This window comes from Tatumella terrea (assembly GCF_039523755.1).
Taxonomy (GTDB): Bacteria; Pseudomonadota; Gammaproteobacteria; order Enterobacterales; family Enterobacteriaceae; genus Tatumella; species Tatumella terrea.
On the sequence record NZ_BAAAFX010000018.1, the window covers coordinates 343,964 to 401,634 of the forward strand.

50 protein-coding genes, 1 tRNA gene and 1 pseudogene (1 of these 52 cut by a window edge) are annotated in these 57,671 nt (G+C 51.9%); 30 read left to right on the forward strand and 22 right to left on the reverse strand.

Going from position 1 to position 57,671, the window contains the following annotated elements; genetic code table 11:
- From mdtD to dbpA, 6 genes are all read left to right on the forward strand, one after another.
- Positions 1-841, forward strand: the 3' portion of a protein-coding gene (mdtD, locus tag ABD035_RS14890; RefSeq protein WP_343870972.1) for a multidrug transporter subunit MdtD. The gene continues 593 nt to the left of window position 1, outside the view; the window shows 841 of its 1,434 coding nt (coding positions 594-1,434); its start codon lies beyond the left edge, outside the window; it ends in the stop codon at positions 839-841.
- Positions 838-2,232, forward strand: a complete 1,395-nt coding sequence (gene baeS / locus ABD035_RS14895) for an envelope stress sensor histidine kinase BaeS (protein ID WP_343870974.1) — start codon at positions 838-840, stop codon at positions 2,230-2,232. Before mdtD ends, baeS begins: the two co-directional genes overlap by 4 nt.
- Complete coding sequence (gene baeR, locus ABD035_RS14900; RefSeq protein ID WP_212714710.1) at positions 2,229-2,939, forward strand: envelope stress response regulator BaeR; 711 nt, start codon at positions 2,229-2,231, stop codon at positions 2,937-2,939. Before baeS ends, baeR begins: the two co-directional genes overlap by 4 nt.
- 147 nt (positions 2,940-3,086) lie before the next feature.
- Positions 3,087-4,460, forward strand: a complete 1,374-nt coding sequence (gene trhP, locus ABD035_RS14905) for a prephenate-dependent tRNA uridine(34) hydroxylase TrhP (RefSeq protein ID WP_343870975.1) — start codon at positions 3,087-3,089, stop codon at positions 4,458-4,460.
- 223 nt (positions 4,461-4,683) lie between these two features.
- Positions 4,684-5,595 (forward strand): lipid kinase YegS, encoded by a 912-nt coding sequence (gene yegS, locus ABD035_RS14910; protein ID WP_343870976.1) that lies wholly within the window; start codon positions 4,684-4,686, stop codon positions 5,593-5,595.
- Between the two features lie 342 nt (positions 5,596-5,937).
- Positions 5,938-7,314, forward strand: a complete 1,377-nt coding sequence (gene dbpA / locus ABD035_RS14915) for an ATP-dependent RNA helicase DbpA (RefSeq protein WP_343870977.1) — start codon at positions 5,938-5,940, stop codon at positions 7,312-7,314.
- Between the two features lie 61 nt (positions 7,315-7,375).
- Here the strand turns inward: dbpA and ABD035_RS14920 are convergent, their stop codons facing one another.
- From ABD035_RS14920 to apbC, 6 genes are all read right to left on the reverse strand, one after another.
- The gene (locus ABD035_RS14920; RefSeq protein ID WP_343870978.1) at positions 7,376-8,521 is read right to left on the reverse strand and encodes a DUF4056 domain-containing protein; all 1,146 of its coding nucleotides are present in this window, start codon (positions 8,519-8,521) and stop codon (positions 7,376-7,378) included.
- On the reverse strand, positions 8,518-9,660 hold the full coding sequence (locus ABD035_RS14925) for a BamA/TamA family outer membrane protein (protein WP_343870979.1): 1,143 nt from the start codon (positions 9,658-9,660) through the stop codon (positions 8,518-8,520). Before ABD035_RS14925 ends, ABD035_RS14920 begins: the two co-directional genes overlap by 4 nt.
- Positions 9,660-10,739 (reverse strand): hypothetical protein, encoded by a 1,080-nt coding sequence (locus tag ABD035_RS14930; RefSeq protein WP_343870981.1) that lies wholly within the window; start codon positions 10,737-10,739, stop codon positions 9,660-9,662. The genes ABD035_RS14925 and ABD035_RS14930 overlap by 1 nt, the downstream gene beginning before the upstream one ends.
- A gap of 346 nt (positions 10,740-11,085) precedes the next feature.
- On the reverse strand, positions 11,086-12,657 hold the full coding sequence (gene ahpF / locus ABD035_RS14935; protein ID WP_343870982.1) for an alkyl hydroperoxide reductase subunit F: 1,572 nt from the start codon (positions 12,655-12,657) through the stop codon (positions 11,086-11,088).
- A 69-nt stretch (positions 12,658-12,726) separates the two neighbouring features.
- A complete protein-coding gene (gene ahpC, locus ABD035_RS14940) occupies positions 12,727-13,290 on the reverse strand; it encodes an alkyl hydroperoxide reductase subunit C (RefSeq protein ID WP_212713945.1) in 564 nt (187 codons plus the stop codon).
- A 548-nt stretch (positions 13,291-13,838) separates the two neighbouring features.
- Positions 13,839-14,936 (reverse strand): iron-sulfur cluster carrier protein ApbC, encoded by a 1,098-nt coding sequence (gene apbC, locus ABD035_RS14945; RefSeq protein ID WP_343870983.1) that lies wholly within the window; start codon positions 14,934-14,936, stop codon positions 13,839-13,841.
- Between the two features lie 187 nt (positions 14,937-15,123).
- Between apbC and metG the strand changes: the two genes are divergently transcribed.
- The 4 genes and pseudogenes from metG to sanA form a co-directional block, all read left to right on the forward strand.
- Positions 15,124-17,181, forward strand: a complete 2,058-nt coding sequence (gene metG, locus ABD035_RS14950; RefSeq protein WP_343870984.1) for a methionine--tRNA ligase — start codon at positions 15,124-15,126, stop codon at positions 17,179-17,181.
- Positions 17,182-17,377: 196 nt separating this feature from the next.
- A complete protein-coding gene (gene cdd / locus ABD035_RS14955) occupies positions 17,378-18,268 on the forward strand; it encodes a cytidine deaminase (protein ID WP_343870985.1) in 891 nt (296 codons plus the stop codon).
- Between the two features lie 142 nt (positions 18,269-18,410).
- On the forward strand, positions 18,411-20,108 hold the full coding sequence (locus tag ABD035_RS14960) for an NAD-dependent malic enzyme (protein WP_343871031.1): 1,698 nt from the start codon (positions 18,411-18,413) through the stop codon (positions 20,106-20,108).
- Positions 20,109-20,228: 120 nt separating this feature from the next.
- Positions 20,229-20,927 (forward strand): annotated as a pseudogene (gene sanA, locus ABD035_RS14965) (outer membrane permeability protein SanA); the annotation flags it as partial.
- 379 nt (positions 20,928-21,306) lie between these two features.
- Here the strand turns inward: sanA and yeiB are convergent.
- The 3 genes from yeiB to ABD035_RS14980 form a co-directional block, all read right to left on the reverse strand.
- On the reverse strand, positions 21,307-22,452 hold the full coding sequence (yeiB, locus tag ABD035_RS14970) for a DUF418 domain-containing protein YeiB (protein ID WP_343870986.1): 1,146 nt from the start codon (positions 22,450-22,452) through the stop codon (positions 21,307-21,309).
- A 63-nt stretch (positions 22,453-22,515) separates the two neighbouring features.
- Positions 22,516-23,181 (reverse strand): GTP cyclohydrolase I FolE, encoded by a 666-nt coding sequence (gene folE, locus ABD035_RS14975; protein ID WP_025903393.1) that lies wholly within the window; start codon positions 23,179-23,181, stop codon positions 22,516-22,518.
- A 55-nt stretch (positions 23,182-23,236) separates the two neighbouring features.
- The gene (locus tag ABD035_RS14980; protein ID WP_343870987.1) at positions 23,237-23,410 is read right to left on the reverse strand and encodes a hypothetical protein; all 174 of its coding nucleotides are present in this window, start codon (positions 23,408-23,410) and stop codon (positions 23,237-23,239) included.
- Positions 23,411-23,423: 13 nt separating this feature from the next.
- On the opposite strand from ABD035_RS14980, the gene ptrR reads away from it, so the two are divergent.
- Together ptrR and fghA are read left to right on the forward strand one after the other, a co-directional pair.
- Positions 23,424-24,353, forward strand: a complete 930-nt coding sequence (ptrR, locus tag ABD035_RS14985) for a putrescine utilization regulator PtrR (RefSeq protein ID WP_212713950.1) — start codon at positions 23,424-23,426, stop codon at positions 24,351-24,353.
- A gap of 62 nt (positions 24,354-24,415) precedes the next feature.
- Positions 24,416-25,258, forward strand: coding sequence for an S-formylglutathione hydrolase (gene fghA, locus ABD035_RS14990; protein ID WP_343870988.1), 843 nt, complete (start codon positions 24,416-24,418; stop codon positions 25,256-25,258).
- A 67-nt stretch (positions 25,259-25,325) separates the two neighbouring features.
- On the opposite strand, the gene ABD035_RS14995 is transcribed toward fghA, so the two are convergent.
- On the reverse strand, positions 25,326-26,801 hold the full coding sequence (locus tag ABD035_RS14995; RefSeq protein WP_343870990.1) for an amino acid permease: 1,476 nt from the start codon (positions 26,799-26,801) through the stop codon (positions 25,326-25,328).
- Between the two features lie 132 nt (positions 26,802-26,933).
- Positions 26,934-27,812: a DNA-binding transcriptional regulator YeiE gene (yieE, locus tag ABD035_RS15000; RefSeq protein ID WP_212713953.1), complete on the reverse strand. Its 879-nt coding sequence runs from the start codon at positions 27,810-27,812 to the stop codon at positions 26,934-26,936.
- Positions 27,813-27,959: 147 nt separating this feature from the next.
- Here yieE and ABD035_RS15005 point away from each other — a divergent pair, with 147 nt between their 5' ends.
- Positions 27,960-29,021, forward strand: a complete 1,062-nt coding sequence (locus ABD035_RS15005) for a YeiH family protein (protein WP_343871032.1) — start codon at positions 27,960-27,962, stop codon at positions 29,019-29,021.
- Positions 29,022-29,076: 55 nt separating this feature from the next.
- Positions 29,077-29,922 (forward strand): deoxyribonuclease IV, encoded by an 846-nt coding sequence (nfo, locus tag ABD035_RS15010; RefSeq protein WP_212713954.1) that lies wholly within the window; start codon positions 29,077-29,079, stop codon positions 29,920-29,922.
- Positions 29,923-29,966: 44 nt separating this feature from the next.
- Here nfo and fruA read toward each other — a convergent pair whose 3' ends face one another.
- The 4 genes from fruA to ABD035_RS15030 all read right to left on the reverse strand — a co-directional run bounded on the left by fruA (position 29,967) and on the right by ABD035_RS15030 (position 34,332).
- Positions 29,967-31,652 carry a PTS fructose transporter subunit IIBC gene (gene fruA / locus ABD035_RS15015; RefSeq protein ID WP_343871033.1) on the reverse strand — a complete coding sequence of 562 codons (1,686 nt, stop codon included), beginning with the start codon at positions 31,650-31,652 and terminating at the stop codon, positions 29,967-29,969.
- Positions 31,653-31,672: 20 nt separating this feature from the next.
- On the reverse strand, positions 31,673-32,611 hold the full coding sequence (gene fruK / locus ABD035_RS15020) for a 1-phosphofructokinase (protein ID WP_212713955.1): 939 nt from the start codon (positions 32,609-32,611) through the stop codon (positions 31,673-31,675).
- Positions 32,608-33,741 (reverse strand): fused PTS fructose transporter subunit IIA/HPr protein, encoded by a 1,134-nt coding sequence (gene fruB / locus ABD035_RS15025; protein WP_212713956.1) that lies wholly within the window; start codon positions 33,739-33,741, stop codon positions 32,608-32,610. Before fruB ends, fruK begins: the two co-directional genes overlap by 4 nt.
- Before the next feature lie 336 nt (positions 33,742-34,077).
- Entirely contained in the window at positions 34,078-34,332 is a 255-nt protein-coding gene (locus ABD035_RS15030) for a YkgJ family cysteine cluster protein (RefSeq protein ID WP_212713957.1), read from the reverse strand.
- 193 nt (positions 34,333-34,525) lie between these two features.
- Between ABD035_RS15030 and yeiP the strand changes: the two genes are divergently transcribed.
- Both yeiP and ABD035_RS15040 read left to right on the forward strand, forming a co-directional pair.
- Positions 34,526-35,098, forward strand: coding sequence for an elongation factor P-like protein YeiP (gene yeiP, locus ABD035_RS15035; protein WP_025903383.1), 573 nt, complete (start codon positions 34,526-34,528; stop codon positions 35,096-35,098).
- 519 nt (positions 35,099-35,617) lie between these two features.
- On the forward strand, positions 35,618-36,316 hold the full coding sequence (locus ABD035_RS15040) for a phosphatase PAP2 family protein (RefSeq protein WP_212713958.1): 699 nt from the start codon (positions 35,618-35,620) through the stop codon (positions 36,314-36,316).
- A 583-nt stretch (positions 36,317-36,899) separates the two neighbouring features.
- Here ABD035_RS15040 and tnpA read toward each other — a convergent pair.
- Complete coding sequence (gene tnpA / locus ABD035_RS15045) at positions 36,900-37,358, reverse strand: IS200/IS605 family transposase (RefSeq protein WP_343870993.1); 459 nt, start codon at positions 37,356-37,358, stop codon at positions 36,900-36,902.
- A gap of 206 nt (positions 37,359-37,564) precedes the next feature.
- On the reverse strand, positions 37,565-39,127 hold the full coding sequence (locus tag ABD035_RS15050) for an APC family permease (RefSeq protein WP_212713959.1): 1,563 nt from the start codon (positions 39,125-39,127) through the stop codon (positions 37,565-37,567).
- A gap of 756 nt (positions 39,128-39,883) precedes the next feature.
- Between ABD035_RS15050 and mepS the strand changes: the two genes are divergently transcribed.
- Entirely contained in the window at positions 39,884-40,459 is a 576-nt protein-coding gene (gene mepS, locus ABD035_RS15055) for a bifunctional murein DD-endopeptidase/murein LD-carboxypeptidase (RefSeq protein ID WP_212713960.1), read from the forward strand.
- A 179-nt stretch (positions 40,460-40,638) separates the two neighbouring features.
- Here the strand turns inward: mepS and ABD035_RS15060 are convergent, their stop codons facing one another.
- Positions 40,639-41,820: a Bcr/CflA family multidrug efflux MFS transporter gene (locus tag ABD035_RS15060; RefSeq protein WP_343870995.1), complete on the reverse strand. Its 1,182-nt coding sequence runs from the start codon at positions 41,818-41,820 to the stop codon at positions 40,639-40,641.
- A gap of 21 nt (positions 41,821-41,841) precedes the next feature.
- The gene (gene rsuA, locus ABD035_RS15065) at positions 41,842-42,576 is read right to left on the reverse strand and encodes a 16S rRNA pseudouridine(516) synthase RsuA (protein WP_212713962.1); all 735 of its coding nucleotides are present in this window, start codon (positions 42,574-42,576) and stop codon (positions 41,842-41,844) included.
- 143 nt (positions 42,577-42,719) lie between these two features.
- On the opposite strand from rsuA, the gene radD reads away from it, so the two are divergent.
- Together radD and rplY are read left to right on the forward strand one after the other, a co-directional pair.
- Positions 42,720-44,474, forward strand: a complete 1,755-nt coding sequence (gene radD / locus ABD035_RS15070; protein WP_343870997.1) for a DNA repair helicase RadD — start codon at positions 42,720-42,722, stop codon at positions 44,472-44,474.
- Between the two features lie 139 nt (positions 44,475-44,613).
- Positions 44,614-44,898: a 50S ribosomal protein L25 gene (gene rplY / locus ABD035_RS15075; protein ID WP_212713964.1), complete on the forward strand. Its 285-nt coding sequence runs from the start codon at positions 44,614-44,616 to the stop codon at positions 44,896-44,898.
- Between the two features lie 58 nt (positions 44,899-44,956).
- On the opposite strand, the gene yejK is transcribed toward rplY, so the two are convergent.
- Positions 44,957-45,964 carry a nucleoid-associated protein YejK gene (gene yejK / locus ABD035_RS15080; RefSeq protein WP_212713965.1) on the reverse strand — a complete coding sequence of 336 codons (1,008 nt, stop codon included), beginning with the start codon at positions 45,962-45,964 and terminating at the stop codon, positions 44,957-44,959.
- 280 nt (positions 45,965-46,244) lie between these two features.
- Between yejK and ABD035_RS15085 the strand changes: the two genes are divergently transcribed.
- The 6 genes from ABD035_RS15085 (at position 46,245) to ABD035_RS15110 (ending at position 51,835) form a co-directional block, all read left to right on the forward strand.
- A complete protein-coding gene (locus tag ABD035_RS15085; protein WP_212713966.1) occupies positions 46,245-46,472 on the forward strand; it encodes a YejL family protein in 228 nt (75 codons plus the stop codon).
- 18 nt (positions 46,473-46,490) lie between these two features.
- On the forward strand, positions 46,491-48,245 hold the full coding sequence (gene yejM / locus ABD035_RS15090; protein ID WP_343870998.1) for an LPS biosynthesis-modulating metalloenzyme YejM: 1,755 nt from the start codon (positions 46,491-46,493) through the stop codon (positions 48,243-48,245).
- 73 nt (positions 48,246-48,318) lie between these two features.
- Positions 48,319-48,395, forward strand: a tRNA-Pro gene (locus ABD035_RS15095).
- 218 nt (positions 48,396-48,613) lie between these two features.
- Complete coding sequence (locus ABD035_RS15100; protein ID WP_343870999.1) at positions 48,614-49,879, forward strand: integrase domain-containing protein; 1,266 nt, start codon at positions 48,614-48,616, stop codon at positions 49,877-49,879.
- A gap of 104 nt (positions 49,880-49,983) precedes the next feature.
- Positions 49,984-51,150 (forward strand): restriction endonuclease, encoded by a 1,167-nt coding sequence (locus ABD035_RS15105; RefSeq protein WP_343871000.1) that lies wholly within the window; start codon positions 49,984-49,986, stop codon positions 51,148-51,150.
- 388 nt (positions 51,151-51,538) lie between these two features.
- Positions 51,539-51,835 (forward strand): hypothetical protein, encoded by a 297-nt coding sequence (locus tag ABD035_RS15110; protein WP_343871001.1) that lies wholly within the window; start codon positions 51,539-51,541, stop codon positions 51,833-51,835.
- A 242-nt stretch (positions 51,836-52,077) separates the two neighbouring features.
- Here ABD035_RS15110 and ABD035_RS15115 read toward each other — a convergent pair whose 3' ends face one another.
- Both ABD035_RS15115 and ABD035_RS15120 read right to left on the reverse strand, forming a co-directional pair.
- Entirely contained in the window at positions 52,078-52,500 is a 423-nt protein-coding gene (locus ABD035_RS15115) for a hypothetical protein (RefSeq protein ID WP_343871002.1), read from the reverse strand.
- Positions 52,497-53,426, reverse strand: coding sequence for a ParA family protein (locus ABD035_RS15120; RefSeq protein WP_343871003.1), 930 nt, complete (start codon positions 53,424-53,426; stop codon positions 52,497-52,499). Before ABD035_RS15120 ends, ABD035_RS15115 begins: the two co-directional genes overlap by 4 nt.
- A 470-nt stretch (positions 53,427-53,896) precedes the next feature.
- Between ABD035_RS15120 and ABD035_RS15125 the strand changes: the two genes are divergently transcribed.
- The 5 genes from ABD035_RS15125 to ABD035_RS15145 all read left to right on the forward strand — a co-directional run bounded on the left by ABD035_RS15125 (position 53,897) and on the right by ABD035_RS15145 (position 57,629).
- The gene (locus ABD035_RS15125) at positions 53,897-54,292 is read left to right on the forward strand and encodes a hypothetical protein (protein ID WP_343871004.1); all 396 of its coding nucleotides are present in this window, start codon (positions 53,897-53,899) and stop codon (positions 54,290-54,292) included.
- A gap of 511 nt (positions 54,293-54,803) precedes the next feature.
- Positions 54,804-55,190 (forward strand): hypothetical protein, encoded by a 387-nt coding sequence (locus ABD035_RS15130; RefSeq protein ID WP_343871005.1) that lies wholly within the window; start codon positions 54,804-54,806, stop codon positions 55,188-55,190.
- Positions 55,168-56,418, forward strand: coding sequence for a relaxase/mobilization nuclease domain-containing protein (locus tag ABD035_RS15135; protein ID WP_343871006.1), 1,251 nt, complete (start codon positions 55,168-55,170; stop codon positions 56,416-56,418). Before ABD035_RS15130 ends, ABD035_RS15135 begins: the two co-directional genes overlap by 23 nt.
- A gap of 242 nt (positions 56,419-56,660) precedes the next feature.
- Positions 56,661-57,245, forward strand: a complete 585-nt coding sequence (locus ABD035_RS15140; protein WP_343871007.1) for a DUF4755 domain-containing protein — start codon at positions 56,661-56,663, stop codon at positions 57,243-57,245.
- A gap of 3 nt (positions 57,246-57,248) precedes the next feature.
- Positions 57,249-57,629 carry a hypothetical protein gene (locus tag ABD035_RS15145; protein ID WP_343871008.1) on the forward strand — a complete coding sequence of 127 codons (381 nt, stop codon included), beginning with the start codon at positions 57,249-57,251 and terminating at the stop codon, positions 57,627-57,629.
- The last annotated feature ends 42 nt before the right edge of the window (positions 57,630-57,671 follow it).

Here is a 57,671-nt window from a genome sequence, read left to right on the forward strand (position 1 = left end):
ACCCGGGCGGCGCTTTGATTTTCGTGGGTTTCTGTTGCTGGCGATTGCGATGGCTTCGCTGACACTGGCACTGGAAAGCCGCGAATGGACAGGAGACCGTACGCTCTGGCTATCGGTCCTGCTCAGTGCGGGGATAGGTTGTCTGGTACTCTACCCCGTGTATGCCTTCAACCGCGAGAACGCGCTGTTCAGCCTCGATTTATTTAAGAATCCGGTATACCGCATCGGGTTGATCGGTAGTATGGTCGCGCGGACCGGCAGTGGCATGTTACCGTTTATGATCCCGCTTTTCCTGCAACTGGCGCTGGGCCTTAGCCCGTTCCATGCCGGTCTGATGATGATACCGATGGTCGCGGGCAGCATGCTGATTAAGCGGGTGGTGGTCCGGCTGGTCAATACCGTCGGTTATCGTCGTGCGCTGATCAGTTCCACGCTGTTACTGGGACTGGTGGTCATGTTGTTTCCGCTGTTACTGCGGCTGAACTGGATTGCAGGATTACCGCTGGTCATGTTTCTGCTCGGCGGCATCAACTCGGTCCGTTTTACGACCATGAATACCCTGACCCTGAAAGAACTTCCGGACACGCTGGCTTCTTCAGGAAACAGTCTGCTTTCGATGGTGATGCAATTATCCATGAGTACCGGCGTCACTCTGGCAGGTTTACTGCTGGCAAGTTCAGGGCATGCGGCCCTCGCCGGTACCATCGCCCTTCGCCATACCTTCAGCATGGCCTGGCTGCTGATCGGATTATTCCTCTGTCTACCGATCATCGTGTTCTGGTTTGTGCCCGAAGAGCTTAGCCGTAATACCCTGTTGAACAAAGGGCGTAAGACATCATGAGACTGCGCTGGCGACTGAACATCCGGGCGAAACTGTTTATGACGATTTTCGGCAGCTGTCTGCTGGTGCTGATGGTGATGCACTGGGCGATGCGTATGAGCTTTGAGCACGGGTTCGTCGATTATATTCGTGAAAGTAATGAGCAGCGCCTGAGTCTGCTAAGCGATGCGCTGGCCGAACAATATCAGCAGCATGGTAACTGGACCTTTTTGCAGAATAATAACCGGATGATCTACACCCTGTTACACTCACTGGAACAGAGTCAGCCGCGGGATAACTTCCCCTCACCCGGCTGGCGTACCCCGTTCTGGATCGTCGACAGTCAATATCGTGTGCTAATCGGGCCACGCAAAAAACTCCCGGTTCAGCGGGTTGAACTTCCGATCACTACCTCGCAGGGACTGGTGGCTGGCTGGGTCATTGGATCCCCCCCGGAGCAACTGACACGCAGCACCGACATCAATTTCGACCATCAGCAAAAACGGGCCAGCTGGGTCATCGGTGCGCTGACCACCCTGCTGGCGGCTATCGTCACCTGGGGCCTGTCGCGCGGGCTGCTGGCTCCGGTTAAACGTCTGGTCGGCGGCACCCATCAGTTAGCCGCCGGACAGCTGGCAACCCGGGTCAGGGTCACCAGCGAGGATGAACTGGGCCAGCTGGCCCGCGATTTTAATCAGCTGGCAGAGTCGCTGGAAAAAAATGAATCCAACCGCCGGGCATTTATGGCCGATATCTCTCATGAGCTGCGGACGCCGCTGGCCATCCTGCAGGGTGAACTTGAAGCTATCCAGGACGGGGTTCGGCACCTGACCCCGGCCGCCATCGCTTCGTTACAAAGTGAAGTGATGACCCTGAAAAAACTGGTCGATGACCTGCATCAGCTGGCACTATCCGATGCGGGCGCATTACGTTATGAGATGCAGCCCCTGTGCCTGAGTGAGCTGGCCGAAAATATCTGTGCTACCTATGTACAACGTTTCCGCGATGCCGGCCTTTCGCTGCATTATCGGTTTCCCCCTTCGGCCCCCTGCATCGGTGATATCAGCCGGCTGAGCCAGCTATGTCATAACCTGCTGGAAAACAGCCTGCGTTATACTTATGCCGGCGGCGGCCTGGTCGTCAGTCTGCAACAAAGACAGAATGATCTGCAGTTAACCTTCAGCGATACTGCGCCCGGCATCAGTGATGAACAGCAGCAGCATATTTTTGACCGGTTTTACCGGGCTGAAGATTCGCGTAACCGGGCAAGCGGAGGATCCGGTCTGGGACTGGCCATCTGCCGGGCCATCGCAGAAGCCCATCAGGGAACCATTGACTGCCGGCATTCCGACACCGGGGGAGTTACTCTTCTGGTCAGGCTGCCATTGATGACACGTGAGCAAAAAATATGACAGAACATACCCTTTCACCGCTGATCATGATTGTTGAGGATGAGCCAAAGCTGGCCATGCTGCTGGTCGATTATTTGCAGGCCGCCAGTTACCGTACCCGGGTGATCAGCCGTGGTGATGAAGTGATTCCTGAGGTCAAAGCCAGCCCGCCGGACCTGTTGATCCTTGATTTGATGCTGCCCGGCAAAGACGGGCTGTCGGTCTGCCGCGAACTTCGCCAGTTCTCCGATCTGCCTGTGATCATGCTTACCGCCCGCAGCGAAGAAATAGACCGGTTACTGGGGCTGGAAATCGGGGCGGATGATTATGTCTGCAAACCGTTCAGCCCGCGGGAAGTAGTCGCCCGGGTGAAAATTATCCTGCGCCGCTGCCTGCGCCCCGTCGAAGAGCCCGACAATGTCTCTGCGCGGCTGGAAATCGATAAAGCACGGTTTCGTGCCAGCTGGGACGGCCAACCGGTTGAACTGACCCCCGCTGAATTCCGGTTACTGACGGCGCTGTCACAGGAACCTGGCAAGGTGTTCACCCGCGAACAGCTGCTCGACCTGCTCTATGACGATTACCGGGTGGTGGCCGACCGGACCATCGACAGTCACATCAAAAATCTCCGCCGTAAGCTGGAAATACAGGATCAGGAACACACGTTTATCCGTGCGGTTTATGGCCTGGGTTACCGCTGGGACAGTCACCGCAGTCGCCTGCTCTGAGATGACGGCCTGGATGGCCGCTCATACAGAAACGATTTACAACCCGATATTCCCTCACTACAATCCCCTTCTTTTTGTAGGGTTGTCTGTCCGCACCCTGATGCGCTCGCCGAGTGCACTGACCTGACATCAGAAATGAGAGTGACCATGTTTAAGCCAGAACTTCTGTCTCCCGCAGGTACCCTGAAGAATATGCGCTATGCCTTCGCGTACGGTGCAGATGCCGTGTATGCCGGCCAGCCACGCTACAGCTTACGGGTACGTAACAATGAATTCAGCCACGAAAACCTGCAACAGGGGATCAACGAAGCCCATCAGCTCGGGAAGAAATTTTATGTGGTGGTCAATATTGCCCCTCACAATGCCAAGCTGAAGACCTTTATCCGTGATCTGCAACCGGTGATTGATATGCAACCGGATGCGTTAATTATGTCGGATCCGGGGCTTATCATGCTGGTCCGGGAAGCCTTCCCGCAGATGCCGGTTCATCTCTCTGTGCAGGCCAATGCCGTCAACTGGGCGACCGTGAAGTTCTGGAAACAGATGGGGCTGACCCGCGTCATTCTGTCGCGCGAACTCTCTCTGGAAGAGATAGAAGAGATCCGTCAGCAGGTCCCGGAGATGGAAATAGAGGTTTTTGTCCATGGCGCACTGTGTATGGCCTATTCAGGACGCTGTCTGCTGTCCGGATATCTGAATAAACGGGACCCAAACCAGGGCACCTGTACCAACGCCTGCCGCTGGGATTATAAAGTCGAGGAAGGGAAAGAAGACCAGAACGGGAATATCGTCGAAAAATATGACCCGATCCCGGTGACGGCGATAGAGCCGACCCTCGGACAAGGCCCGGCCACAGATAAAGTCTTTCTGCTGAGTGAAAAAATGCGCCCGGAAGAGCCAATGAGTGCGTTCGAGGATGAACATGGTACTTATATCATGAACTCCAAAGACCTGCGGGCAGTCGCACACGTAGAACGGCTGAGTCAGGCCGGTGTCCATTCACTGAAAATCGAGGGGCGGACCAAGTCATTTTATTACTGTGCAAGAACCGCCCAGGTCTATCGCCGGGCCATCGATGATGCCGCGGCAGGAAAACCTTTTGACCCCAGCCTGTTACATACCCTCGAAGGACTGGCCCACCGCGGTTATACCGAAGGTTTCCTGCGTCGTCATACTCATGACAGCTATCAGAACTATCAGCAGGGGTATTCTGCCTCTGATCGTCAGCAATTTGTCGGCGAGTTTACCGGTCAGCGCCGGGAGAACCTGGCGGAGGTGGCGGTTAAAAATAAATTTTTACTGAATGACTCGTTAGAAATCATGACCCCGGCGGGTAACCTGACGTTTACGCTGCAGACTCTGCAAAACGGTAAAGGTCAGCCGGTCGATGTTGCCCCGGGTGACGGCCATAAAGTCTGGCTGGAAGTCCCTGAGGAACTCGGGCTGGATTTCGCCCTGCTGCTCCGTAATTTACCGGCAGGCGCCACCACTCAGGCCCCCATGGGTACAGAAAAAGCCTGACTGCACGCGTTTGAGAATCAGATCACAACCAGGGGCCATGCTATCCGTTAGTATGACCCCATTATAACGAAGAGTATTGATGCTCTGATTACCTCAGACAACATCTTATTCACCCGCCTGGCCCCCCCGGCGGGTGTTCTTTTTCAGCCTTTCTCACCGTGCGATGTTACGCCGTTTTGTGCTATACCTTCCCCCATCTTAGTCTGAGTAGCAGGAAGTACCGATGGCAAATACGTACAATGTATTGGCGATCCTCAACGGAAAAAGCGCCGGTAACGAGATCCTCCGGCAGGCGATACAGGACCTTCGTTCCGAAGGCCATACCATTGCGGTCCGTGTGACCTGGGAACCGGGAGACGCCGCACGTTATCTGCAGGAAGCCCGGGAATTATCCGTTCATACGGTCATTGCCGGGGGCGGTGATGGCACCATTAACGAAATTGTCAGTTGTCTGGCCCGGCTGCCCATGGACCAACGTCCGGTACTGGGCGTATTACCGCTGGGTACAGCCAATGATTTTGCCACCAGCGCGGGGATACCATTGCACCCTGCTGCGGCATTGCGGGTCGCCGTGACAGGCCCGGTGATCCCGGTCGATATCATCCGTGTCAATAATAAGCGTTATTTTATCAATATGGCGACCGGCGGCTTCGGGACCCGGATCACCACAGAAACCCCGGCACGGCTGAAGGCGGCTCTCGGGGGCGTTTCTTATCTGCTGCATGGCCTGTCACGGGTCGACAGCCTGAAGGCCGACAGCTGTGAAATCCGCAGTGAGGAGTTTAACTGGCAGGGAGATGCGTTGGTGATTGGGATCGGGAATGGCCGTCAGGCCGGCGGAGGCCAGCGATTATGCCCGGGGGCACTGATTAATGATGGTCTGATGGACGTCAGCATTATTACGGCCGCCGAATGGTTACCGACCCTGATGCATACGCTGACACGGGAGGACGATAACCCCAATATTCTGCGCGCCCGCAGCCGGACACTGGAGATCACCGCCCATCAGTCAATGACCTTTAATCTGGACGGGGAACCCCTGAGCGGCACCCACTTCCGTATGGAGATCCTGCCGCAGGCCATCCATTGCCGTCTGCCGGCAGAGAGCGAACTTCTGGGCACCGCCCCGCAGTGATAAGGCACTGAACCGCGGATCGCGCCGGTGAGCCCTGCCGCAGGTGCGGTTCAGCGGTTCAGCGGTTCAGCGGTTCAGCGGTTCAGCGGTTCAGCGGTTCAGCGGTTCAGCGGTTCAGCGGTTCAGCGGTTCAGCGGTTCAGCGGTTCAGCGGTTCAGCGGTTCAGCGGTTCAGCGGTTCAGCAACAGGCTGGCAGGTGCCGTCCGTCTGTCAATCATATTCTTCCTGCCCAAGGGTAGCATCTCTGATATAATGGCCTCTCTTAGTGCCCGTCTGTCTGCGATCATCCTTCGATGACAGTCGCGGTACATCCCCTGTAAATGCCTGAGTAGAGTAAATCCTGTGACCCAATCTTTTGCTTCCCTGACGCTGCCCGCTGCGCAACTGGATAATCTGACCGAACTGGGGTACGCCTCCATGACGCCGGTGCAGGCCGAAGCCCTGCCCGTAATTCTGCAGGGACGCGATGTCCGTGTGCAGGCTAAAACCGGCAGCGGAAAAACCGCAGCCTTTGGTATCGGCTTGCTGCAACAGATTGATGTGTCGCATTTTACTACCCAGTCACTGGTGCTCTGCCCGACGCGTGAGCTGGCCGACCAGGTCAGTAAAGAATTGCGCCGGCTGGCTCGCTTCACCGCCAATATAAAAATCCTGGCGCTCTGCGGCGGCCAGCCGATGGGACCGCAACTGGCCTCCCTTGCCCATGCCCCACACATTGTGGTCGGAACGCCGGGACGAATTCAGGAACATCTGCGTAAAAACAGTCTGCGCCTGCAGCACACCAAAGTACTGGTCCTGGATGAAGCTGACCGCATGCTTGATATGGGCTTTGCCGACGCCATTGATGACGTTGTTTCTCACCTGCCCACCGCGCGCCAGACCCTGCTGTTTTCTGCCACCTACCCGCAGAATATTGAACAGATCAGCGCACAGATCCAGCGCGACCCGGTGGCCATCTCTACCGGGGATGTCTCTGTATTACCGGATATCGAACAGCAGTTCTATGAAACCTCCCGCGGCGGAAAATTGTCGCTGTTACGCTCGCTGCTGAGCAAACATCAGCCGGCGTCCTGTGTGGTGTTCTGTAATACCAAACGTGATTGTCAGGAAGTCTGTGACGAACTGTCCGGCCAGCAAATCAGTGTACTGGCTCTGCACGGTGACCTGGAGCAACGTGAACGAGACCAGGTGCTGGTACGTTTTGCCAACCACAGCTGCCGGGTGCTGGTCGCCACGGATGTCGCCGCCCGCGGGCTGGATATTCGTGAACTGGCGATGGTCGTTAACTACGAACTCTCTTTTGACCCGGAAGTCCACGTTCACCGCATCGGCCGTACGGCGCGCGCCGGGCAACAAGGTCTGGCCGTCAGCTTTGTCGCACCGGCCGAAATTCAGCGGGCGAATGCCCTGGAAGACTACATCGGTCTCAAACCGACATGGTTATCCGCCGGGGATCTGCCACGCTCCGCGGTGCCGCTGGAAGCCGAAATGACCACCCTCTGTATTGATGGGGGTCGTAAGGCAAAAATTCGTCCGGGGGATATTCTCGGGGCACTGACCGGCGATGCCGGACTGACGGCTGCAGATGTCGGTAAAATTGATATGTTCCCGATCCATGCCTATGTCGCCATTCGCAAAGCTTCTGCAGCAAAAGCGCTGAAGCAACTGCAACAGGTCAAAATTAAGGGCAGGAACTGTAAAGCCCGCCTGATTAAATAACCTCCGGGGCGGATGTCCCGGCAGCCCGCGCTTCTCCGCGCTGCCGGGCATCCCACCGGGATTACCCGCCCCCCGCCATCTGACGTAACTGCTGCTGGTCGTTTAACCGGGCAAACGAAGCCAATGCGGGGAAATCCCTGCGGGTATAGTAGCGGGCCGGTGGCGGCAGATTTTCCATCGTTTTTCCCGGCCAGAGCTGCAATTCTGCCAGGGGCTCCAGTGTCTCTCCGGCAATCCTCGCTGGCAGCGTGAGACGTAATACGGCCAGGGGCTCTCCCGGTACCGGTGTCGGTACACGATCACTGCCCGTCTGATAATTACGTTTTAACAACAAAAATTTTTGCGGTATCGCTTTTGACCTGTCCCACCAGCGTTTATCCACCCGGTCAAACCGAATACGGGTTTGGGCTGCCGGCACACCACCTAACTGCACCAGCGCGTCCGTCAACACGGTCGTCATCGCCAGGTTAAAGCCTGTCCGGCTATAGCCATGGCCATCGAGCAGCACAGACGCGGCCAGCCGTGCCCCGATAAGATTTGAATAGAGATCCTCCGGTGAAAAGGCCGATACCCCCTCCGGAAAACCGGGTACGGACTCATAACCGTACCACTGAGCAATCTCATGCCAGGCCGCCATATCAAACGCTATCCGGGCTGACAACCAGACCGCCAGAGTATATGCCTGCGCCGGGTCGGCCGGGGGCGTAAATGCCCTGAACACGACCTTACGCCGGGCCAGCTCTTCCCCGCCCGGTGAAAGCGTAAAGGCTTTACCCAATTGCGGATACAGGCGGGTAAGCAGATAAAAGGTCATATCGGCACTGTCGCGAATATGGGCCGTATCAATAAATCCGCCACGTCGGGTAAAGATAATGCCATTCTTTTCCGTCCCCAGTCCGCTGATCGCCAGTAACGAAGTGAAGGGGCTGTCATTATAAGAGTGCTCCCCCAGCATCCCGGATTCCGCAATATTTCCGATACGGTAAAACGGAACGGGGATCCCGAAAAGCTGTGTTTTCAGCCCGTAACCGAACGCACAACAGGGGCGTAGCCCATCCGGCATCGCGGCCGGTGCAGCCACCGGCCAGGCCTGAGTTGCCTGTTGCTGAGGTAACCAGGAAAAATCGCTGCCGATCGTCAGCACCGCGCTGACAGACTGCCCGTACAAGGCCGCAATGACGAGCAGACTACTTCTCCACAGATTCAAAAGGCTTCTCCTACCTGAAAATAAAAAGCACGGCTTCCTTTGCCAACCCCGTAATCCAGACGAATATTCATGCCCGGCTTAAAGGCGAACCGGTACCCTGCCCCGAGCGTCGGTAACCAGTGCTCACTGCCCAGCCGGGAAATGGCTGAAGCCAGGGTACCGCCGCCTATCCAGCCCACCACACCATGCCGCCAGCTGAGTGACTGCCGATATTCCAGCTGGGTTGTCAGAATATCCCGGTCCCGGAAACGGCCCGGATAATATCCCCTGAAATGATCACTACTGCCCAGCGAGGGCAGCATGTTCCAGGGGACCTGCCCCTGAGTCAGCACAGTGTTGACCTCCCAGGCAACAACCCGCTGATCATCCAGCGAATGATAAGCACTGAAGTGCACCGTCCCGCGATCAAAGCGCGTATTACTGCCGGTCGGTTTGCTGTAACGGATATATTGCAGACTGGCATTCACCCCGCGACGCGGGTCTGAAAGATAATCCCGGCTGTCATAACTCAGGCTCAGCAACGGACCGCTGCTAAAGACTGCCGCCCCATCGGGTTCTTGTTCCGGACCCGTTTTTTGCCGGTCGGCAAACCCCGACGCCTGCATATTGTCCAGTGACCAGCCCACACCAAGGTAAGTACAGGGTGCAATGCGCCGCAGTAGCCGTGGCGTAAAACGAATTTCCTCTGAGAGATACTGCTGTTTATTGCGACGATCGCTGCCGGCCCGAAAGCCACGCCCCCAGTAATACGTAGGGGTATGGCTCAGCATGCCCGGCAGAAAGAAACGCCAGCGATCACCGGCCAGGAAGCTGTGATTAGTAAACCGCAGCCCGATAGCCCCGGTGCTGCTTACATAGCCGCTCAGGGTAATGGTCGAGTTCTGGCTGGTCTGATCCTGACTGTCCGGCCGGTATAAGCCGGCCATCGCGACTCCGATACCGATGCCCAGTTCCGGAGTATAAAAAGGTCCCGGTATAACGCCCCAGTCGATGGCTTCTGAGGTATCGAACGATCGATCTGCCCCCAGCGGGGCCAGCCAGCGGTCTACCTGATCGCGGGTCGGCAGTCCCGGAACCACTGCATTAACCGGTACGGACAAACTCATCAGCAACGGGATAAGGAGATGACGACAATGCATCAGAATCGGTATTCGCCGGAAACCATAATACTGTTCCGCTTAGCGAACCCGAGCTCCGTTGCCAGATTAAAATGTTTTGTAATGCCATACTGTGCCCCCAGCAGAATGTTCCAGGGCGACTGAAGATGTTGTTTTACATCGAAACGCCCTTTGCCATTCTGGTTCGCCAGGGCCATCAGGGCTTTCAGAGATGCCGGCATCGACAGTTCACTGAGATTACCTTTGAACTCCTGCTGCACATTCTGATACATGGTACCGACCCAGAGGTTCAGTTTACCGGGGGGCAGACCCATAGCAGCAAAACCCGGAGTATCAAAACGGTATCCCGCACGGGGTGAGATTGTCAGAGCATCGATACTGCCATCAAGAATATCGAAACGGGTCTGAGTGTAGTTAATATCGACCAGGGCATAGCCGTCCCCCGTCCCTGCTGCCAGTACGGTGCCCAGGCCATAGGTAGTCCCTTTAAATTTCAGCTCGAAATTCAGATTATCGAAATTCCCGGCATTATGCATACCGTGAATAATGCCGGAGATCATCTGGTTTATCAGGTTGCCTTTAAACTGGCCCGGATCGGAGTCGACACCGATAGCAGAAATGGAATGACCGCGGGTCTTTCCGGCAATGCCATAAACATTCCAGAAAGGCAGAACCCAGCTATCCAGACGCAGGGTACGGGTTTGACTATATTGCCGGGTTTTACTGGCATCAATATTAAAAAGATCTCCCGGAAAAGCCATATTCCCAATCCCCAGCCCGCTGAAAGCGATGGATTTCACATTAATATTCTGGCGGATATTCATATAATTAATACCAATACCGAAAGGCTCCGGTAATTCATAACCCATCTGTACCGCCTTATCCCCCAGCAGCGGGAACCAGCGATCATAACGCTGACGGGGTGGCTGGGTGTTTTCGGGCTGTACAGACGGAGCCTGACGTACCGTCCCGCCCTCTGTCAGGGGCAACGGAGGTAACTGATAAAAGTCGACAGGATCCGGGCGGGAAGTCTGACTGCTGGCATTAGAAATTACGCAAAATATAGCCACAAGGCTGAATACCTTATATTTATTTTTCATTTATTTATCGTCTGTCATGGCTGATATACAGGCCTGAGTCGTCCTGTAAAAGAGCGAAAATTATGCGGCAGCTAATTCTGCCATTTTCACCATAAAGTGCGAATAAAACAAATAATAAAAATTAACCGTCACCGATAATTTTATTTAAATAATTAAATAGCGTTAAGATTAATAATATTAATATTCCGGCAGGAATATAAGGGCGAGGATAAGTAATAATTAATGACCGTCACCGATAATTAAGGTGCCGGGAAAAAGTGAAATTGAAATAAAAAATCCCTGCGGTTATCACTGATAACCGCAGGGATGATTAACAACAGATGGCTGAAGAAGACCTGACGAGTGTTTATCCGTTCAGAGAAGGTGTTCTGATCAGATAGTCAAATGCCGACAGAGATGCTTTTGCGCCCTCCCCGCAGGCCACAATAATCTGCTTATAGGGCACCGTGGTACAGTCCCCTGCCGCAAAAATTCCTTTGTGGCTGGTTTCACACTTGCTGTCGATCTCGATTTCACCAAACCGGTTCAGCGACAAGGTATCCGTTAACCACCCGGTATTAGGTAATAAACCTATCTGCACAAAGATGCCGGATAATGCCACATTATGCAGCTCACCACTGAGTCTGTCCTGATATTGCAGGCCAGTCACCTGCTGACCATCACCGACCACTTCACGGGTCTGCGCATTGAGGATCACCTCGACATTCGGCAGACTGTGCAGCTTATCGCGCAGGACTTTATCGGCTTTCATTTCGGGCGCGAATTCAAGCAGGGTCACATGCTCAGTCAGACCCGCTAAATCAATGGCAGCCTCGGCCCCGGAGTTACCCCCGCCGATGACCGCAACGCGTTTACCTTTAAACAGAGGACCGTCACAGTGCGGACAATAGGTGACGCCGCGGGTACGGTATTCTTCTTCACCGGGCACATTCATATTTCTCCAGCGGGCACCGGTGGCCAGGATCACGGATTTGGCACTGAGTGTCGCGCCGGATGCCGTCGTCAGGCTGTGCAGTCCGCCGGTGTTTTCGGCAGGCGACAGACGGCTTACCGATTGTGCTTCAATCACATCGATCTGGTAATCGTCAACGTGCTGACGTAAAGCACCTGCCAGACGGCCACCTTCGGTTTTGGGGACTGAAATATAGTTTTCGATATCGACGGTATCCAGGACCTGTCCCCCGAAACGTTCGCCGATAAGTCCGGTGCGGATCCCTTTCCGGGCAGCATAGACCGCAGCGGCAACGCCGGCAGGCCCGCTGCCGACAATCAGCACGTCATAAGGCTGACGCTGGTTCAGTGCTTCCGCTGCTTTTTTACCGGCATTAGTATCTACTTTGCTGACAATCTCGCTCAGCGACAGTCTGCCCTGCGCAAAATTCTGACCGTTCAGGAACACGGCCGGCACGCCCATCACCTGGCGCTGCTCCACTTCTTCACGGAAAACACCGCCATCGATCGCGGTATGGGTGACTTTCGGGTTCAGGATCGCCATCAGGTTCAGCGCCTGAACAACATCGGGACAGTTATGGCAGGACAACGAATAATAGGTTTCGAAATGCAGATCACTGTCAAGTTCTGCCACCTGGGACAGTAACTGCTGGCTCTCTTTCGATGGATGTCCGCCGGTCTGTAACAGTGCCAGAACCAGTGACGTAAATTCGTGTCCCAGGGGAGAGCCAGAGAATACTGGTCCGTGCGTCTGCCCTGCCTGCGCAATCATAAATGAAGGCTGCCGGCTGAACAGGGCGTCTTCGCGGCGCAGTGAGATTTTATCTGACAGACCGGTAATTTGTTCCAGTAGCTCACCCACCTCTGCTGAAGCTTTGCTGTCATCCAGGCTGGCAATGAGTTCTACCGGACGGGTCAGCTTTTCGAGATAACTGCTGAGCTGGTTTTTTAACGTTGTATCGAGCATGGTCATTTCCCCTGACAAAAAAAACGGGTGCCAGAGCACCCGTGAAAATACGTCGACTGGTGCGGTGTATTAGATTTTGCCGACCAGATCCAGTGAAGGAGCCAGTGTTGCTTCACCTTCTTTCCATTTCGCCGGGCATACTTCTCCCGGGTGAGTGGCCACGTACTGAGCCGCTTTCACTTTACGCAGCAGGTCAGAAGCATCACGGCCGATACCTTCAGCGGTGATTTCTACCGCCTGGATAATACCTTCCGGGTCGACGATAAAGGTGCCACGGTCAGCCAGCCCCTGGTCTTCACGCATGATGTCAAAATTACGGGTCAGCGCACCGGTCGGGTCACCGATCATGGCATAACGGATTTTAGCGATGGTGTCTGAGCTGCCGTGCCATGCTTTATGGGTAAAGTGGGTATCGGTAGAGACTGAGTAGATATCGACACCCAGTTTCTGAAATTCGTCATAGTGGTCAGCAACGTCGCCCAGCTCAGTCGGGCAGACAAAGGTAAAATCCGCCGGGTAAAAGAAGAAGACACTCCACTTACCTGCTACATCTTTTTCTGTCAGTTCAACAAACTGGCCATCTTTGAATGCACTGTTTTTGAACGGTTTAATCTGGGTATTGATAATTGACATGAGTTGCCCTCCATGAAAAGTTGAGTTACAGAATACCCGCCAGGGGAAACACCGGCTAATACACTGTCATTATCAATGAAATCACCGAAACCTATTAAACTTCCACGGTATCTGGTGCTGCCGGGATAGTCCGGAGGAATTACCCGCACCGCTTTCCGGCGGAACACAGGATGAACAGGGTCCGTCGAAAAGATGTGTGTGCGAAGCCCGACGGCGAACAGGGGCGGGTATCCTGGTCCCGGGATAGTCCGGAGAAATTACCCGCACCGCTTTCCGGCAGACCACACGAATCACGGGTCCGTCGAAAAGATGTTTGTGCGAAGCCCGGCGGCGAACAGACAACGGGTATCCTGGTCCCGGGATAGTCCGGTGAAGTAACCCGCATCGCTTTCCGGCGGAACACAGGATGAACAGGGTCCGTCGAAAAGATGTGTGTGCGAGGCCGACGGCGAACGGGGCGGGTATCCTGGTCCCGGGATAGTCCGGAGGAGTCACCGGTAATGCGCCGCGGGGGCCCACGGCGCAGGGGGGGATGACCTCCCGACCGGTTACAGGATACGGATAGCGATATCGGGCGGAACGACCTCGCCATCCCAGTACAGTCGGGCCGCTATCGCTCCCGCAATATCGCGATACAGTCGGGTAAAGTCACCGTCGGGCCAGCGACTGACCGTAGGCAGCCCGGCATCCAGGTCTTCACGCAGCGAAATATGCAACGGGATCTTGCCGGCCAGAGGGATCCCGTACTCTTCCGTCAGCGCTTCCGCCCCTCCGGTACCAAAAATGGCTTCCGCATGCCCGCACTGGCTGCAGATATGCATACTCATATTTTCGATAATCCCCAGCACCGGGACCGAGACTTTATTGAACATCACAATGCCTTTTCTCGCGTCCAGCAACGCAACATCCTGAGGTGTCGTCACCACCAGGGCCGCCGTTACCGGGATATTCTGCGCCAGCGTAAGCTGGATATCGCCGGTGCCGGGGGGCATATCGACAATCAGGTAATCCAGCTCCGGCCAAAGGGTCTCATTCAGCAACTGCATCAGAGCCTTGCTGGCCATCGGTCCGCGCCAGACCATCGCGTTATCGTCGGTGACCAGATATCCTATCGAATTGGTTGCCAGCCCGTGAGCCATTACCGGGGCCATGTGCTTGCCGTCCGGTGATGAGGGACGTTCGCCCTCACAACCCAGCATCATCGGCACAGAAGGTCCGTAAATATCCGCATCCAGCACCCCTACGGTCGCCCCTTCAGCCTGCAGCGCAAGGGCCAGGTTAATGGCCGTGGACGATTTGCCGACGCCCCCTTTCCCGGAACTGACCGCGATAATATTTTTTACGCCCTTCGCGCCTGGCAAATTTTTGGCCCGTTTCAGGGTGGCGATATCATGAGTCAGTCGCCATTCCACACGGTCGGCACCGGTGAGCCGGCAAAGAGTGCCGGTCGTTTGTTCCTGCAATGACACAAAGCCCGACTGCCAGGCAAACGGCAGGATCAGTTCAATGTGTAAAACATTATCCAGCATTGCCACATGGTGCAGGGCATGGAGGTGAATAAGATCCTGTTGCAGGGTCGGATGCTGAAACGCGGCAACTACCGCACTGACCTGTGCATGTAATTCTTCCGGGGTGAGTGCCGGCATTCTCCCTTCTCCTTCTTACGGGGACGTGACCCACGGCCCGTCCGGTAAACAATTTTTCTTCGCTTATAGTAGCAGATTGACCGGCAGGTCAGCGATCCTGCCTTTATCGCCCGGCACTTGTTTACGTTAAGGGTGCCTTCGGTTACCATTCAGACTCTTTTCCAAATAACAGAAAGCTACGCAAACTATGACTCAAGTCGCAAAGAAAATAATGGTAACGTGCGCCCTGCCGTACGCTAACGGATCTATCCATCTCGGGCATATGCTGGAACACATCCAGGCGGATATCTGGGTGCGTTACCAGCGAATGCGTGGCAATACTGTCTGGTTCATCTGTGCCGATGATGCCCATGGCACACCGATCATGCTGAAAGCACAGCAGCTGGGTATCAGCCCGGAAAAAATGATTGAAGAGATGAGCCAGGAACATCAGCAGGATTTCGCCGGTTTTAATATCAGTTATGATAACTATCACTCTACGCACAGTGATGAAAACCGCGTCCTTTCTGAAAAAATTTACGGTAGTCTGAAAAATAACGGTTTTATTAAAAACCGGACCATTTCACAGCTGTTCGATCCGGAGAAAGGCATGTTCCTGCCGGATCGCTTTGTGAAAGGCACCTGCCCGAAATGTAAGGCAGCCGATCAATACGGTGATAACTGTGAAGTCTGCGGGGCCACCTACAGCCCGACCGAACTGGTCGAGCCGAAATCCGTGATTTCCGGTGCCACACCGGTGATGCGTGACTCCGAACACTATTTCTTCGACCTGCCTTCCTTCTCTGACATGCTGCAGAGCTGGACCCGTTCCGGCGCGCTGCAGGAACAGGTGGCGAACAAGATGCAGGAATGGTTCGAATCCGGCCTGCAGCAGTGGGATATCTCCCGCGATGCGCCGTATTTCGGCTTTGAAATCCCGGACGCGCCGGGCAAATATTTTTACGTCTGGCTGGATGCGCCTATCGGTTACATGGGCTCATTTAAAAACCTGTGTGATAAACGCGGTGATCTGGACTTCGATGAGTACTGGAAAAAAGACTCCACCACCGAGTTGTACCACTTCATCGGTAAAGATATCGTCTATTTCCATAGTCTGTTCTGGCCGGCCATGCTGGAAGGCAGTAACTACCGTAAGCCGGATAACCTGTTTGTCCACGGGTATGTCACGGTTAACGGTGCCAAAATGTCCAAATCACGCGGTACCTTTATCAAGGCCAGTACCTGGCTTGAACACCTGGATGCCGACAGCCTGCGCTATTACTACGCGGCTAAACTCTCTTCCCGTATCGATGATATCGACCTGAATCTGGAAGACTTTGTACAGCGGGTCAATGCCGACGTCGTGAACAAGGTGGTTAACCTGGCATCCCGCAATGCCGGTTTCATCACTAAACGTTTCAATGGCAAGCTCTCTGAGTCGCTTGCTGACCCGGCGCTGTACCAGACCTTTGTCGATGCCAGTGAGAAAATCGGTGACGCCTGGGCCAGCCGCGAGTTTGGTCGTGCTATCCGCGAAATTATGGCACTGGCAGACCTGGCTAACCGTTATGTGGATGAGCAGGCTCCCTGGGTGGTCGCTAAAGAGGAAGGCCGTGATGCTGACCTGCAGGCTATCTGTTCGATGGGGATCCATCTGTTCCGCGTACTGATGACCTGGCTGAAACCGGTCCTGCCGGAACTCTCTGCCCGCAGTGAAGCCTTCCTTAACAGCGAGCTGAGCTGGGATAGCATTGCGCAACCGCTGACCGGCCATACCGTGGCACCTTTCAAAGCACTTTATCAGCGGATTGATATGAGCAAGGTCAATGCGCTGGTGGAAGCCTCGAAAGACGATGCTGCACAGGCAGCACCTGCCGCTGCACAGAAGCCGGCGACCGCAGCGAAACCGGCCAAAAAAGAAGAGGCCTCTGTGGAGGGTGTCATCACCATCGATGACTTTGCCAAAGTCGATATGCGTGTCGCGCTGATTGAACAGGCAGAACTGGTCGAAGGTTCCGATAAACTGTTGCGTCTGATGCTGGATGTGGGCGGCGAAAAGCGCCAGATCTTCTCCGGTATCCGTGCCGCATACCCGGACCCTGCCGTGCTGGTCGGCCGCCTGACGATCATCGTCGCAAACCTGGCCCCGCGTAAGATGCGTTTCGGTGTCTCTGAAGGGATGGTGCTGTCAGCCGGTAACGGGGGTGAAGACCTGTTTATTCTGTCTGCTGACAGCGGTGCCCAACCCGGTATGCCGGTACGTTAATCCTGACAAACTCTTTCGTGAAGCCGGTGCAAACCGGCTTTTTTTTCCTCTGCTGCCGGACATCTCTCTGCTGCCCTTTTTGTAAACTTTGCGGTTTATCACACAGAACTGCAATAGCAGGACAGATTACATTGTGTCCCTGGCCGGGATCACCTATAAAAATCAGGGACAACCGGCTCACCCGATGAGGCTTGATATGCATCCACGTTTTACCACGGCATTTGCCACCCTCGATAACTCTTTGCAACAGGCACTGAAACCCGTGCTGGATGATCCGAATTTTACGGCCATTCTGCAGCCGGAAACATTGCAGCATCTGATGACTGCGACCGGCCTTGACGGGGATGCCCTGGCCCTGGCGCTGCTCCCGCTGGCGGCCAGTTGTGCCGTCACACCGATCTCACATTTCAACGTCGGTGCCATCGCCCGCGGTGTCAGCGGTCGTTGGTACTTCGGCGCGAATATGGAGTTCAGTGGGGCCACCATGCAACAGACGGTGCATGCTGAACAGAGCGCCATTACCCACGCCTGGCTCTCTGGCGAGGAAAAACTGGCGGCGATCACCGTTAACTACACGCCCTGTGGTCACTGTCGGCAATTTATGAATGAGCTGAACAGCGGTCTGTCTCTGACGGTTTGCCTGCCGGACCATCCCCCGCGGACCCTGGCTGACTATCTGCCGGCGGCCTTTGGCCCGGCAGACCTGAATATTCACAGCGTGCTGATGGATATCAATGACCAGCAGTTTGTTCCGCAGGGTGACCCGCTGACACAGGCGGCGATTCGTGCCGCCAGCCTCAGTTATGCACCTTACAGTGCGGCTTATAGCGGCGTTGCCTTACAAACCCGTGACGGCAAAATTTATGCCGGCCGCTATGCGGAAAATGCTGCGTATAATCCGTCGTTGCCGCCACTGCAATCGGCGCTGATCCTGCTCAATATCAGAGGCGGGGATTGCACCGACATTCAGCGCGCCGTGCTGGCCGAATCTGACGATGCCACTCTGCTTCAGCACAGTGCGACTCAGACCACGCTGGCTGCGCTCGGCTGCCAGCATCTGGACTCTGTCCGTCTTACCCGTACATAAGCTGAGATGAATCCGCCGGAAATCTGACAAATTTCCGGCGGGCATTCGCTTTAAAAAACGTCCGGAAAGACGTAACGTGCTGACAACTGAACCCTTCCGGTGGCCCCGATCGGTTACCGGGCTTTACTACGGAGTATCAATGATGGAACTGGATTACGAGAGTAAACGACCGCTATATATTCCTTATGCCGGCCCGATCCTGCTGGAATTTCCGTTGCTCAATAAAGGCAGTGCCTTTTCCCGCGAAGAACGTAACGAATTTAACCTCAATGGCCTGCTGCCGGAAACCGTTGAAACCATCGAAGAACAGGCCGAAAGGGCCTGGCAGCAATACCAGGAGTTCAAAAATAATATCGATAAACATGTCTTTCTGCGTAATATCCAGGACACCAACGAGACGCTGTTCTATCGGGTGCTGGCAGACCATCTTCAGGAAGTGATGCCCATCATCTATACCCCGACTGTCGGGACGGCCTGTGAGCAATTTTCAGACATCTACCGTCGTGCCCGGGGTGTGTTTATCTCCTACCCGAATCGCGAACATATCGAAGATATGTTACAGAATGCCACCAAACAGAATGTGAAGGTGATCGTCGTGACAGATGGCGAACGCATTCTCGGTCTCGGGGATTTGGGGATCGGAGGCATGGGGATCCCCATCGGCAAGCTGTCATTATATACCGCCTGTGGCGGCATCAGCCCGGCGTACACCTTACCTATCGTGCTGGATGTCGGCACCAATAATCAGCATTTGCTGAATGACCCGCTCTATATGGGCTGGCGACATCCCCGTATTGGTGAGGAAGAGTATAATGCTTTTGTTGAGGAATTTATCAGCGCTGTGAAACGGCGCTGGCCGCATGCGTTACTGCAATTTGAAGATTTCGCACAGAAAAATGCGACTCCGCTCCTTGAAAAATACCGCGATAAACTCTGCTGCTTCAATGACGATATTCAGGGCACCGCCGCCGTGGCCGTCGGCACGCTGATCGCCGCCAGCCGGGCCGCAGGCAGCCCGCTCTCAGAACAAACCATTGTTTTCCTTGGGGCCGGTTCCGCAGGCTGTGGTATCGCAGAGCAGATTATTAACGAAATGATGTCTGAAGGTCTGAGCGATGCCGAAGCCCGTCGCCGGGTGATGATGGTCGACCGGTATGGCCTGCTGACCGATAAACTGACTAACCTGTTACCTTTCCAGGCCCGTCTGGTGCAGCCGTCAGAGGCTATCGCCGGCTGGGAGACCGGCAGTGATTCGGTTTCTCTGCTGGATGTTGTCCGTCATGCCCGACCGACGGTTCTGATAGGTGTCTCCGGTCAGCCCGGGCTGTTTACCGAAGAAATTATTCGTGAAATGCACCGCCACTGCCCGCGCCCCATCATCATGCCTTTATCCAACCCGACATCCCGCGTTGAGGCCACCCCGGCGGATCTTATCAGCTGGACCGATGGCGCCGCTCTGATCGCAACGGGAAGCCCGTTTGCTCCGGTCACCTGGAAAGAGAAGGTTTATCCGATTGCCCAGTGCAATAATGCCTATATTTTCCCCGGCATCGGGCTGGGTATTATCGCCTCCGGGGCGCGCCGCGTGACCGACTCTATGCTGATGAGTGCCAGCCGGGCGCTGGCCGATTGCTCACCGCTCGCCACTGACCCGACCGGCCCGGTCTTGCCGGAGCTGGGGGATATCCAGCAGGTTTCCCGGCAGATCGCGATTGAAGTGGCCCGTGCCGCCCGGCTTGCGGGGGTCGCCGCGGAGAGTTCTGAAGAAGCACTGGCGCAGGCGGTAGAGGATAACTTCTGGACCCCGGCTTATCGCCATTATCGCCGTACCTCAATCTGAGAGTGCCGGACAGACGAACCTTCCACCGGCAGCGCAGCGGGAATGTCTGCGCTTGCCTGACCGGAGTGGCTCAAGTACCCTTGAGTCACTTTTTAATTATCAGATGAGTGATCCGGCCGCATGCTCAAACGTCTCTTTATCCTTATCTGTTGCCTGATCGTACTGGCAGGGATGACTGCATTAGGGCTTGACCGTTGGATCAGCTGGAAAACTGCCCCCTATATTTATGAAAACGTCAGTCAGCTGCCCCACCGTGAAGTCGGTGTGGTATTGGGAACCTCAAAATATTACCGGACCGGTGAACGGAATCAGTATTACCTGTACCGTATTCAGGGGGCGCTGAATGCCTATAACAGTGGCAAGGTGAATTATCTGTTGCTCAGCGGCGACAATGCGCTGCAGAGTTATAATGAGCCACGGACAATGCGCAAAGACCTTATCCGAGCCGGGGTCGACCCGGCCGATATTGTGCTGGATTATGCCGGTTTCCGGACGCTGGATTCCATTGTCCGTACCCGCAAGGTGTTTGATACTAACGACTTCACGATTATTACTCAGCGCTTTCACTGTGAACGCGCGCTGTTTATCGCTATGCATCAGGGCATAGAGGCGCAGTGCTTTGCCGTGCCGTCCCCTAAGAATATGCTGGGGATCCGTATCCGTGAAATTGCCGCCCGTATGGCGGCGCTGGCGGATTTGTATATTTTTAAAAGTGAACCCCGTTATCTTGGTCCGCTGATCCCTATCCCGCCGGTCAGCGAAATTCCGGATAAGGCCCCGGGCTATCCGGCCGTCACCCCGCAACAATTACAGGCGCTGTCAGGCCAGCCTGCCGCGGTCCGCCAGGTGAAACCCGCTGCCGCCGACGGACATCAGGCTCAGGCCGCAGACTGTGCATTGCTGGCCGCCTTTGCCGGTAACCCACGGGTCTCTCCCGTTTCCGGCAATTTGCCGGTCAGACCGCCGTATGTGCCGTCAGTGGTTAACGAGGCAGCAGGTAATACAGCCGGTCACCGTGACCGGAATGACCGCCTGACACTTCCCGGGGAGATCGTCTGCCCGGCAGAGGCCGCACAGATACCTGTCCGCCCACCCGCCCTGCCACCGCAAGCGGCCCCCGGGCCTGCAGGCCTGTCATCCGCGGTGCGCTAACCCCGTCAGCCCCTCTCCGGCCGGACGGAAGCTGGCGGCCGGCGGCTTATCTTCCGGCCGGCCCGGCGGTTTTCCGGGTCAGCGTGCGCCAGAGCTGCTCCATCGGACCGCGCGGGAAATACCGTAACCAGCACAGTGAAAACAGCCCATTGATCACCCAGACAAAGGGCACGATCAATAATAACTGCCAGCGCTGAAAATGCAGAAAGAGACCGGCGGTGGAAAAAATTAAGGTACAGACCAGGGTTTGCAGCAGGTAATTACTCAGCGCCATCCGGCCAATACAGCAAAACAGATAGCCGACCCGCATCGCCGAAATTTTCCTCCAGCCGGCCAGTACCAGTGCGGCATACCCCAGACTTATCAGCGGACTGGCGACTTCGCCGGGAATTTGCAGATAAAAGCCGCTCCAGCGGAACGACCAGCCGGTCAGCCATTGAGCCGTAATTCCGGCGCCTTCCAGCAGAACGCCGGGAACCAGCAGAAATACCGCCGTACGAAGATAGTCGGCCGGGGGCCGGTTACCCAGCAGCCAGCCATTATGCACCAGTGACGCGCCTATGAGCATCAGTCCGGTCAGCTCCCAGCCATACTGTCCGAAAAAAGCCACCAGCATCGATTCCAGATGTCCGGTACGGTAATCGATCGCCGCCATGCCGGGGTGCAATACCCGTTGTTGTTCCAGAAAGATCTCTGCGGCCCCGGGCAGCCAGTCACTGCCCGCATGGCCGGAGGATATCGCCCCGAACAACAGCAGCATCAGGCATCCGACCGCATAAAACAGTATGCCGGTGCGCATCAGTACCCCCGGGGAATCTGCATCGCGGATCATCCGCCAGGTCAGCATTCCGGCCAGCGACCAGGCCACCAGAATGTCCCCCTCCCATAGCAGCACGGCATGCAGCACGCCGAACAGCAATAGCCAGCCTAAACGCGACTGTATCCAGCCCCCGCCTTTCGGCAACTGAAATACCAGTCCGGCACCGAATAATATCGCGAAAAGGTTAAGAAACTTCAGCCGGGCAAAGAGTTCGAGGACCGCCCAGCTGATGGCATCCGGGCGCGTAATAAAGCCCTGCCAGGCCGGGTTCAGATAGGCGGCGGCGGGTAAACCGAAACTGACGATATTCAGCAGCAGTATGCCGGCGATGGCGGCACCACGGATAAAATCAAGCTGGGGATAACGCGGCATGTGACAACCCTGACAGGAATGAAAAAGCCATATCCGGAAAGATATGGCCTGGTAACGGGGAAATCAGTTGTGTCTGACTGCGCGCAGGAATTCCTGACGGGTATTCTGGCTCGACTTAAACAGTCCGCCGAGTGACGTGGTGGTGGTCGCACTGGTCGCATCCTGAACCCCACGGGCTTTGACACAGTAATGGACCGCATCGATGCAAACCGCCACATTATTGGTCCCGAGCAGCGTCTGTAACGCCACCAGCACCTGCTGGGTCAGACGTTCCTGTACCTGAGGACGCTGTGCAAAGAATTGCACAATACGGTTAATTTTTGACAGACCGATCACTTTATCTTTCGGGATATACGCCACGGTGGCTTTACCGTCGATCGTCACAAAGTGATGTTCGCAGGTACTGGTCAGCGAGATATCACGCACGGTGACCATCTCATCGACCTTCATTTTATTCTCGATGACCGTAATCTTCGGGAAGTTGGCATAATCCAGCCCCGAAAAGATTTCATCGACATACATTTTCGCAATACGGTGCGGTGTCTCGGTCAGACTGTCATCGTCCAGATCGAGATTCAGTAATTGCATAATTTCGGTCATATGACCGGCAATCAGCGCCTTACGTGTGGTGTTATCCAGCTCGCGCGCAGGCTTACGTAACGGGGTTTCCAGACCGCGGGCCACCAGTGCTTCATGTACCAGTGCCGCTTCCTGACTTAAAAGGGACATCTACTTTTCTCCGGCAGGTGAATTCTCAGCCCTGGCAACGGGCGGCGAATCATAATTATTGCTTATTGTGAATCAGTCCGTCGGGATTATCCAGTAGCTTACGGTGATCATCTTTCATCAGTAGCAAAAAATATTTCACACGATGGCCCGCAGGTTCAGGGTTGCCTGACACCACCGCAGCGACTACAATCGCAATGATTATGAATAAATCACACTGACTTCCTTTCATAAAGAGAATAATTATGGATTTGGTTCAGCTACGGATGTTTTGTGCCGTTGCCGATACCGGCTCGGTCGCCCGGGCGGCAGAATTACTTCACCGGGTGCCCTCTAACCTGACGACCCGTCTGAAACAACTGGAAGAAGAACTGGGAACCGACTTACTGATCCGCGAAAAACAGCGGGTACGGTTATCCCCGGTCGGGCATAACTTTCTCGGTTATGCGCAACGTATCCTGGCCTTAAGCGAAGAAGCCATCAGCATGACCCGCCAGGGGGAACCGGCGGGGAATTTTGCGCTCGGCACCATGGAAAGTACGGCGGCTACCCGCCTGCCGGGTCTGCTGGCGGCGTATCACCAGCGTTATCCGTCGGTGTCTCTGTCACTGATCACCGGGACGTCCGGTGAGATTATCGACCATGTCCGCGAAGGGACGGTGGCCGCTGCCCTCGCCGACAGTCCGGAAGGCTATGACGAATTGCACAGTTGTGAGGCTTTTCGTGAAGAGTTAGTGCTGATCACCAGCAGTGAACACCTGCCGGTCACCTGCCCGCGGGATGTTCAGGGCGAGACTTTCTTTGCCTTCCGTAACAGTTGTTCTTACCGGCTGAAGCTGGAGGAGTGGTTTCGCGAAGGTGACGCACAGCCCGGCAGTATTATGGAAATTCATTCCTACCATGCGATGATCGCCTGTGTGGCGGGAGGGGCCGGGCTCGCGATTATTCCGTTTTCCGTGCTGGCGCAAATGAGCGACCGAGCGCGTATCCGTGTGCATCATCTGCCGGAAAAATACAGCCAGGTCTCGACCTGTCTTATCTGGCGACGTGATGCGTTCACCCCGAATGTCGAAGCACTGAAAGCGCTGATGATCAGCTTTTTTACCCGGGAGGCCTCTGCGGGCATCGACGCGGAAAACGCTGATCATGCACAGGGGACTGCCGTATCTCCCTGATTTTTTTTACCGGCTGCTGCACCTGCAGCAGCCCTGTATACAGATAATAACAGGAGCGTTATATGTCCGGACTCACTCTCTGCGAAGAGCATCTGATGTTTGGCGGTCGTCAGCAACGCTGGCAACATACCTCAGCAACGCTGGGATGTGAGATGAAATTCAGTCTCTTCCTGCCCCCGGCAGCGGCCGATCAGCCGGTTCCTCTGCTCTGGTGCCTGGCAGGACTGACCTGTACTGATGAGAATTTTTCTGTGAAATCCGGGGCACAACGGCTGGCCGCCGATCAGGGCATTGCGCTGATTATGCCCGATACCAGTCCGCGTGGCAGCGAGGTTCCCGACGATGAGCAGTACGACCTCGGCCAGGGGGCCGGATTTTATCTTAATGCTACCCGTGCCCCCTGGGACCGGCATTACCGGATGTACGATTACCTGACACAGGAGTTGCCGGCACTGCTGGCGGAACACTTCAGCTTCAGCGATCGTCAGGCCATTATGGGACACTCGATGGGCGGCCACGGTGCACTGGTGCTGTCCCTGCGTGAGGCAGGTCGGTTTACCTCGGTCTCCGCGTTCGCCCCGATCGTCAATCCGTCCTCGGTCCCCTGGGGCGTGAAAGCCTTTACCGCCTATCTGGGAGAGGATCGTGAGGCATGGCGTCAGTATGATGCCAGCCTGCTGATGGCTGAAGCCACGCACCGGTTGCCGATGCTGATAGACCAGGGACTTGCTGATAATTTTTACCCGCTGCAACTGCAACCGGAAGTGCTGGAAACAGCCGCCCGTGAGCATCAGTTTGATCTGACCCTGCACTGGCAGGAAGGCTATGACCACAGCTACTATTTTATTACCAGTGTTATTGAAGATCATCTTCGTTTCCACGCCCGCCACCTGCTGACTGCCTGAGGCAGCACCAGCCATAAAAAAACCCATGCGATGCATGGGTTTTTATTTAACTCACCGGACTGACCTGTTAGTTGTCACTTTTGGTGATGGCCGGGAATTCCATCTCGTGGTATTTCACAAAGCGGGTTCCGCGCGTCCATTTATAGCCCAGCCAGATCACCAGGAATAACGGGATACCGATATAGGTGGCTGCCACGCCATACCAGTCAATGGTATCGGCCATAAAGGCCTGGTAGTTCTGACCCAGGGTGATAAGCAGGCAGAGCACAAAAGCAAATACCGGCCCGAGCGGGAAGAGTCCGGCACGGTAAGGCAGATCCGCCAGGTTATGCCCCTTCGCCACATAGCCGCGACGGAAGCGGTAATGGCTGATGGCGATCCCCAGCCAGGCGATAAAGCCGGTCATTCCTGAAGTATTCAGCAACCACATATAGACGGTCTGATTACCAAACTTTGATGACAGGAAGCAAAGCGCTGCAATCACTGTGGTCGCAATCAGTGCATTACGCGGTACGCCGTTGGCGGTCAGACGGGCAAAGATTTTAGGTGCTTTCCCTTCCTGTGCCAGCGTAAACAGCATCCGTGTGGAAGCATACATTCCTGAGTTACCGGCGGAGAGCACCGCGGTCAGGATCACCGCATTCATTACTGCGGCGGCAGAGAGCAGCCCGGCATTCTGGAAAACCAGAGTGAAAGGACTGACGCTGATGTCTTTCACATCATTATGCAGCAGACGCGGATCGGTGTACGGCAGTAACAGGCTGATGATCAGGATAGCCAGCACATAAAACAGCAGGATCCGCCAGAAAACCTGACGCATCGCACGCGGGATATTTTTGCCCGGGTTCTCTGATTCGCCGGCCGCAATCCCGATAAGCTCCGTCCCCTGGAAAGAGAAACCGACAATCATTGCCACGCCGATCATCGCAGAGAATCCGCCCGCAAACGGCGCACTGCCCGTCGTCCAGTTATGCCAGCCACCGTCACCGGCACCCCGCAGAATGCCGGTGACCATCATCAGACCGACGATAATAAAGATCACCACGGTCACCACTTTGATCAGCGAGAACCAGTATTCCGCTTCACCGAACCCTTTCACCGAAATCACGTTCAGCAGGAAAATCACCGCCAGGAAGAGGCAGCTCCAGACCCAGCCCGGGACTTCCGGGAACCAGTAGCCCATCACCAGTTGTGCGGCTACCAAATCGACGGCAATCGTGACGGCCCAGTTGTACCAGTAATTCCACCCCAGAGCGAAACCAAAGCCTTCTTCGACGTATTTTGCACCGTAGGTCGCAAACGAACCGGAGACCGGCATATACGCCGCCAGTTCACCGAGGCTTGTCATCAGGAAATAGACCATCAGCCCGATAATGGCATAAGAAAGAAGTGCACCACCGGGTCCCGCCTGAGAAATGCTGGCCCCGGAGGCGACAAACAGCCCGGTGCCAATAGACCCGCCAATCGCAATCATCGTCAGATGACGGGCTTTTAATACACGCTTCAGGCCAGGCTTATCTGTTGTTTTTGTATTATTATTCATCAGTAAACACTATGCTGGATAAAAATGAGGCGCGATTGTACCAGCTCACCGTAACCTGTATAGCATTACCACCGCGTTATAAGTTACCTTCATAATCCCCCGCCGATTATTAGCAACCCCGGGCGGACCGGGTCAGGCAATGTCCTGTTCATGGCAATAAGAAAGAAAACGGATCAGCGTTCGGGACAAGTGTTTCTGCTGATGGTGGATGCGATATAACGTTCTGGTTAGCGGTGGCAGTGGCAGCGGGACCTGGCGCAGGCTGCCATTTTCAAGCTGGTCTGCGATCACCCGGCGTGACAGGCAACTGATCCCCATTCCATAACGTACCGCATGCTTAATCGCCTCGGAATTCCCCAGCTCCATCGCTATTCTGAACCGGGGGAGATGAGAAAGCAGCAGATAGTCCACGATTTCCCGGGTCCCTGACCCGCGTTCGCGCAGGATCCAGGGGGAGTCTGCCAGTTTTTCCAGCGTGACGGCTTCGCGGAAAATGGCCGACTGTGGTGCAGCAAAAACCACCAGTTCATCCTGCAGCCAGTTTTCACTGACGATCCCGGTGATATGACAAGGCCCTTCGATCAGCCCCACATCCACGCGAAAATCACTGACCGCCTGGATCACGTCCTGACTGTTCCCGACCGTCAGGTCCAGCGGAGCCTGCGGAAAATCACGCCGGTACTCTGCCATCATGGCAGGCAGCAGATAGTTGCCGATAGTACTGCTGGCGGCGATCCGGATGGCACCATGATCTTCACGGAAAAGTTGTTCGGTCTCTTTCGCCTGTTCCAGTAACGAGACGGCTTTCGGATAGAGCAAGCGGCCATGTTCATTCACAATCAGTCGCTTGCCGGAGCGATCGAACAGTTTTACCGCTAACTGATGTTCAAGATCAGCCAGCGCCGCACTGACGGCCGACTGCGATAGCGCCAGTTGCTGCGCTGCCCGGGTCGTCGACCCGCTCTTTACAATTTCACTGAATACTTCCAGCTGTCTTAGGGTGATATGCACACTGTCTCCTCACGGATGCCCTGACGGATAACGGAAGCCTCCGCACGTTAACCAGTTATAGTGGTTAATTATAAATATATAATCAATTTCTCTTTTAAGCAAAACCCCGGCAGGATAAGGGTCATTGACTCAGCAAGGAATGACATGATGACTCTGCATCAGCAACTCCGGGCGCCTCTGCCCCGCCTCCCCTTACTCCGTGGTCTTCTGCTCAGCGGTATGATTGCCGCAGGCGTGATCCCCCTGATCCAGATTCCCCTGGTAGCCCGGCTGGGGCTGGGGACACTGACCCTTTCGATCCTGGCCGGAATTATTACCGGTAATCTGTTACCCGCGACGGTTCATGTCCGCTGCGAGCAAGGGATCGCCTTCAGTAAACATTATCTGCTGCGGCTGGGGATTATTCTGTATGGCTTTAATCTCACCTTTCAGCAAATCGGCCATATCGGTTACCGTGGGCTGGTCACCGACATGATTATGCTGAGCAGTACATTTCTGGTGACCTGCCTGGCCGGACTGTACTGGATAAAACCGGATAAACAGACCGTATGGCTGATTGGTGCCGGCAGCAGTATCTGCGGCGCGGCGGCGGTACTGGCGACAGCCCCGGTCATCAGAGCCGATGCCGGAAAAGTGGCGGTGGCGGTGGCAACAGTGGTTATCTTCGGTACCGCGGCCATTTTTATCTATCCGCTGATCTGGGAGCTTATTCATCCCTGGTTGCCGGGTCTCAGTGCTGAGCAGTTCGGCATTTATACGGGTTCGACCGTCCATGAAGTGGCTCAGGTGGTGGCGGCCGGTCATGCTATCAGTCCGCAGGCCGAAGATACCGCGGTGATTGCCAAAATGCTGCGGGTCATGATGCTGGCACCGTTCCTGCTGCTGCTGGGACAGTGGGTTAACCGCACCCGTCAGCCTGCAGAGAATGCCGGCCCCGGTAAAATCACCTTCCCCTGGTTTGCCCTGATCTTTATTCTGGTCGCCGTCGTTAACTCGTTCGGTTTGCTGTCTGATACCTGGCTTTCATGGATCCGCCGCAGTGATAATATTCTTCTGGCGATGGCGATGGCCGCGCTGGGCCTGAGTACCCGCCTTTCTCAGCTGAAAACCGCCGGGCTGAAACCCTTACTGCTGGGAGCTGTCGTTTTTCTCTGGCTGATTATCGGCGGCGCAGGCGTCAATCTGCTGGTATGGCATGTTATGCAGTAAATCCTCAGGTATTATGTGTGACATTCAGCAAATACCGGGAAGTAAGGAGAAAGTAATGAAGTTTATCGGTGCGCATGTCAGCGCCGCAGGGGGCGTGGAAAACGCGGTCCTTCGTGCACACGAACTGGAAGCCACGGCCTTTGCACTGTTTACCAAAAATCAGCGCCAGTGGCGTGCTGCGGCATTAACAGAGGAAAGTATCAGCGCTTTCCGTCAGGCCTGCGAAAAATATAACTTCAGCTCAGGACAAATTCTGCCCCATGACAGTTATCTGATCAATCTCGGTCATCCGGTCAGTGAAGCACTGGAAAAATCACGACTGGCCTTTATTGATGAGATGCAACGGGCAGAATTACTCGGCCTGTCCTTACTTAACTTCCATCCGGGCAGCCACCTGCAACAGATTGCTGAAGAAGACTGTCTGAAGCGGATTGCAGAATCGATCAATATCGCGCTGGATCAGACGCAGGGTGTCACGGCGGTGATCGAAAACACCGCCGGTCAGGGCAGTAACCTGGGGTTTCGTTTTGAGCATCTGGCCGAAATCATCCATCACGTTGAAGATAAAAGCCGGGTTGGCGTCTGCATCGATACCTGTCACGCCTTTGCCGCCGGTTACGACCTGCGTACGGTCGAAGAGTGTGAAAATACTTTCCGGGAATTCGGACGGATTGTCGGCTTTGACTACCTGCGGGGCATGCACCTGAATGATGCGAAGAGTGAATTCGGCAGCCGGGTCGACCGCCACCACAGTCTGGGCGAAGGAAATATCGGTAATACCGTGTTCAGCTGGCTGATGAAAGATCCCCGCTTTGACGGTATTCCGTTAATTCTGGAAACCGTCAATCCGGATATCTGGAAAGATGAAATTGCCTGGCTGAAAGCCCAACAGACAGCATAAAAAAACAGGGCGCGATGCGCCCTGTTTTTCTTATCACACCGGCCTCAGGCGGTGACTGGTTCCGGTTTTTTCAGGAAGGCATAAGCAATACCCGCCAGCGCCGTTCCGATAATAATGGATAACAGATAACCCAGTACCGGGGTGATCGCCCCCGGGATCAGCAGAACAAACAAGCCGCCGTGAGGTGCCATCAGTTGGGCGCCGATCGCCATAGAGATAGCGCCGGTCACCGCGCCACCCACGATACAGCAAGGGATCACCCGCATCGGGTCACGGGCAGCGAACGGAATGGCCCCTTCAGAAATAAAGCACAGACCCAGCACCAGTGCGGCTTTACCGCCTTCCTGCTGTCCTTTATTAAATTTCCGTTTTGCCAGTAAGGTCGCAAGCCCCATCGCCAGCGGAGGTACCATCCCGGCAGCCATAATCGCCGCCATCGGCGCATAAGTTTTACTGCTCAGTAAACCGACACCAAAGGCATAAGCCACTTTATTGACCGGGCCGCCCATATCGGTACACATCATACCGCCCAGCACCGCACCCAGCAGTACCGCATTCGCCGTCCCCATGTTACCCAGCCAGTGCGTCAGCCATTCCATGATAGCGGCGACCGGTTTACCGACCACATAAATCATCAGCAGACCGGTGATCAGGCTCGCCAGCAGCGGAATAATCAGGATAGGTTTCAGGGCTTCCATACTCTGCGGAAGTTTCAGCCGTGTACTGATAAATTTCGCCACATAACCGGCAATGAAACCGGCAATGATCCCGCCCAGGAAGCCGGCATTAGTACTGGTCGCCAGCATACCGCCAATCAGCCCCGGCGTCAGACCAGGACGGTCAGCAATCGAGAAGGCAATGTAACCCGCCAGCACCGGCACCATTAATGCAAAAGCACTGCCCCCGCCAATCTGCATCAGCGCGGCGGCCAGCGACCCTTCCTGATGGAAGGCCGTGATCCCGAAGGCGAAGGATAACGCGATACTCAGGCCGCCTGCGACCACCATCGGCAGCATGTAAGAGACACCCGTCAGCAGGTGCCGGTATGCCCCGGCCTTTTCTTTACTGCCCTCGCTGGCGCTCGCTTCAGACTTCGCGCCGGCAGCATGGTAAGGTTTAGCTTCCGCCAGTGCTTTATCAAACTCCTGCGCGGTTTTCTTCAGTGCCAGTCCGGTCGAGGTGCGGTACATGGGTTTACCGGCAAATTTTGCCAGGTCGACCTCGATATCGGCGGCGATAATCACCAGATCGGCGGCCGCGATGTCCTCAGCGCTGACCGGATTACCGGCACCGACAGATCCGCGGGTTTCCACTTTGGCCCACCAGCCACGTTTTTTAGCTTCTGCCTCGATGGCTTCTGCCGCCATAAAGGTATGAGCGACGCCGGTCGGACAGGCGGTGACCGCCACAATACGTTTGGCTCCACTGGTCTCAGCCACCACCGGCTGAGCACTCACCGGTGCCTGCCAGGGAGTGGCCTGTTCACGTGCGGTGGTCAGAAAAGCCACCGCATCATTCAGCAGTGCCTGCAGATCGCCCTGCCAGCACGGTTTACCGCTCAGGGCCGGATCGGTAGGCGCGTTTTTGCCGGCGACCACGACCAGTTCAGCGTCTGCTGCGGAACGGGTTAAGGTCAGTCCGCATTTTTCAGCAGCCGTTTCGGCCGCTTTTTCGGCCATATATGCACTGGCTTTTCCCAGTGACGCATCAGTTATCAGCAGCGTTTTCATCATTTATTCCTCTTCTGCTGTCAGTGCACGGGCTGTAAATCGACACGTGCCATCATTGCCGCCAGTTGTGTCCGGTCAGCGACGCCTACATTACTTTGACTTACCGCCAGCGCGGCGACTGCCGTTGCCAGTCTCAGGGTATGTTCGCTGGACTCACGCATCAGTAACCCATAAATCAGGCCGCCGACCATGGAATCCCCTGCCCCTACGGTGCTGACCACCTCACAGGCCGGAGGTTTTGCCAGCCATTCCCCGGAGGCATTCACCCATAACGCCCCTTCGGCGCCGAGCGAAATCACCACATGGGCAATCCCTTCTTCCCGCAGTTTATGCGCGGCATCAATGACGTCCTGTAAGTCCGGTAACGGTTTTCCGGCCCAGGTTTCCAGCTCGCGACGGTTAGGTTTTACCAGCCAGGGAGCGGCTTTCAGCCCGGCTTCCAGCGCACTGCGGCTGCTGTCAAAGATAATGCACGGGCATAGCGCACGCAGGGATTTCATCCATGCGGTAAACGCTTCCGGAGAGACCCCTTCCGGTAAACTGCCGCTGACGCAGACCATATCGAACTGGCCCAGCCAGCTCAGTGAATCGGTCGTAAAACGTTCCCAGTCTTTGGCGGTCACAGCAAAACCGGAAAAGTTAAGATCGGTCACTTCGCCGTCCTGCTCGGTCAGTTTGACATTGATGCGCGTTCTTCCGCCGACAATCTGGAAACGGTTAGCAATCCCCAGCTCGCTGAAGAGCTGCTGAAATCCGTCCTGGTTATCCTTACCCAGAAAACCGCCGACAGTGACATCAATCCCAAGGTCTTTCAGTACCTTAGCGACATTAATCCCTTTGCCGGCGGCATGCAGACCGGTGGTTTTCACCAGGTTGACTTCACCCCGCTCAATTTCCGGGGTAAAGCCCACCAGATCATAAGCCGGGTTCAGGGTAATGGTTGCGACACGTCTGCTCATGCTGCCCCCTCACCGAGACCACTCTCAATGGCTTCGCCGATCGCGGTGATCGCGGCGGCAGCATCTTCTCCGCTGGCCGTAAAGCGCAGGCGGTGACCTTTCTTAACCCCCAGCGCGACCACTTTCATCAGGCTGCGTCCGTTTGCAGGTTTGCCGCTGCCATCCAGGTTAGTAACCGTAATATCGCTTTTGAAATTTTTGATGGTGGTGACCAGTGCCGTGCCCGGACGGGCATGCAGACCATGTTCGTTGCGGATCACAAATTCCGCGGTGATCACTTCATCTGCTTCAACATAATCGCTGGTCAGCAAGGCGAGGATCCCCGCCGGATCGGCACTGTCCAGCGCTGATGCATGCCCCCCGGTCAGTAAACGGTGCAGATACCCCAGTGCACTCAGCGGCTGATCATCAATAGCGGCAACCGTCATTAACAAGGACACCGGCTCATTATCTGCCGTCGTGAAGGCCGTTGCCGCACGACTGACCGCAATGGCGCTGAACAGATTGCCCTCAGCACTGTCGTTCAGCCAAATCCCGTGGCCAAGATGGAAAGGCGGATGAGAGATCACCTGGCTGACAAAACGGCTGTCCACCGCCCCCGCGGCCTGTAAACGCCCGGCGTTCAGTGCCTGTAACGTCATCAGATCAGTCGCCTCAACCCGGGTGGCGATCATGGAGGTGTCAAAACGAAATTCGGCCGCCTGTTTTTCACCCATCAGCAAGGCACGTAAATCTTCAGCTGACGCGGTTTTCAGTGTTTCAGCCACACTGTCATCACTCAGCACATGAGTTAACTGCCGTAGTAACGCCAGGTGCTCGTCGGATTTGGCGGCAATGCCGATAACCACATACGCGACCTGATCTTCTCCCCATTGAATGCCCTGCGGATACTGAAAGACCTGGACCCCGGTGTTGAGGACCTGATCACGGGTGTCGGTCGTACCATGAGGGATAGCAATACCATTGCCCAGAAACGTTGAGGTCTGCTGTTCACGAGCCAGCATACCCTCGACATACCCTTCCGTCACATTCCCGGCAGAAGTCAGGGCAGATGCGACCTGACGTATCGCTTCGTTTTTTTCACTGGCGCTGGCACCAGTATGTATCGCCTGTACATCGAGCTGGAACATAGAACTCCTCACTATCTTCAGTTGAATCGTTTCAGCTAACAGAGATAAAAAAAGTGTCCGGGACTGACAACAGGGAACACAGGCAGAGCTGAAACGTATCAGTAATATACGCGCCAAAAAAATTCTGCTGCAACAAATAACAAAATTCTTATGGCGATTTTTTGAGGCTACGCACACTTCATGACATTTATCTGATAATTCTACGGTATAGCGCTGAATTTCAATTGACGCAAATCAGATTCCGCTCAGTGCTTCAGCAAATTTCAGCTATCGTGGCCCGATAGCGGCCTGCAGGCCGTCGCTGTCAGAGAATGCGCTCCGGCAAAAGATGACGTCTCACGGGGCGGTACTGGCTTCCAGGCGTATCAGATAGGTCATCGCCGTATCGCGGTGCGTTGAACACATCTCAAATGAGGCTTTAAGCCCGCCGCAAACGGCTGGCCGCAGATCTGAACCAAAGATCTTACATAAATTATCATCCGATAACTGTACGCACCTGACGTTGGCGGGCTTGCCCCCGGGCATACCGGGTATGGGACTGGAAATTGACGGTGCGATACAACAGGCACCACAGCCGGTACGACACTCCATCAGGCACCTTCTTTGAACAGGCAGAGGGGGAACCCGGCACAAATGTGTGCGGGCAGGAGCGGCACTCTATCATTTATCCGGGCGTTCAACATCAGATGCTAAATAATTTATCTTCTTTCTCTTGCCTGCCACGCATTGCGCGAGTAACTTTGCGCGCATAATTCCCTGTATTGCTGACATAGTGAGAAAACCGATGCCGAAGGCGAATGAAATTAAACGTGGCATGGCCCTGAGCTGGAACGGAAAACTGCTACTGGTAAAAGATATTGATGTGCAGAGTCCCAGTGCCCGGGGTGCCGCGACGCTGTATAAAATGCGTTTTACTGACATCCGCACCGGACTGAAGGTAGAAGAACGCTTTAAAGGTGATGATATCCTCGACACTATCTCGCTCAGCCGCCGCGCCGTCAGTTTTTCTTACATTGACGGTGAAGAATACGTCTTTATGGATGATGAGGATTACACCCCTTATCATTTCAACCAGAAACAGATTGAGGAAGAGTTACTGTTCATTCCTGAAGGCGGTATCCCGGGGATGCATGTCCTGACCATGGACGGGCAGATTCTGGCTCTGGAATTACCCCAGACCGTCGATATGGAAATTACCGATACTTCCCCCGGTATTAAAGGGGCCTCTGCCAGCGCCCGCACCAAGCCGGCCGGCATGAGTACCGGGCTGGTCGTTCAGGTGCCTGAATATCTGAGCAACGGGGATAAAATCCGCATCCATATCCCTGAGCGTCGCTATATGGGCCGCGCAGATTAATACCCCAGGACGGCCGCATCGGTCGTCCGGACTCCCTTGCCGGGATGCCTTCCCCGGTAACCGCCCCGTATGACATCCGCATCAGCATTGCTGCCCCGCAGCCACGACCGGCATCTCCGGCGTATCGTTCTCCCTGATATTATCACCGGTAGCCTGGCGTTTTCTGCTCACTCCCGGGAGACCGCTCCCTTTTGTTCCCTGCGGTCAACGCGTCCACTCCCCGACACACCCCGCATCGCGGATAACCGGACTCTGCCTGCGGCCGCTCTTTCAGGCCCCGCCGCTGGCGGATATCGGGTATCGTTCCTGAAAAGACGCCGCCACAGCTGGTTACTTTATCACGTGATTTGTCAAATTTACTTACTTAATAATCTGTATAATAAACGCGTTTTTTCACACGTTCCTGGCAGGAAGAAGAGTGGATAACCGGCCGGTCACAGACCTTCATTAAGGAAGGTTGAACGTTCGTTTATATTTATATAGTACCCTACACCGTTATTAAAAAATTGAGTTTATAAAATGCGCCTTTCACGTCTGATCACTATCCTGTTGCTGAATGCCCTGGGCATCGCACTCTTTTTTTCGTGGTATCTGCCGGAACATCACGGTTTCTGGTTCGGCCTCGATAAAACCATTTTCTTTGGCTTCAATAACCAGATGGTGACGCATCACGCGTTCGCTATCTTTGTTGCCATCACCAACTTCCGGGGCTTTGACCTGGTTTCCCTGATAGCGATGGGACTGCTCTACTATTCCTACTGGCGAAAGAGTGATGCGGCGGGTCATCATCGTATGCTGGCTATCGGTGTGACCATGCTGATCAGTGCGGTCGTGCTGAATCAGTTAGGTCATCGTATCCCGGTGGTTCATAGCAGCCCGACGCTGTTCTTCCATAATGCTCACCGTGCAGGCGAACTGACCGGTATTCCGACCAAAGATGCGTCGGGGGACAGCTTCCCGGGAGATCACGGGATGATGCTGATGATTTTCGCCTGTTTTATGTGGCGTTATTTTGGTGGTCGCGCCTTTATTAAGGCGCTGATTATCTTCTTCGTCTTTGCGATGCCTCGTGTGATGGCGGGTGCACACTGGTTTACCGATATCGCTGTCGGCTCACTGTCTGTCGTTCTGGTCGGGATGAGCTGGTGGCTGTTAACCCCGGGCAGCGACATGCTGGTGAACTACCTGGATAAAAAGCTGCCCCGCAGAAAAAAATAGCGTTAAGCCCCTCCGGGCCTGCCGTCGGTGTGACTGCACTGACGGCTTTTGAATCTGTCTCCCCATCGCAGTGTTGACCTGTTTCACTCCGTTACTGTCCCTGTCTTATCTTCGGATCCTTTGACCGCCGGGGCCTGAGCGCGCCCTTTTGACATCAGGTTCTGTTCACCCCGGGGTGATACCGGCGCAGAAGCCTCCGTTCCCGCGGACGGCATACCCTGTAAGCCGGGTCCCCCTCCGGAGAGGATAGCCGCTGAAAGATCGCCAGTGGCCGGGTCGCTCTGCCAGACGGCCGCAGATACAACACCCGGTTCTGCAGGTGATACCCGTCATGTCACATCCACATTGTCACACCGATGCCCCTGCCTCCACCGGCGGGTATTTCCCGAGCGACGGCGACTTCTTCGGAGCATGGTCTGGCCTTAAGTGGTATCAATGAGGCAGTCAGGCAAGGTCATAAGCCCCTCACAAGCAAGAATAAATATCCTCCGGCATAGCCGGAGGTTTTTCAAATGCGCCTGTAAGGCTCTCTTACCAGCAGCGCCCTGACAGGCGCATCGCAATCTGACATTTGCATTTTGGATTACTTACGGCCCGTAAACGGGCTTACCGGATAAGGGATCGACAACTGCTCTCCCATTTTATCCGCTTCGGGCTGGTGCTTTATATATTCCTGTATCTTTTTCGTGCTCTTGCCTACCGTGTCTACATAGTATGCTCGGCACCAGAACTCCCTGTTTCTATACTTAAATTTCAAATCCCCGAACTGTTCATACAGCATCTGACTGCTTTTGCCCTTCAGATACCCCATAAAGCCCGATACACTCATCTTCGGCGGGATCTCCAAAAGCATATGCATATGATCAGCACAACATTCTGCTTCCAGGATATTCACATTTTTCCATTCACACAGCTTTCTTAAAATGCCACCTATTGCCCTTCGCCGCTCTCCATAAAAGACCTGCCTTCGGTACTTAGGTGCGAAAACTATGTGATATTTACAGTTCCATCGGGTATGCGCTAAGCTCTTTTCGTCCCTCATTGGGACCCCCTTTTGATTTCCTGTTGAACCTTTGCAGTTGCCAGACCGCAAGGTGTTTTAACAAATCAAAAGGGGTTTTTATATACGGCCCAAAGCTGAAAGCTTTACGGAGCCCCCAGCCTGGCTGGGGGTTTTCTGGATACAATAAAAAAGGCGCCTGTGAAGGCGCCTTATGTTTAATCAGTTCTGATTAACGTCGGTAATACTCAGTCAGCCAGTTCTTCATGATCTTTAATTTCCGGGACTGGCAGACTGGTGGCTACGCCCCAGTAGTAGCAGACCAGTGCTGCGACGGCAGCCAGAATCATATCGGTCGGTGAACCAATCGCATTGATTCCGCCAAACGTCCCCAGATAAGAGATAGCCAGAATCAGTACGTAGTAAACCAGTAACCACCAGCTGCATTTCAGGTCACGGGCAGAGGTCGCTGTCTTTTTCGCAAAGATGGCATAACCCAGCCAGGCCAGAATAAAGACCGGGATCAGCAGTTCATTAACAGACCAGCCACTCCAGTAGATCAGCAGTGTACTGGCAACAAAGGCTAACGGACTCAGCACCGATGCCAGTGGCAGACGGAATGGACGCGCCATACCTGGCAGGTGACGACGGAAGGCCCCCAGCGTAACCGGACCAGGCATATAGGTGAAGACGGTGGCAGACGTCACCGCACCAATCAGTCCGCCCCAGACCTGGAATTCAGAAGGTAATGTCCAGGCAATTGACAGGATCAGCGATAACCACAGCGCACCGCGCGGTACACCGGACTTAGGGTCCACCTCACCGAAGATTTTGAATAAATGTCCGTTACGTGCCCAGGCAAACAGAACACGGCTGGCACCTGCCAGATAGATATTCCCGGTGCCGGCGGGTGAAATGACCGCATCGACCAGAATCAGGTTAATCAGCCAGGTAATACCCAGACTACGTGCCAGATCCGCATACGGTGACTGGAAGATCTGCTTCAGTCCATCCCAGCCATGCGCCGTCAGCGCTTCTGAAGGAACTGCGCCCATAAAGGCATACTGCAGCGCAATGTAAATAACAAAGCTTACGGCAATCGCAATCATGATGGACAACGGAACATTGCGCTGAGGGTTTTTCGCCTCACTGGCAAAGTCGACCGCCTGACGAAAACCGAGGTAGGCAAACACAATGCCCGCGCCGGTCAGGGAAGTGAAGATACCGTGTGCCCCGCCTGGTGGCGGTGGTGGCACATCCAGGTTAGCGCCGTGGTAATACATAAACAGCGTAACAATGGTCAGTAACGGCACCACAAACTTGAACGTGGTGATCAGGGTATTCACCCGGCCAAAGACACTGACACTCCAGTAGTTCAGCAGGAAAAAGCCAACCAGCAACAGGATCTGGATCAAAAAACCCGCGGCTGTCGGGCTGCCATCCGTATGGCTGAGCCCCGGCCACCAGTATTGTGCATACTGACGCACGGCCTCAACCTCAACCCCGGCAGTACTGGTATAAGCCAGCAGCGAGCTGACACCAATGACAAATCCCACGACGTTACCGTGAGAAAAGTTAGGATAACGAACAAAGCCCCCCGCACGCGGAATCGCTGCTGAGAGTTCAGCGAACACTAAACCTATCATTAATACAATGATAGCGCCCAGGATCCATGCCCAACCGGTCTGGGCACCGGCGTAGCCGGAGCTGGTTAATGCGGCATAAAGCCAGCCGGACCCGATCATCGAGCCTATTCCTAACAGGCTGAGATCAACCAGCCCTAGTTTCTGTTTAAATGCACCCTTTGCCATAAAGACCTCATCATGTTGTGCTGCGACTGAAACTTCGTCATATCGTCTTAGTTTTTATTTCCTTACCTCTCAGATAAGCATTTTGCGTGCCAGAAATACAAACTGCCTGCAGATAAGATAAATCCGGGTTATTTCCTGCTGCTGCGGGGTCTCGCACCCGCCTGTTCACTTACCTGAGCCACAGGCCGGATGCCAACGCTAATAATCTGAAGGTGACGCACTGTTTTAGCGCAGTCAGCCGGTCATTGCACCCGAAAGGGGCAAAGTTATCATCAGGCCTAGCCACTAAAGAGATCAGTAACACGCCGGGACCAGTAATGACGGGCTCTGGCAGCATAGTTTGCAGAAAATCCGGTGACCCACATCTCGTCAGGATCGGCAGAATTCCCGCCGGATATCGGGGTTCAGAAGCGTCAGTACCCGGAGGAAAGACGCAGATTCTCAGGGAGGGATAAGGATTTTTCATCCTGAAACAGATTTCACGGATTACGGGTAAAAGGGTAAGCAATTTTATTGAATTAATCTAAATCAAAAATTTCCCTAAAAGCTCTCGCCAGTTGGCATTTTATACGGTAATCTGCCTTTATATCGGCATATGTTCTGATACAAGCGCTAACGTATTATCTGTTCACTGCATTTTATCCGCGTGTTCTTATAATCGGCGTCTTTCAGCGTACCCGTCCGGTTATTCTCTTTATTTCTTGTTATCTGGCTAGCGGCAATTTGTCGTAAGGACTTTGAAGGGAACTACGTATAATGGTCAAATCTCAACCTACCCTGAGATATATCTGGCGGGTCGTGCCCGCAATTGCTTTAGCAACATTACTTTCGGCCTGTAGCACCACCCCCGCACAAACCACTGCCCGGGTAGAGAAGCATGAAGTTAACAACCATAATGGTTTTTTACTTCAGGCGTCTCAGGCTGAATTTGAACAGATGGTTAAGAACGTGGACATCAAGTCACGGATTATGGACCAGTATGCTGACTGGAAAGGTGTACGTTACCGGATGGGCGGTGATACCAAACGGGGTATCGATTGTTCCGCTTTCGTTCAGCGAACGTTTCGCGAGCAGTTTGGCCTGGATTTACCGCGTTCGACCTCTGAACAGCAGGATGCAGGATTAAAAGTCTCACGTAACAAATTGCGTCCCGGTGATCTTGTACTGTTCCACTCTGGCTCGACCGGTCGTCATGTGGGGATCTATCTGGGCAATAATAATTTTGTTCATGCATCCACCAGCAGCGGCGTAATGATTTCAAGTCTTAATGACAGTTACTGGAAAAATCGCTATCGCGAAGCACGTCGGGTTTTAACTAACGTCAACAGTTAATGTCATCAGGCCTTTAAAGTCTTTAGCCAGACACTAAAAAAAACGCTGCCCCCGGGCAGCGTTTTTTTATGCTGATATTTCACCGCTATGGGTTTCAAAACACACTCTTTCCCGGCAGGCAACGACCGCCCGCAGAGCGGCCCGGTGCCGGGGCATGTCCGGCCTGAGGCTGCGGAATTTTATTTTGCCGCCCGGGCCAGACGCTGGCTGCGGGAGGCGAAACGAAACAGTAAGACAGAAAGTGTGGCGCAGGCAGCAATCATTCCGGCCATCGGCCAGGCCGTGTTAAAACTGAACAGTGATAATAACGCCCCCGTCAGTGCGCCAATGCCGAAGCGCAACGTGCCCGCCAGTGAAGAGACCGTCCCGGCAATATGCGGAAACTCATCCAGAATCACCGCCATGCCGTTGGAGGAGACCATCGACACACAACCAATAAAGACAGCTACACTCAGCACCAGAGGATACAATCCCCATCCTAATGCACAGACCAGCAATAACGCGATACCCGCCACGAACTGTATCATCAGTGCCATGCGAAACAGGAACAACGGCCCTGTTTTGCGCACCAGTCGGGTATTAATCAAGGTCATCGAGAACAGAAAGACGATATTCAGCGAAAAATAATAACCGAAATGCTGCGGCGAAATATGAAAAAGCCGGATATAAATAAACGGCCCGGCATTCAGAAACGCAAATAAACCGGCAAACGAGAATCCGCTGGCCATCATCAGCGCAAATACCGTTTTATTACGGAACAGAATAATAAAGTTGTTCAGGATAGTGCGCAGGTGCAGAGGCTGACGTTTTGTGACAGGCAACGATTCTTTCACAAAAAACGTCACCAGCAGAAACCCCGCAAGCGCTGCCACCGCCAGGGTCCAGAATACGGATTGCCAGTCGCCGGCGAGCAGCAACCAGCCCCCGAAAATCGGTGCCAGCAGCGGCGCCAGGGTGGTGATCAGCATCATTATCGACATCATGCGTGAGAACTCAGCGCTGGCATAGGAATCGCGGATGATAGCATTGATGACCACTCCGGCAGACGCCGCGGCCAGGCCATGAACCAGCCGCATCCAGATAAGGTGGTCAATACTCCCGGAGAGCGCACAGCCGACCGCCGCTGCAATAAAAATCCCAATCCCCGGCAACAATACCGCCTTCCGCCCCAGGCTATCGGACAGCGGGCCATAAAAGAGCTGGCCGACAGCAAACCCCAGAATATAGATATTCAGCGTCATCTGAACCTTACCGCTGGATACCATAAACTCGCTGGCAATTTGAGGCATGGCCGGCAGATACATGTCGATAGACAGTGGCATCAGCATTGCCAGCAAGCCCAGGATAACGATAAGCCTCAATTTTTTTCTCCGGGTGACAGGCTATTTACGGCGCGCTGCTTTTTGTTGTAATTCGACAGGCAGACCGACACTGTCGATTTCCTCGCGGGTCAGTTCACGGTATTCGCCAGGCTCCAGGGTCTCATCCAGCACAATATCGCCGATCTGCTGACGATGGAGGGCCACAACATGGTTACCCACGGCGGCAAACATCCGTTTGACCTGATGGTAGCGCCCTTCACTGATGGTCAGCAGCACTTCGGTCGGGGTGATCACCTCCAGCACGGCAGGTTTTGTCGCCTCATCATCCCCGCGCAGTGCCACACCTTTGGCGAACTGTTCGGCGACCTGCTCATCCAGCGGAGAGTCCAGCGTGACATGATAGGTTTTTTCGCAATGATGGCGTGGCGACGTGATGCGGTGTGACCATTGTCCGTCATCGGTCAGCAGCACCAGTCCGGTAGTATCAATATCCAGACGCCCTGCGGAATGAAGTTTCCAGGCCATCGGTTCTTCGAGGAAGTATAAAATCGTCGGGTATTCTTCATCCTCCGTCGCACACACATATCCCTGCGGCTTATTCAGCATAAAATAGCGGGGGCCGGTGATCTGTTGCAGCCGGTTACCCTCGTAGGCAACCTCATGCTCCGCAGACACCTTGAAGGCGCTGTCTTTCACTATCTCACCATCGACGGTGACTTTCTGAGCACGAATTTCACGGGATGCAATGGCCCGGCTAATTTCCAGTTGTTGAGAGATGAATTTATCAAGTCGCATGAATTTCTTTTTGCCTGTAGCAGCGAAGGGTAAATACAATGACGCTAACCGTCATCTTCAGCCGGTCAGTATAGCGTGATCTGTACTGCACTGTCAGTGATGGCATGCGATCCCTTAAGTCAGTCCCGGAAAAGTGACGTTTTATGTCTTTTACGCTACGCCCTTATCAGCAGGAAGCGGTGGATGCCACCATCAGTTACTTCCGTCAGCATCAGCAACCGGCCGTCATTGTTCTGCCTACCGGGGCCGGTAAAAGCCTGGTGATTGCCGAACTGGCCCGCAAAGCGCGGGGCCGGGTACTGGTTCTGGCCCATGTGAAAGAACTGGTCGCTCAGAACCATGCCAAATATGAAGCGCTGGGGCTCAGCGCAGATATTTTTTCTGCCGGTTTACAACAAAAACAGAGCCACCGCAAAGTGGTATTCGGTAGCGTGCAATCCGTGGCCCGCAATCTGGAGGCCTTTGACGACGCGTTTTCACTGATTATCGTCGACGAATGTCACCGGATTGCCGACGACAAAGAGAGCCAGTATCAGACCATATTTACTTATCTCCGCCAGCGACGCCCGGAACTCCGGCTGCTGGGGCTGACGGCAACCCCCTTCAGGTTAGGGAAAGGCTGGATCTATCATCTGCACTATCACGGTATGGTCCGCGGCGACGCGGATGCGCTGTTCTATGAATGTATCTATGAACTGCCACTGCGCTATATGATTAAAAATGGTTATCTGACCGAACCTCAGCGGATCGATATGCCGGTGGTCCACTATGATTTCTCTGCCCTGTTTGCCTCACAGCAGGGGCTGTTCAGCGAGCGGGATCTGAATGATCAGCTCAGCAAACAACGGCGTGTGACACCGGAAATCATCCGCCAGGTGATTGAACTTTCAGAAGGCCGGCACGGCGTGATGATTTTTGCGGCCACCGTCATGCATGCCCGGGAAATTCTTGGTCTGCTGCCTCCGGAGAGTGCGCTGATCAGCGGTGAAACGCCTGCTCGCCAGCGGGACGAAATCCTGGCCACGTTTAAGCTACAGAAAATTAAATATCTGGTGAATGTCTCTGTGCTGACGACCGGATTCGATGCGCCGCACGTGGATGTTATCGCTATCCTGCGCCCTACCGAATCCGTCAGCCTGTATCAGCAGATTGTCGGCCGGGGGCTGCGTCTGTCCCCCGGTAAAACGGATTGTCTGATCCTCGACTATGCCGGTAACCCTCATGATCTGTTCAGTCCGGAAATCGGTACGCCGAAAGGGGCCAGTGATAATAAGCCGGTGCAGGTTTTCTGTCCCGCCTGCGGGTTTGCCAATACGTTCTGGGGCAAAACCACCGCCGACGGTACTATCACCGAGCATTTTGGCCGGCGTTGCCAGGGGATTATTGACTTCCCGGATGCCCCCCGTGAGCAATGTGATTTCCGGTTCCGCTTTAAATCCTGCCCGCAGTGTAATGCGGAAAATGATATCGCGGCCCGTGTCTGTCACCAGTGTCAGTGCATTCTCACCGACCCCGACGATATGCTGAAGGCCGCACTAAAACTGAAAGATGCCCTGGTGTTACGTTGTGCAGGAATGACTCTGCAGCCGGGTAAAGACAGCCGGGGTGAAAGCCTGAAGATCACCTATTACGATGAAGAAACCACGGAAGTCAGCGAACTTTTCCGGCTGCAGACGCCGGGACAGCGTCATATTTTTGAGACGCTGTTTTTAAGGCAACATCATAAGGCCCCGGCCACGCCGCTTCACTGGCAAACGGCGACGGATCTGGCGGCACTGAGTGAGTATTTCCGTTATCCGGACTTTATTGTCGCCCGCAAAAAAGGTCATTTCTGGCAGATACGCCATAAGGTCTTTGATTACCAGGGGCGTTTCCGTAAAGCTCACCAGTTGCGGTGAAGCGCCCGGCGGGTGATTTTATTTGCCCGGCGTCAGTGAAGCCGTTATAATGCCGCGCGCTTTTACATCCGGTAAGAGTGCTTATGAATAACCTTCTGTTGCTGGGTCGCCTGTAACAGAATTACCAAGAGAAATAAGAATGTTCACTATCAAAGCAGAAGAACGTAAAGTGCAGGGTAAGGGTGCGAGCCGCCGCCTGCGTGCAGCTAAAAAATTCCCGGCTATCATCTATGGCGGAAATGAAGCAGCTGTTTCTATCGAACTGGACCACGATTCTTTAATCAACATGCAGGCTAATCCGGAGTTTTACTCTGCGGTTCTGACCCTGGTTGTTGACGGTAAAGAAACTAACGTTAAAGTTCAGGCCGTACAGCGTCACCCGTTCAAACCAAAAATTCAGCACATCGACTTCGTTCGTGCTTAATCGCTGAATTGGTTTAAAAAAAACGCCGCTTAATGCGGCGTTTTTTTATGCAGTCCGTTCACGATTTACTGCTGGTCCGGCGCTGCAACTGATCCCGCAGATTAGGGGGGGTACCTTTAATGGTTAAGGTATCTGTCGCCGGGTCCCAGAAAATACGTTCACCCAGTAGCATCGCATCAAAGTTCAGGGTCAGCCCGCCACCGCTGCCGGAAAATTTGGTCAGCTGACGCAGGGTACTGCGATCCGCCGGGAAGCTCTCTTCCAGCGAATACTCCTGCTCACTGGTAAAGTCACTGAAACTCTTCTCACCCACTTCCGGTAATTCACCAGACAGTTCCCGCACCGTGATCTCTTCACCGGCCTGCAACTGCTGGTTACAGTAGGTATAGACCTGCTGACGATACTCCTGCCGCTCTTTTTTATCGAGACTGGCCTCATCGCAGTAATCATCGACCGCCTGTAACAGACTGCGGTTCTGGGCTTTGGTATCCAGACCGACACTGGCCCCGAGAAAGTCCATAAAGAAATCGGCCACTTTACGCCCTACCCGACCGCGCAGGAAGGTCAGATACCGCAGCGACTCCGGTTGTGTTTCCCATTCGGTAAGATCAATCCGTGCCACAATATCAGCGTGGTTGATATCCAGATAATGGGTGGTGCTGATATCCAGACTTTCATTCACCCGCATACTGGCCTGGCTATTCAGCACAGAGATCAGCAGATACTCGGTAGCGAGATAGCGATAGCGGGCAAATAACACCACTCCGCCTTCCGCGAACGGGTATTTCGCCAGCTCATCCCGCAGACGGCCGGTGGCGGCACGACTGAAGGCTAAAAAATCCTGTTCACCGCGACGGCACTGGCGCAGGGCATCGGCCAGTTCACTTTCCTGGTTGAATAATCCATAGGCCTTATTTTTGGCACTGTAGACCCGATGTAACTCTTCCAGCATCTCTTCGACAGCTTCGCTGGCCGTCAGCAAAGAGTCACGTAACACCAGCTCCAGCTGATCTTCATCACGTTTGATTAACTGATGGACGACAATCTGGTCAATATCCAGACTCATGGCAGACTCCCCTTCTTATGCAGATGCGTATTCAACCATTGCCCCGAACGTCTTTCAATCTTATTTCCTGCCGGAGCCCCACTGAAGCCGGGAATTATTCAGAATATTCAAAATCTCAGCCGCCCGCAGATGAAAAACGGTGCAAGATCAGCCACAATAGGCTACAACAGTCATTAACAAAACAGCCGCTATCCTGAGGCTAAACAGACAATAAAATTGCAGAAAAAAAGTCATGTTTGCAGTAGAATAGCCGCCTTTTACGACTTAGCTAACTGATAATATGCCACAATCATCCCGATATAGTGACGAGCGTGTTGAACATTTGCTCGCTGAACTTGTTGAAGTACTCGAAAAAGATCATGCACCTACTGACCTTTCCCTGATGGTATTGGGTAATATGGTGACGAATCTGATTAACGCCAGCGTTGCGCCTGCGCAACGTCATACTCTGGCACGTTCCTTCGCTGAAGCATTGCAGGCTTCTGTCCGCGAAGACCATGCACATTGATGATGTGATCTGAACCCTATGGTAAACAGCCAGCAGAGCTACAGGGAAAAAGTGTCCCGGATGATAAGCTGGGGGCACTGGTTCGCCCTGTTTAATATTTTTTTCGCGCTCATCCTGGGCAGCCGTTATCTGCTGGTGACTGACTGGCCAGCCTCGCTGGCGGGCAGAATTTATGCTTACTGTAGCTGGGTCGGTCATTTCAGCTTCCTGGTCTTTGCCGCCTATCTGCTGGTGATCTTCCCGCTGACCTTCGTTGTGATGTCACAACGATTGCTCAGGGTGATCTCCTCAATTCTCGCCACCAGCGGCCTGACCCTGCTGTTATTGGATAGCGAGGTTTTTGATCGTTTCCATCTGCATCTGAATCCTGTGGTCTGGGATTTGATGGTCAATCCGCAACAGAGCGACATGTCACGTGACTGGCAACTGATGTTTATTTCAGTGCCGGTCATTTTCCTGGTGGAAATGCTGTTTGCCACCTGGAGCTGGCAGAAGCTGCGCAGCCTGAACCGCCGACGTTTTGGCAAGCCACTGGCCGTGCTGTTTATCGTGGCATTTTTATCCAGCCATCTGCTCTATATCTGGGCGGATGCCAATTTTTACCGGCCAATCACCATGCAGAAAGCGAACCTGCCGTTATCCTATCCGATGACTGCACGGCGTTTTCTTGAAAAACATGGTCTGCTGGACCCGCAGGAATATCAGCGACGTCTTATTCAGCAGGGAGACCCGGATGCGGTTTCCGTGGCCTATCCGCTCAGTGATATCAATTTCAGTCAGAGCGGCAGCCACTATAATCTGATGCTGATCACCCTTAATGGGGCGGATGCCTCTCATCTGGCGACCAGCTTCCCGGCACTCAGCCAGTTTGCCGACAACAATATACAGTTTACGCAACACTTCAGCTCCGGCAGTAACAGTGAGAGCGGGTTGTTTGGTCTGTTTTATGGCATTTCGGCCAGTTATATGAATGGTATTCTGGCGGCCAGAATGCCTTCTGCCCTGCTGAGTACCCTGAATAATCAGGGCTACCAGTTTGGCTTGTTCTCGTCAGAGGGGTTCAGTCAGCCGCTGTACCGGCAGGCGTTACTGGCAGACTACTCTCTGCCTGCGGCGACCTCCCGGAACGATGGACAGACCGTCGATCAGTGGCAGAACTGGCTGCAAAAGCAACAGACTTCAGCGCCGTGGTTCTCGTGGGTTTCACTGGACGGTATCAATGCCAGCGGTAACTCCGTGGCCGCCCGTGAGAAAAATTACGCTCAGAGTAGCGGCAATGCTGATAAGCAAATAACCCGTATCCTCGCACAATTACAACAGAATGATTTGCTGAAAAACACCGTGGTTATCATTACTGCCGGGCAGGGGATCAGCTTCAATAATACCGGTGAGAATGACGGTAATCGTGGTTTATTGCAGGTGCCGTTAGTCATTCACTGGCCTTCGGCTCCGTCGCAACGTATCGGGCAGCTGACCGAGCAACAGGATGTGATGACGACCCTGATGCAACGTCTGTTGCATGTGTCGACCCCGGCGGAAGATTATTCTCAGGGCGAAGACCTGTTCAGTCCGCAGCGTCAGCACCACTGGGTTACCAGTACTAATGATGCCGGCCGGCTGATCATCACTACCCCGCAGATGACTCTGGTGCTGAATAATGATGGTAATTACACCACTTATGACGTCGCCGGAAAACGTCTGCGCAAGCAGCGTCCGGAACTTGGATTGCTGTTGCAGGTACTGACGGAAGAAAAACGCTTCATCGCAAACTGATTATTAATGAGACAGTTAGCGCTTACGGATGTTGCTATTTTTAAAATTATCCGTAGTATATTGCCACAGAGTCCGGCACGTAGCGCAGCCTGGTAGCGCACTGTCATGGGGTGTCAGGGGTCGGAGGTTCAAATCCTCTCGTGCCGACCATCAACCTCTTCAAAGTTTTGTCCAGCTAAGTCCAGACAAGACTATAAACATAGAAAGTACAGTGGGTTAACATGATCCGCTGTACTTTTTATTGTCTAGTGACGTCCATAGTCTTACATTGAAATCCACGATTGATAGGCCTATCTCTAGGCTTAGTCATACATTGGCTTGAAAAGTGATATGCCTATCACTGCTAAGGACTGAAATGGAGAGCTATTGTGGCAAGGCAGACTAAACCTCTTACAAATACTGAAATCAAAAACGCCAAGTGTTCGGAACGTGCCATCGTCCTGTATGACGGAGACGGACTTGAGATCCAGGTTAATCCAGCTGGTTCAAAACTCTGGCGCTTCCGTTACTACAGACCTTTTACAAGCAAACGCACTATCCTCAGCTTCGGTTCCTACCCAGAAATCTCTCTCTTAGAAGCTCGCCAGTTCCGTACAAACTTCCGAAAACTTCTTCAGCAGGACATCGATCCTCAGGAGCACAGGAAAGCGCAAAGACTTCAACAAAGAGAAGCAACAGAAAACACATTCGCAAAGGTTGCTGCGTTGTGGTTCAAGACTAAAGAAGCTGCCGGACTAACCCAGCACACGCTAAACGATATCTGGCGCTCCCTTGGTAAATACGTTTTCCCGCACATTGGCTCATTACCTATCTCAAAAATCACTGCTCAGCAATTCATTGGGGCGCTCGAACCAACTCATTCAGCCGGTAGACTGGAAACTGTCAAACGACTTACGCAACGTATCAACGAAGTCATGGATTACGCTCTCAACGCTGGATTAGTCACCTTCAACCCTGCTGCGAGAATCAGTAGAACTTTTCATAAACCAACCGTTAAGCACCGCCCTACCCTTGCGCCTGAACAACTCCCAATGCTTATGAAGGCTCTCGCATTTGCGAGTATTGGCAGACAGACGCGTTGCCTTATTGAATGGCAGTTGCTAACCATGACAAGACCAGCTGAAGCCGCAATGACCAGGTGGGACGAGATTAACTTTGAAACAAAGGAATGGCGCATTCCTGCTGGGCGTATGAAAATGAAACGTATGCATATTGTTCCATTGTCTGAACAGGCGCTTGCGGTATTAAAAGTCATGAAGCCTATTAGCAAACACAGGCCACACGTTTTTCCCGGATACCGTAATCCGCTTGAACCTATGAATAGTCAGACGGCTAACATGGCGCTAAAGCGCATGGGCTTCAAAGACATCCTTGTTGCGCATGGTATGAGATCGATTGCTTCAACTGTTCTCAATGAGAAGGGTTATCAGCCTGACGTGATTGAAGCAGCACTGGCACACATTGATACTAATGAGGTCAGGAGAGCTTACAACCGTTCTCAATATCTGGAGCAACGACGAGATATGATGGCGTGGTGGGGAAGGCATGTTGAACTTTCAGCAAGTGGCAACTACAGCTTTTCATCAGGATTGGAAAATGATTCAGTAAATCATTACCATGATTTAAAAGTATGATAATTATTTGCATTTAACATTGTACTCAACTACAAGAATAGCAACTCTTCTTTATGATCCAAAGATCATGACTAAGCCTAATAATTTTTAAAGGAAATAGCCTAATGATTTATCAGTGTTACTCATGCAGCAAGACATCTTTCGAAATTATTTGTCCCTGGTGTTCTGGCGGAGTACCAACTGTAACGAATTCATGGGGCACAAAAACGCCCCCCCCTATTACCTCAGAACAAATGATCCCTCTTAATCCCTCTTTTTATCCAGAATTTCAGTATCAGTCAAAAGGAATTATAAAAGACTTGTTCGGGAAAAAGAAAGAGCAGTCCCAACTCAATAGTCTCTTGCAAAATGTTTTAGATAAATATGCAACGTTTAAGGATCCTTATTTCACTAATTTCATTTACACAACAAAGTTTTCACATGATAAGCGATCAGAAAGTGATTTATCGGAAGACAAAAGCACTTATTCTGATTTTGTATTATTTCGTGAAGTACTTGTTCGAAAGGGGTTTAATGAATTGGAAGAGCTGCCAATGCTTTTGGACAAGCTTTTACTTACCACATCATTTAACGCTGTATATAACGGGTTTGCGAAAGAGATCAAAAGACATATCAAACCTACATTAACAGAATCTTTAAAATCATGGATTGAAGAAGCAGGAACGACATTTAGATCTGATCTATCATTGTTTCTATACTTTGTCTGGAGCAATAACATAGCCTTCTCTGCATTAGAATTCAATGAGAACGCACAAAATACTCCCGGCAAACCATTGATCTCAATTGATAATGTTAGAAAGTATATATCAATCTGTGAAACTATATATTTTGACATACTGGTAGAAAGATTGGCTATACGCCTCGAACATTTCAATCCCGATAAATATGTTAATATGTACTCAGTTGATTCAATGAATGGTTTTGAATTTGAAGACTTCTTAGTCAAGATATTCCAAACTCTTGGATACGATGTTAAAGAAACCAAGAGAACTCAAGATCAAGGTGCAGATCTTTTTGTCACTCGTTTCGATAAAAATATTGTTATTCAGGCAAAAAACTATTCTGGCTCAGTTGGTAATTCAGCAGTACAACAAGCTATCTCCGCCAAAACTTTTTATTCATGTGACGAAGCAATGGTTGTTACAAACTCATACTTCACTAACTCAGCAAAAGAACTTGCAGAGTCCGCAAAAGTACGTTTGATTGACAGAAATGAGTTACAAAAATATTTAGAAGATTATAATCAAAAAATAATAGAAGACTTTAAATGATTTAAACACCTTTAACGTTAGATATTTATATTCCTCACTTAGAACAGACATTACTTATGAGCGCTGCTAACTCAAACGTTAGATCATCTTAACCAAGAGTTTCAAGGAAACATGAACAATCATTCAATTAACTGGAAAACCAATTATTCAAGAAAACTCCAAAAGAATCCAATTATTTCCTAATAAAGTTTAATTTCTCACTATATTGATACTATGAAAAGCAGACATTTATATCGCTAGTAATTTATTTAAAAAATTTCAATAGATACCTATAAAGTCAATCCAACTGGTGTCGATAAATACGTAGTAAATTACAATAAAAGAAACACTTGCCATTCTGAACCAAGTATTTCTTATAGCAATCGAATCATAATGAAGGATTAAAAACATGGCAGCATGCCCAAATTGTAAATCAAATAATGTTAGAGAGCGAAATGTTGGAAAAAAAGCTGGTGGTGTAATTGGTGGTATTGGGGGTGCATTGGGTGGAGCTTCTGCTGGTGCGGCAGTAGGTTCAGTGGTACCAGGAATTGGTACAGCTGTTGGTGCTGTTGTTGGAGGTCTGCTAGGTAGATTCACTGCAGCTTCTGCTGGTGCGGTAGCAGGAGCTGTAACTGGATCTGCTTTAGACGGCATAGTTTTTGATAAATATATATGCAGAGATTGCGAAAATACATTTGACTAATAAAAGCATGATAATTTAATTTTTTAATTATAGGCCACCTTATGTGGCCTGTTTTCCGCACCAAGTTAAATAAGACTTTGACAATTTAATCCATAAATGAACAGATTTATTTAATAATTTTTTTACCAATATGAAATAAAACCATAAATAGGTAGGCTAATTTTTTGGAAGGGGGGCTAACCGGAAAGATTCAAGTTAGTTAAATAAAAAAAGCCCTGCTCTCGCAAGGCTCGTTATTTTAATTATTTTTTGCTATTAATATCTTTGATATTTTTATTTTGAATAGCTTCCGAGCGAAGCCGTGCACCAATTGTAGACTCTATAATATTTTCTCTTATTTTTTCAAGCTTATCACTTTTCATCACAGCAACATCGATTGATTTTGCGAACTTCTCGAAATTTGCTTTAGTTTTTAATTTATCATTTAAATACTCAGCTCCAGCCTGTCTGTCCTCAATTAAATTAAAATCGTTTAATACCTTTTCAAAATCGATATTATTTTTAACAAAATCATTATTGAGAGAAGTAGTGTTTTTTTTCTTTTGTATCTTTATAGCCATTTGGTAATCGCCAGAAATTATCTTCTCCACATCTGAATCTGATAAAAAACTAATTGAATCTGTTAGCTCGCTTAATAAAACCTTGATGGCTTTGTAATCTCTCATAATGCTCCCTCAAGATTATCCAAAAACTCGTCTACAAAATCTTCGATTTCGCTCACTACGTCAGAGTGTGTTTGATTTGAATAAAAATTCAAAACCACAGGAACACCATCGCGGGGAGCATCAGCAAAAATTGTTTTGTTTTCTCTAAACAGAGAATTAAATACAGGGACCTTTAACCTTTTTGTTTGCGAAATATATTGCTTTTGAGCTGAAATAGGTTGTCCTGACGTAATTTGTATCATTGTAAAAATCACACCTAAAATTTCAGGGCTTACTCTTTCGAATTCACTATCTTTGTCTGCATAAAAATTAAAATCTTTAACCAATGAGTCAACACTTCGCTTTAGATAGTCAATTCCCAATGTAGATAAATAATCAGGCTTTGCTGGAATTAGTATTTTATCAGAAGCGATTAATGCATTTTTAGTAACGATGTTGAAATTGGGCGGGCAATCAATTAAAACAATATCATATCTTTGCTCTTGTCCAAGCTCATGTAACTCTTGCCTTAACTTCCCATGAACTTTAAGATATTTTTTTTGCGTCTGACTCGGGCTGGCTCCACCGAGCAGAGTGGCCAATTCCAGATCAACATTTATTAATCCTAAATGTGAAGATATGAGATCAATGAATCCACCACTTTTAAACCTTTTATTTACTTCTTCGGGCCTTATTCTAAGATTTGAAAGTGGCATCGTATTTTCTCCCTGACTAATACAATCAAACCAGCTTTTAATAGTTTTATTATCTTTAAGCCTTTCATCCCAAAACTCAGGCTTTATAAAAGAAAATGTCAAACTAGCCTGAGCATCCATGTCCAAGATTAAAACTTTTTTTCCTCGATGAGCGAGTTCGGCTGCTAAATTAGATGTAACTGTGGTTTTTCCTACACCACCTTTATAATTTATGACTGATACTATTTCCATTTATAATCTCCTGACATCATTGGTTATAAATCATTGAACGATAGTTGCTCTCTTTTTACTAAAGAAATGTTCGACTCTGGAAAATCATCAAAATCCTTGCTAAAAGGGGCAATTATGGACCTAAAGATTAAATTTCCTTATTACTTAAAGCGTAGTGTTGGGCACATTTTTGTTGTCTGCGCAATGAAATAGTTAGTAACCACATGGTTAAAAAGCATTGCTAGTCACACCAACCCAGCTAACCCACTGAAATACAACAACTTAATTACAACGGAATAATCCTATTGCCAAATCATATATCAATGAAACTCAAGTGTAAATAGTTTTGCATTAATGTATAAAAAGTGTAATTATATTCATGTAGCTTAACAAATGCTCGCCACTTGGCCTCCCTATTCATAATGAATTGATTTGTTCGGGTGCGGATATGCTGTTATTTATTAATTTTATTGAAATATTTAGGAGGTTGCATGCAACGCATGACTGATTGGCTTAGTGCACAAAGTCGGTATACTTTAATCTCACTTCTTATTGTGTTGGTTTCGCTAGTGGTCTTCATATATTTCTATTATTTCAAACCCAATATATTCGACCATCCCTATGTCCTACTAGCCCCGCCTGTCATAATTGGTATTGGATTAGCACCTTTTTATAAAAGAATTGAAGGGCTTGCTGAATTTATTTTCTCACTAGCAGCCTCCCTTTCTGCACTTACGCTTTGTCTAGATGCTCTTCCTAAATTTGACAATAAGCTATTCCCAACTTTTTTTCAATCCGAATGGGGATATGGTTTATTAATTGCACTGGCATCAATCTCACTTGCAAAAGTGATGAGTATAATCGCTGACTACTTTGTGGAATTATAAAAATAATAATCAAACATCGAATGCGCAGAACTATTTTTTTCTGCGCTTATCCCAGAACATGAAGATAGGAAACACAAATAAATAAGTTAGCGGCAAGTATATACTAAGTTGATTTACATCAGCATCGACTTTTTCATTTGCTACAGAGATCAAGAACACAAAAAAACTGACAAAAAATAAAATCACTAAAACAACTTTTATAGCTTTTTTCATACCGAAACCTTAAATTTAATTAAATATAATTCATTAAATAACACAAAAATAAAAACTGTCAAGGCCAGTCTTGTACCTTATCAAGTTTGCAAACATGTTGAAATTTATTTTGTTAAATACCTCTTATATTAAATAGCAAGAGCTAACTCAGCGAAGCTGAGTAGCCTTGCTTTTTCTGCTCTTCGATTGTAAAAGGGGAAAGTCAAACCCGACATCATTGACATAATCTACCTATCGATTATAAATATATTAGGCATAAGGAATATGCTTATCTTTATATAATTGAAAAGGAGCTTCCATGGATACCACCTATCACCCTCCCCTTGCAGAGAATCTACGTATTCATTGCGTCAGTGTGAGACTAAATAACTCAGAGCTGAATACTTTGGATCATGAGCGAAAACAATACGCCAAAGGCGAATGGCTTCGCATGTGTCTGCTTAAGAACCATGTACCTGTTGTCCCAGAGATCAACAGAGCGGCATGGAAAACGTTTGCCGACATAAACCACAAACTCAACGAGATCTTAAACCACCTGAATGCTAAGCAATCATGCAGCCCGCTGACCAAGACAGAGCTCTTTGCTGTGAAGCGTCAAATCACTGATCTTCGCTCACGACTCATTACGACCGATCTTTGGAGTATCCCCTCTCATGAAGGGCATGCAAAAGATCAAACGAGGTAAGAACTTCGCAGGAGTTGTTCTATACGCGCTAAAGCCAGGCGTTCACCATAAAACTGACCCGGTGGTCATAGGGGGGAACATGCTGGGCGCTTCAGCACCTGAACTGATTACTGAGTTCAACGCTTCTGCTTCACTTCGCACAGACATACTGAAACCGGTATGGCACAACTCGCTTCGCCTGCCACAGGGTGAATCCCTTAAAGCGAAGCAATGGGTTTCATTTGCTGACGACTACATGTCGCGTATGGGATTTAGCGATACGCACCTACGCTGCTATGTCATACATGACGACGAGGCCGGCCAGCATATTCATATTATTGCCACCAGAGTCGACCTGATAGGAGGGAAGCTCTACCTGGGCAGAAATGAAAATCTGATTAGTACACGAGTAATTCAGGAACTCGAGTCAGCACATGACCTGACCAGAACCAAAGGTCCCTCCCCTTTACATAGCCCTTCCCCCGCCAGGAAGCGTAAGAAGCTATCACGAGGTGAGCAACAGAAAGAGAGGCGCGAAGATCAGCCAAGCCCCAAGACGTTCCTGCAAAACACAATTGATACACTCCTCTGTACTCACAATGACATTCCGAGCTTCGTTGAAGCACTTGCTGAGAATGGGATAACGCCCCTTCCTAATATTGCCAGTTCTGGCCGCATGAATGGTTTCTCATTTGAGTATGCCGGAATAGCTTTCAAAGCTTCGCAACTCGGAAAGGCGTATTCGTGGGCAACACTGCAAGAGAAGCTTCTCTACGAACCTGAACGTGACAATCCCTTGCTCTTTGCTTTGAAAGCTTCGGCTATAGGAAGGACTGAGGCTATAGGAAGAACTGAGCCAAGTGAGTTAGTAACAGAAGCTACGAATGAGGATACTACACCGTCACTACCGGCTTCGTTAGAGTCAGAATTTATTGCTCCTCCTCCCCAGCAGGAATATAGAGTAGAGACAGCGGAAACCTGCGAAGCACATACGCCTGCCAGCAGTCTACAAACAGTAATGGAGGCAGCCAGGAACAAAGACTATCTCATGACAGCTGTTGTGAATTGGCTCTTGAGCATTCCCTACCTTCAAGCCTTTGCAAAATTGCTCAAAGAGACAGGTAAAACGTTTCTCCACAGAAAATCCTCATTTTCCGTTATCAATGCGGTCAGATCAGCTGAGCCTGACGTCAAAACTTCAAACGAAACACCTGAAGACTTTTCAAAAAGCTTATACACGCCTCAATAACCAAGCCTCTGAAGAACATCATCTTTCTTAGCTAACCACTTCAAAACACAAAACAATTGATCGTTTTTACAGATCAATTATTAGTTTATAATAGTTTATGCCTATCAAATAAGATCTATCGATCGGTACAAGTGATTTGCTTAAGTTTTGAGCTTGCTCAAAAATGCCCAGTAAAAGCAGTGAACAATCAGCTAGTTACAGACATGACTATCTTCCACTATTGGTTTTACAAGGAATTCAACATGAGCAGCATGAGTATGAGAAAACCCTCTTACTTCCGTTCAATCAGAGTCTGGTTCACAATCGGCGTGGCCGTTTTAATCGTCCTGAAGGCAAAACCCACTGACGCTATGGGAATGCTTATTCTCTGGTGTATCCCCGCCTTTTTCTTACTCGTGACAGCCGGTGTTAGCTATAAGCATAAGAAAGATAATGCTTCTACAGTCGATTACTTCAACGAAGGCAATGACGGCTTCTGGAGCCATGAATTCAACGACTCAAAGCTACTACTTAATGAGACGCAGCAAACTATCACTATCAAAAATGGCAAGAACGAAAAAACGTATCCGTTTAGTTCAGTGATTGGTTGGCGATACGATTTGGAATCTGGTGGCTATGACGGGGGATTTGGAACCGGCGCTATCAGACAGCAAAATCTCAACAACTCAGGTCTTTTCATTGAAGTTAAAGACGTCATGATTCCAGAATGGCAGATTAAGTTCTATCCGCAAAAAGGGAAGTTTCACCAGGACACTGGTTATAAAGATATGGAAATGCAAATTAAACGCTGGTTGAGAGTTCTTTCTCAGGTTATTAACAAGGACTAAATAATGAAAGCTAAAGTTGCAGGAGCTCTATTAACTCTTATCGTTTTATCAGGTTGTGCGTCAACAGCAGGGAATCAATCAATTAAAAATGAGACGCAGCAAAGTATTGCGTCAAAGATTGTTAAAGGTCGAACTACGGAGGAAGATATTCAGAAGCAGTTCGGTGAACCTACTCGTAAGACAACCGTTGATACAAATGAGGACATGTGGTTTTACTCAATCATGAACTCAAATATGTCAGCAATGTCTTATATTCCAATTGTAGGGCTACTCTCGAACGGAACCGACATGAAAAGTAAGGCATTAACAGTCACGTTCCAAGGAGACAAAGTCGCAAACTGGACGTTTGGTGAGAGTAACGATTCTATTCATAATGGCTTTTAGATAAACTAGCACAGTAATTTCCAGGAATGTCTTTATTTTAAG

Excerpts from the sequence above, each read along its gene's own strand:
- radD (WP_343870997.1), top strand. The coding sequence starts at position 42,720 with ATGTCTTTTACGCTACGCCCTTATCAGCAGGAAGCGGTGGATGCCACC.
- ABD035_RS15140 (WP_343871007.1), top strand. The coding sequence starts at position 56,661 with ATGAGCAGCATGAGTATGAGAAAACCCTCTTACTTCCGTTCAATCAGA.
- baeR (WP_212714710.1), top strand. The coding sequence starts at position 2,229 with ATGACAGAACATACCCTTTCACCGCTGATCATGATTGTTGAGGATGAG.
- ABD035_RS15130 (WP_343871005.1), top strand. The coding sequence starts at position 54,804 with ATGGATACCACCTATCACCCTCCCCTTGCAGAGAATCTACGTATTCAT.
- trhP (WP_343870975.1), top strand. The coding sequence starts at position 3,087 with ATGTTTAAGCCAGAACTTCTGTCTCCCGCAGGTACCCTGAAGAATATG.
- yejK (WP_212713965.1), bottom strand. The coding sequence starts at position 45,964 with ATGAGTCTGGATATTGACCAGATTGTCGTCCATCAGTTAATCAAACGT.
- yejM (WP_343870998.1), top strand. The coding sequence starts at position 46,491 with ATGGTAAACAGCCAGCAGAGCTACAGGGAAAAAGTGTCCCGGATGATA.
- ABD035_RS15105 (WP_343871000.1), top strand. The coding sequence starts at position 49,984 with ATGATTTATCAGTGTTACTCATGCAGCAAGACATCTTTCGAAATTATT.
- ABD035_RS15085 (WP_212713966.1), top strand. The coding sequence starts at position 46,245 with ATGCCACAATCATCCCGATATAGTGACGAGCGTGTTGAACATTTGCTC.
- ABD035_RS14980 (WP_343870987.1), bottom strand. The coding sequence starts at position 23,410 with ATGAAAGGAAGTCAGTGTGATTTATTCATAATCATTGCGATTGTAGTC.
- cdd (WP_343870985.1), top strand. The coding sequence starts at position 17,378 with ATGCATCCACGTTTTACCACGGCATTTGCCACCCTCGATAACTCTTTG.
- ABD035_RS14930 (WP_343870981.1), bottom strand. The coding sequence starts at position 10,739 with ATGAAAAATAAATATAAGGTATTCAGCCTTGTGGCTATATTTTGCGTA.
- ABD035_RS14925 (WP_343870979.1), bottom strand. The coding sequence starts at position 9,660 with ATGCATTGTCGTCATCTCCTTATCCCGTTGCTGATGAGTTTGTCCGTA.
- baeS (WP_343870974.1), top strand. The coding sequence starts at position 838 with ATGAGACTGCGCTGGCGACTGAACATCCGGGCGAAACTGTTTATGACG.
- ABD035_RS14960 (WP_343871031.1), top strand. The coding sequence starts at position 18,411 with ATGGAACTGGATTACGAGAGTAAACGACCGCTATATATTCCTTATGCC.
- ABD035_RS15005 (WP_343871032.1), top strand. The coding sequence starts at position 27,960 with ATGACTCTGCATCAGCAACTCCGGGCGCCTCTGCCCCGCCTCCCCTTA.
- ABD035_RS14995 (WP_343870990.1), bottom strand. The coding sequence starts at position 26,801 with ATGAATAATAATACAAAAACAACAGATAAGCCTGGCCTGAAGCGTGTA.
- metG (WP_343870984.1), top strand. The coding sequence starts at position 15,124 with ATGACTCAAGTCGCAAAGAAAATAATGGTAACGTGCGCCCTGCCGTAC.
- ABD035_RS15120 (WP_343871003.1), bottom strand. The coding sequence starts at position 53,426 with ATGGAAATAGTATCAGTCATAAATTATAAAGGTGGTGTAGGAAAAACC.
- ABD035_RS15050 (WP_212713959.1), bottom strand. The coding sequence starts at position 39,127 with ATGGCAAAGGGTGCATTTAAACAGAAACTAGGGCTGGTTGATCTCAGC.
- ahpF (WP_343870982.1), bottom strand. The coding sequence starts at position 12,657 with ATGCTCGATACAACGTTAAAAAACCAGCTCAGCAGTTATCTCGAAAAG.
- ABD035_RS15110 (WP_343871001.1), top strand. The coding sequence starts at position 51,539 with ATGGCAGCATGCCCAAATTGTAAATCAAATAATGTTAGAGAGCGAAAT.
- yeiP (WP_025903383.1), top strand. The coding sequence starts at position 34,526 with ATGCCGAAGGCGAATGAAATTAAACGTGGCATGGCCCTGAGCTGGAAC.
- ahpC (WP_212713945.1), bottom strand. The coding sequence starts at position 13,290 with ATGTCAATTATCAATACCCAGATTAAACCGTTCAAAAACAGTGCATTC.
- ABD035_RS15115 (WP_343871002.1), bottom strand. The coding sequence starts at position 52,500 with ATGAGAGATTACAAAGCCATCAAGGTTTTATTAAGCGAGCTAACAGAT.
- fruK (WP_212713955.1), bottom strand. The coding sequence starts at position 32,611 with ATGAGCAGACGTGTCGCAACCATTACCCTGAACCCGGCTTATGATCTG.
- ptrR (WP_212713950.1), top strand. The coding sequence starts at position 23,424 with ATGGATTTGGTTCAGCTACGGATGTTTTGTGCCGTTGCCGATACCGGC.
- yegS (WP_343870976.1), top strand. The coding sequence starts at position 4,684 with ATGGCAAATACGTACAATGTATTGGCGATCCTCAACGGAAAAAGCGCC.
- folE (WP_025903393.1), bottom strand. The coding sequence starts at position 23,181 with ATGTCCCTTTTAAGTCAGGAAGCGGCACTGGTACATGAAGCACTGGTG.
- fruA (WP_343871033.1), bottom strand. The coding sequence starts at position 31,652 with ATGAAAACGCTGCTGATAACTGATGCGTCACTGGGAAAAGCCAGTGCA.
- ABD035_RS15125 (WP_343871004.1), top strand. The coding sequence starts at position 53,897 with ATGCAACGCATGACTGATTGGCTTAGTGCACAAAGTCGGTATACTTTA.
- ABD035_RS15040 (WP_212713958.1), top strand. The coding sequence starts at position 35,618 with ATGCGCCTTTCACGTCTGATCACTATCCTGTTGCTGAATGCCCTGGGC.
- rplY (WP_212713964.1), top strand. The coding sequence starts at position 44,614 with ATGTTCACTATCAAAGCAGAAGAACGTAAAGTGCAGGGTAAGGGTGCG.
- ABD035_RS15030 (WP_212713957.1), bottom strand. The coding sequence starts at position 34,332 with ATGGAGTGTCGTACCGGCTGTGGTGCCTGTTGTATCGCACCGTCAATT.
- tnpA (WP_343870993.1), bottom strand. The coding sequence starts at position 37,358 with ATGAGGGACGAAAAGAGCTTAGCGCATACCCGATGGAACTGTAAATAT.
- fruB (WP_212713956.1), bottom strand. The coding sequence starts at position 33,741 with ATGTTCCAGCTCGATGTACAGGCGATACATACTGGTGCCAGCGCCAGT.
- fghA (WP_343870988.1), top strand. The coding sequence starts at position 24,416 with ATGTCCGGACTCACTCTCTGCGAAGAGCATCTGATGTTTGGCGGTCGT.
- nfo (WP_212713954.1), top strand. The coding sequence starts at position 29,077 with ATGAAGTTTATCGGTGCGCATGTCAGCGCCGCAGGGGGCGTGGAAAAC.
- mepS (WP_212713960.1), top strand. The coding sequence starts at position 39,884 with ATGGTCAAATCTCAACCTACCCTGAGATATATCTGGCGGGTCGTGCCC.
- rsuA (WP_212713962.1), bottom strand. The coding sequence starts at position 42,576 with ATGCGACTTGATAAATTCATCTCTCAACAACTGGAAATTAGCCGGGCC.
- ABD035_RS15145 (WP_343871008.1), top strand. The coding sequence starts at position 57,249 with ATGAAAGCTAAAGTTGCAGGAGCTCTATTAACTCTTATCGTTTTATCA.
- ABD035_RS15135 (WP_343871006.1), top strand. The coding sequence starts at position 55,168 with ATGCAAAAGATCAAACGAGGTAAGAACTTCGCAGGAGTTGTTCTATAC.
- yeiB (WP_343870986.1), bottom strand. The coding sequence starts at position 22,452 with ATGCCGCGTTATCCCCAGCTTGATTTTATCCGTGGTGCCGCCATCGCC.
- apbC (WP_343870983.1), bottom strand. The coding sequence starts at position 14,936 with ATGCCGGCACTCACCCCGGAAGAATTACATGCACAGGTCAGTGCGGTA.